Source organism: Caulobacter sp. GW821-FHT05F04, from assembly GCF_059419665.1.
Genome location: NZ_JBWKSF010000015.1, coordinates 1 through 55,782 on the forward strand (window position 1 = coordinate 1; position 55,782 = coordinate 55,782).

Annotated in this window: 54 protein-coding genes and 1 pseudogene (1 of these 55 only partly in view); 33 read left to right on the plus strand and 22 right to left on the minus strand. The window is 69.1% G+C overall.

Translation table 11 applies throughout. The annotated features are described in order from the left end of the window. On the minus strand, positions 1-791 hold a 791-nt coding region (locus tag AC07R7_RS24930; RefSeq protein ID WP_494637001.1), incomplete at its 3' end, for an AMP-binding protein. A 132-nt stretch (positions 792-923) separates the two neighbouring features. Here AC07R7_RS24930 and AC07R7_RS24935 point away from each other — a divergent pair. Continuing rightward, positions 924-1,679, plus strand: coding sequence for a creatininase family protein (locus AC07R7_RS24935; RefSeq protein ID WP_494637003.1), 756 nt, complete (start codon positions 924-926; stop codon positions 1,677-1,679). On the opposite strand, the pseudogene AC07R7_RS24940 reads toward AC07R7_RS24935, so the two are convergent. Further along, a pseudogene (locus AC07R7_RS24940) lies at positions 1,676-2,769 on the minus strand (XdhC family protein). The gene AC07R7_RS24935 and the pseudogene AC07R7_RS24940 overlap by 4 nt on opposite strands. On the opposite strand from AC07R7_RS24940, the gene AC07R7_RS24945 reads away from it, so the two are divergent. After that, positions 2,762-3,640: a bifunctional regulator KidO gene (locus tag AC07R7_RS24945; RefSeq protein ID WP_492888728.1), complete on the plus strand. Its 879-nt coding sequence runs from the start codon at positions 2,762-2,764 to the stop codon at positions 3,638-3,640. The pseudogene AC07R7_RS24940 and the gene AC07R7_RS24945 sit on opposite strands and share 8 nt — an antisense overlap. A gap of 165 nt (positions 3,641-3,805) precedes the next feature. Continuing rightward, a complete protein-coding gene (locus tag AC07R7_RS24950; RefSeq protein WP_494637005.1) occupies positions 3,806-4,510 on the plus strand; it encodes a glycosyltransferase family protein in 705 nt (234 codons plus the stop codon). A 150-nt stretch (positions 4,511-4,660) separates the two neighbouring features. On the opposite strand, the gene ald is transcribed toward AC07R7_RS24950, so the two are convergent. Next, positions 4,661-5,773, minus strand: coding sequence for an alanine dehydrogenase (gene ald / locus AC07R7_RS24955; protein WP_494637007.1), 1,113 nt, complete (start codon positions 5,771-5,773; stop codon positions 4,661-4,663). A gap of 120 nt (positions 5,774-5,893) precedes the next feature. Between ald and AC07R7_RS24960 the strand changes: the two genes are divergently transcribed. From AC07R7_RS24960 to AC07R7_RS24970, 3 genes are all read left to right on the plus strand, one after another. Further along, a complete protein-coding gene (locus tag AC07R7_RS24960; RefSeq protein WP_492888730.1) occupies positions 5,894-6,367 on the plus strand; it encodes an Lrp/AsnC family transcriptional regulator in 474 nt (157 codons plus the stop codon). A 79-nt stretch (positions 6,368-6,446) separates the two neighbouring features. Next, a complete protein-coding gene (locus tag AC07R7_RS24965; RefSeq protein ID WP_494637009.1) occupies positions 6,447-7,280 on the plus strand; it encodes a carbonic anhydrase in 834 nt (277 codons plus the stop codon). A 155-nt stretch (positions 7,281-7,435) separates the two neighbouring features. Beyond that, positions 7,436-12,502, plus strand: a complete 5,067-nt coding sequence (locus AC07R7_RS24970; protein WP_494637011.1) for an alpha-2-macroglobulin family protein — start codon at positions 7,436-7,438, stop codon at positions 12,500-12,502. A gap of 33 nt (positions 12,503-12,535) precedes the next feature. Here the strand turns inward: AC07R7_RS24970 and AC07R7_RS24975 are convergent, their stop codons facing one another. Further along, the gene (locus AC07R7_RS24975) at positions 12,536-12,655 is read right to left on the minus strand and encodes a hypothetical protein (protein ID WP_494637076.1); all 120 of its coding nucleotides are present in this window, start codon (positions 12,653-12,655) and stop codon (positions 12,536-12,538) included. Here AC07R7_RS24975 and pbpC point away from each other — a divergent pair. Next, positions 12,629-14,695: a penicillin-binding protein 1C gene (gene pbpC / locus AC07R7_RS24980; protein WP_494637013.1), complete on the plus strand. Its 2,067-nt coding sequence runs from the start codon at positions 12,629-12,631 to the stop codon at positions 14,693-14,695. The genes AC07R7_RS24975 and pbpC overlap by 27 nt on opposite strands. Positions 14,696-14,833: 138 nt before the next feature. Here pbpC and AC07R7_RS24985 read toward each other — a convergent pair whose 3' ends face one another. From AC07R7_RS24985 to AC07R7_RS24995, 3 genes are read right to left on the minus strand one after another with little or no spacing between them, the layout of a single operon-like run. Continuing rightward, positions 14,834-15,466 (minus strand): carbonic anhydrase, encoded by a 633-nt coding sequence (locus AC07R7_RS24985; RefSeq protein WP_494637015.1) that lies wholly within the window; start codon positions 15,464-15,466, stop codon positions 14,834-14,836. Next, on the minus strand, positions 15,467-16,099 hold the full coding sequence (maiA, locus tag AC07R7_RS24990; protein WP_494637017.1) for a maleylacetoacetate isomerase: 633 nt from the start codon (positions 16,097-16,099) through the stop codon (positions 15,467-15,469). 12 nt (positions 16,100-16,111) lie between these two features. Then, on the minus strand, positions 16,112-16,792 hold the full coding sequence (locus tag AC07R7_RS24995; RefSeq protein ID WP_494637019.1) for a fumarylacetoacetate hydrolase family protein: 681 nt from the start codon (positions 16,790-16,792) through the stop codon (positions 16,112-16,114). Between the two features lie 209 nt (positions 16,793-17,001). Between AC07R7_RS24995 and AC07R7_RS25000 the strand changes: the two genes are divergently transcribed. Genes AC07R7_RS25000 through AC07R7_RS25010 form a run of 3 tightly spaced genes read left to right on the plus strand, consistent with a single transcriptional unit; the run spans position 17,002 to position 21,901 of the window. After that, the gene (locus AC07R7_RS25000; protein ID WP_492888736.1) at positions 17,002-17,880 is read left to right on the plus strand and encodes an ABC transporter ATP-binding protein; all 879 of its coding nucleotides are present in this window, start codon (positions 17,002-17,004) and stop codon (positions 17,878-17,880) included. A 14-nt stretch (positions 17,881-17,894) separates the two neighbouring features. Further along, a complete protein-coding gene (locus AC07R7_RS25005; protein ID WP_494637021.1) occupies positions 17,895-21,479 on the plus strand; it encodes a M1 family aminopeptidase in 3,585 nt (1,194 codons plus the stop codon). 17 nt (positions 21,480-21,496) lie between these two features. Beyond that, positions 21,497-21,901, plus strand: coding sequence for a PaaI family thioesterase (locus AC07R7_RS25010; RefSeq protein ID WP_494637023.1), 405 nt, complete (start codon positions 21,497-21,499; stop codon positions 21,899-21,901). Between the two features lie 3 nt (positions 21,902-21,904). Here AC07R7_RS25010 and AC07R7_RS25015 read toward each other — a convergent pair whose 3' ends face one another. Continuing rightward, positions 21,905-22,531: a DUF4142 domain-containing protein gene (locus AC07R7_RS25015; protein WP_492888739.1), complete on the minus strand. Its 627-nt coding sequence runs from the start codon at positions 22,529-22,531 to the stop codon at positions 21,905-21,907. Between the two features lie 123 nt (positions 22,532-22,654). Between AC07R7_RS25015 and AC07R7_RS25020 the strand changes: the two genes are divergently transcribed. Continuing rightward, entirely contained in the window at positions 22,655-23,851 is a 1,197-nt protein-coding gene (locus tag AC07R7_RS25020; protein ID WP_494637025.1) for a CaiB/BaiF CoA transferase family protein, read from the plus strand. A 112-nt stretch (positions 23,852-23,963) separates the two neighbouring features. Here AC07R7_RS25020 and AC07R7_RS25025 read toward each other — a convergent pair whose 3' ends face one another. After that, a complete protein-coding gene (locus AC07R7_RS25025; protein ID WP_494637027.1) occupies positions 23,964-25,802 on the minus strand; it encodes an HWE histidine kinase domain-containing protein in 1,839 nt (612 codons plus the stop codon). 200 nt (positions 25,803-26,002) lie between these two features. Between AC07R7_RS25025 and AC07R7_RS25030 the strand changes: the two genes are divergently transcribed. From AC07R7_RS25030 to AC07R7_RS25045, 4 genes are all read left to right on the plus strand, one after another. Further along, positions 26,003-26,347: a hypothetical protein gene (locus tag AC07R7_RS25030; RefSeq protein ID WP_494637029.1), complete on the plus strand. Its 345-nt coding sequence runs from the start codon at positions 26,003-26,005 to the stop codon at positions 26,345-26,347. Next, the gene (locus AC07R7_RS25035; RefSeq protein WP_492841254.1) at positions 26,344-26,742 is read left to right on the plus strand and encodes a DUF883 domain-containing protein; all 399 of its coding nucleotides are present in this window, start codon (positions 26,344-26,346) and stop codon (positions 26,740-26,742) included. The genes AC07R7_RS25030 and AC07R7_RS25035 overlap by 4 nt, the downstream gene beginning before the upstream one ends. A 232-nt stretch (positions 26,743-26,974) precedes the next feature. Further along, entirely contained in the window at positions 26,975-27,595 is a 621-nt protein-coding gene (locus AC07R7_RS25040; RefSeq protein ID WP_494637031.1) for a superoxide dismutase, read from the plus strand. 124 nt (positions 27,596-27,719) lie between these two features. After that, a complete protein-coding gene (locus tag AC07R7_RS25045) occupies positions 27,720-27,899 on the plus strand; it encodes a DUF1328 domain-containing protein (RefSeq protein ID WP_125159561.1) in 180 nt (59 codons plus the stop codon). Positions 27,900-27,933: 34 nt separating this feature from the next. On the opposite strand, the gene AC07R7_RS25050 is transcribed toward AC07R7_RS25045, so the two are convergent. Together AC07R7_RS25050 and AC07R7_RS25055 are read right to left on the minus strand one after the other, a co-directional pair. Continuing rightward, entirely contained in the window at positions 27,934-28,743 is an 810-nt protein-coding gene (locus AC07R7_RS25050; protein WP_494637033.1) for a metallophosphoesterase family protein, read from the minus strand. Positions 28,744-28,753: 10 nt separating this feature from the next. Continuing rightward, positions 28,754-29,632 (minus strand): diacylglycerol/lipid kinase family protein, encoded by an 879-nt coding sequence (locus tag AC07R7_RS25055; protein WP_492888744.1) that lies wholly within the window; start codon positions 29,630-29,632, stop codon positions 28,754-28,756. Between the two features lie 135 nt (positions 29,633-29,767). On the opposite strand from AC07R7_RS25055, the gene AC07R7_RS25060 reads away from it, so the two are divergent. From AC07R7_RS25060 to AC07R7_RS25075, 4 genes are all read left to right on the plus strand, one after another. Then, positions 29,768-30,112: a YMGG-like glycine zipper-containing protein gene (locus tag AC07R7_RS25060; protein WP_492888745.1), complete on the plus strand. Its 345-nt coding sequence runs from the start codon at positions 29,768-29,770 to the stop codon at positions 30,110-30,112. Between the two features lie 90 nt (positions 30,113-30,202). Continuing rightward, the gene (locus tag AC07R7_RS25065) at positions 30,203-30,679 is read left to right on the plus strand and encodes an OmpA family protein (protein ID WP_494637036.1); all 477 of its coding nucleotides are present in this window, start codon (positions 30,203-30,205) and stop codon (positions 30,677-30,679) included. A gap of 314 nt (positions 30,680-30,993) precedes the next feature. Beyond that, positions 30,994-31,182 carry a hypothetical protein gene (locus tag AC07R7_RS25070; RefSeq protein ID WP_492841242.1) on the plus strand — a complete coding sequence of 63 codons (189 nt, stop codon included), beginning with the start codon at positions 30,994-30,996 and terminating at the stop codon, positions 31,180-31,182. Positions 31,183-31,196: 14 nt separating this feature from the next. Further along, positions 31,197-31,460, plus strand: a complete 264-nt coding sequence (locus AC07R7_RS25075) for a hypothetical protein (RefSeq protein ID WP_494637038.1) — start codon at positions 31,197-31,199, stop codon at positions 31,458-31,460. A gap of 209 nt (positions 31,461-31,669) precedes the next feature. On the opposite strand, the gene phyR is transcribed toward AC07R7_RS25075, so the two are convergent. Continuing rightward, positions 31,670-32,470 (minus strand): anti-anti sigma factor/receiver protein PhyR, encoded by an 801-nt coding sequence (phyR, locus tag AC07R7_RS25080; protein ID WP_492888747.1) that lies wholly within the window; start codon positions 32,468-32,470, stop codon positions 31,670-31,672. Positions 32,471-32,703: 233 nt separating this feature from the next. Between phyR and nepR the strand changes: the two genes are divergently transcribed. The 5 genes from nepR (at position 32,704) to AC07R7_RS25105 (ending at position 36,715) form a co-directional block, all read left to right on the plus strand. Beyond that, positions 32,704-32,889: an anti-sigma T factor NepR gene (nepR, locus tag AC07R7_RS25085; RefSeq protein ID WP_199743613.1), complete on the plus strand. Its 186-nt coding sequence runs from the start codon at positions 32,704-32,706 to the stop codon at positions 32,887-32,889. 2 nt (positions 32,890-32,891) lie between these two features. Then, a complete protein-coding gene (locus tag AC07R7_RS25090) occupies positions 32,892-33,497 on the plus strand; it encodes a sigma-70 family RNA polymerase sigma factor (protein WP_492841236.1) in 606 nt (201 codons plus the stop codon). Next, entirely contained in the window at positions 33,494-35,188 is a 1,695-nt protein-coding gene (phyK, locus tag AC07R7_RS25095; protein ID WP_494637041.1) for a sensor histidine kinase PhyK, read from the plus strand. The genes AC07R7_RS25090 and phyK overlap by 4 nt, the downstream gene beginning before the upstream one ends. A gap of 93 nt (positions 35,189-35,281) precedes the next feature. Then, a complete protein-coding gene (locus AC07R7_RS25100) occupies positions 35,282-35,416 on the plus strand; it encodes an entericidin A/B family lipoprotein (RefSeq protein WP_125159551.1) in 135 nt (44 codons plus the stop codon). Between the two features lie 165 nt (positions 35,417-35,581). Then, positions 35,582-36,715, plus strand: coding sequence for a hypothetical protein (locus tag AC07R7_RS25105; protein WP_494637043.1), 1,134 nt, complete (start codon positions 35,582-35,584; stop codon positions 36,713-36,715). Here the strand turns inward: AC07R7_RS25105 and AC07R7_RS25110 are convergent. The 3 genes from AC07R7_RS25110 to chpT all read right to left on the minus strand — a co-directional run bounded on the left by AC07R7_RS25110 (position 36,673) and on the right by chpT (position 38,678). After that, the gene (locus AC07R7_RS25110; RefSeq protein ID WP_494637045.1) at positions 36,673-37,506 is read right to left on the minus strand and encodes a CheR family methyltransferase; all 834 of its coding nucleotides are present in this window, start codon (positions 37,504-37,506) and stop codon (positions 36,673-36,675) included. The two genes, AC07R7_RS25105 and AC07R7_RS25110, sit on opposite strands and share 43 nt — an antisense overlap. Next, a complete protein-coding gene (locus AC07R7_RS25115) occupies positions 37,503-37,880 on the minus strand; it encodes a response regulator (RefSeq protein ID WP_492841228.1) in 378 nt (125 codons plus the stop codon). The genes AC07R7_RS25110 and AC07R7_RS25115 overlap by 4 nt, the downstream gene beginning before the upstream one ends. A gap of 108 nt (positions 37,881-37,988) precedes the next feature. Beyond that, positions 37,989-38,678: a histidine phosphotransferase ChpT gene (gene chpT / locus AC07R7_RS25120; protein WP_492888751.1), complete on the minus strand. Its 690-nt coding sequence runs from the start codon at positions 38,676-38,678 to the stop codon at positions 37,989-37,991. A gap of 64 nt (positions 38,679-38,742) precedes the next feature. On the opposite strand from chpT, the gene AC07R7_RS25125 reads away from it, so the two are divergent. Together AC07R7_RS25125 and cysQ are read left to right on the plus strand one after the other, a co-directional pair. Beyond that, complete coding sequence (locus AC07R7_RS25125; RefSeq protein ID WP_492841224.1) at positions 38,743-38,934, plus strand: DUF3553 domain-containing protein; 192 nt, start codon at positions 38,743-38,745, stop codon at positions 38,932-38,934. 10 nt (positions 38,935-38,944) lie between these two features. Further along, entirely contained in the window at positions 38,945-39,730 is a 786-nt protein-coding gene (cysQ, locus tag AC07R7_RS25130) for a 3'(2'),5'-bisphosphate nucleotidase CysQ (protein WP_494637048.1), read from the plus strand. 110 nt (positions 39,731-39,840) lie between these two features. On the opposite strand, the gene AC07R7_RS25135 is transcribed toward cysQ, so the two are convergent. The 5 genes from AC07R7_RS25135 to dapB form a co-directional block, all read right to left on the minus strand. Next, positions 39,841-40,713, minus strand: coding sequence for an EamA family transporter (locus AC07R7_RS25135; protein WP_494637050.1), 873 nt, complete (start codon positions 40,711-40,713; stop codon positions 39,841-39,843). A gap of 76 nt (positions 40,714-40,789) precedes the next feature. Beyond that, positions 40,790-41,146 carry a YdbL family probable chaperone protein gene (locus AC07R7_RS25140; RefSeq protein ID WP_492888754.1) on the minus strand — a complete coding sequence of 119 codons (357 nt, stop codon included), beginning with the start codon at positions 41,144-41,146 and terminating at the stop codon, positions 40,790-40,792. 14 nt (positions 41,147-41,160) lie between these two features. Next, the gene (locus tag AC07R7_RS25145) at positions 41,161-41,346 is read right to left on the minus strand and encodes a YnbE family lipoprotein (RefSeq protein WP_492841216.1); all 186 of its coding nucleotides are present in this window, start codon (positions 41,344-41,346) and stop codon (positions 41,161-41,163) included. 35 nt (positions 41,347-41,381) lie between these two features. Then, positions 41,382-44,609, minus strand: coding sequence for an intermembrane phospholipid transport protein YdbH family protein (locus tag AC07R7_RS25150; protein ID WP_494637053.1), 3,228 nt, complete (start codon positions 44,607-44,609; stop codon positions 41,382-41,384). Between the two features lie 54 nt (positions 44,610-44,663). Beyond that, positions 44,664-45,437: a 4-hydroxy-tetrahydrodipicolinate reductase gene (dapB, locus tag AC07R7_RS25155; RefSeq protein ID WP_494637055.1), complete on the minus strand. Its 774-nt coding sequence runs from the start codon at positions 45,435-45,437 to the stop codon at positions 44,664-44,666. 253 nt (positions 45,438-45,690) lie between these two features. Here dapB and AC07R7_RS25160 point away from each other — a divergent pair, with 253 nt between their 5' ends. The 7 genes from AC07R7_RS25160 to AC07R7_RS25190 all read left to right on the plus strand — a co-directional run bounded on the left by AC07R7_RS25160 (position 45,691) and on the right by AC07R7_RS25190 (position 54,045). Beyond that, positions 45,691-47,976, plus strand: coding sequence for an NADP-dependent malic enzyme (locus tag AC07R7_RS25160; RefSeq protein ID WP_492888757.1), 2,286 nt, complete (start codon positions 45,691-45,693; stop codon positions 47,974-47,976). A gap of 816 nt (positions 47,977-48,792) precedes the next feature. After that, on the plus strand, positions 48,793-49,461 hold the full coding sequence (locus AC07R7_RS25165; RefSeq protein ID WP_492888758.1) for a phosphoribosylanthranilate isomerase: 669 nt from the start codon (positions 48,793-48,795) through the stop codon (positions 49,459-49,461). Positions 49,462-49,475: 14 nt separating this feature from the next. After that, a complete protein-coding gene (gene trpB, locus AC07R7_RS25170) occupies positions 49,476-50,696 on the plus strand; it encodes a tryptophan synthase subunit beta (protein WP_492841207.1) in 1,221 nt (406 codons plus the stop codon). Between the two features lie 12 nt (positions 50,697-50,708). After that, positions 50,709-51,536 carry a tryptophan synthase subunit alpha gene (gene trpA / locus AC07R7_RS25175; RefSeq protein ID WP_492888759.1) on the plus strand — a complete coding sequence of 276 codons (828 nt, stop codon included), beginning with the start codon at positions 50,709-50,711 and terminating at the stop codon, positions 51,534-51,536. 12 nt (positions 51,537-51,548) lie between these two features. Continuing rightward, positions 51,549-52,472, plus strand: coding sequence for an acetyl-CoA carboxylase carboxyltransferase subunit beta (locus AC07R7_RS25180; RefSeq protein ID WP_125159535.1), 924 nt, complete (start codon positions 51,549-51,551; stop codon positions 52,470-52,472). 62 nt (positions 52,473-52,534) lie between these two features. Further along, positions 52,535-53,851, plus strand: a complete 1,317-nt coding sequence (locus AC07R7_RS25185; protein ID WP_494637059.1) for a bifunctional folylpolyglutamate synthase/dihydrofolate synthase — start codon at positions 52,535-52,537, stop codon at positions 53,849-53,851. Between the two features lie 86 nt (positions 53,852-53,937). Beyond that, positions 53,938-54,045, plus strand: a complete 108-nt coding sequence (locus AC07R7_RS25190) for a hypothetical protein (protein WP_082009057.1) — start codon at positions 53,938-53,940, stop codon at positions 54,043-54,045. Between the two features lie 66 nt (positions 54,046-54,111). On the opposite strand, the gene trxA is transcribed toward AC07R7_RS25190, so the two are convergent. Both trxA and addA read right to left on the minus strand, forming a co-directional pair. After that, on the minus strand, positions 54,112-54,444 hold the full coding sequence (trxA, locus tag AC07R7_RS25195; RefSeq protein ID WP_477070554.1) for a thioredoxin: 333 nt from the start codon (positions 54,442-54,444) through the stop codon (positions 54,112-54,114). Positions 54,445-54,564: 120 nt separating this feature from the next. Next, positions 54,565-55,782, minus strand: the 3' end of a protein-coding gene (addA, locus tag AC07R7_RS25200; RefSeq protein WP_494637062.1) for a double-strand break repair helicase AddA. 2,253 nt of this gene lie beyond the right edge of the window; only the last 1,218 of its 3,471 coding nucleotides appear in the window; its start codon lies beyond the right edge, outside the window — the gene reads right to left on this strand; it ends in the stop codon at positions 54,565-54,567.

Here is a 55,782-nt window from a genome sequence, read left to right on the forward strand (position 1 = left end):
CCCGAGGTGTAGAGGATGAACAGCGGATCCTCGGCGTGCATCGGCTCGGGCGGGCAGTCGGTCGACACCGCCTCGCGCACGTCCTGCCAGACGATGTCGCGGTTCTTGACCAGGGGCACGTCGGCGCCGGTCCAGCGGACCATCAGCACCTTGCCCACCCAGGGGCAGTGCTTGAGCGCCTCGTCGATATTGGCCTTCAGCGGAATGCGCTTGCCGCCGCGCTTGCCCTCGTCGGCGGTGATCACGAAGTGGGAGGCGCAGTCCTGGATGCGGCCGGCGATGCTGTCGGGGGAGAAGCCGCCGAACACCACCGAATGGACCGCGCCGATCCGCGCGCAGGCCAGCATGGCCACCGCCGCGATCGGGATCATCGGCAGGTAGATCGTCACCCGGTCGCCCTTCTGGACGCCCTGGACCTTGAGGACGTTGGCCATGCGGCAAACCTCCTCGTGCAGCTGGCCATAGGTCAGGGTGTCGGAGGTCCCCGGCTCGTCGCCCTCGAAGATCAGGGCGATGTCGTCCTTGCGGGCTGGCAGGTGGCGATCCAGGCAGTTGGCGCTGACGTTCAGCACCCCGTCCTCGTACCAGCGGATGCGGAAGTCGTCCTTGTCGAACGAGACGTCCTTGATCTGGGTCGGGGCCTTGATCCAGTCCAGCCGGGCGGCGATGTCACGCCAGTAGCCTTCCGGATCGGCCTCGACCCGGGCCAGCGCGGCCTCATAGGCGGCCGCGTCGATATGGGCGCCCCGCGCCAGTTCCTCGGAAACCGGGAAAACCTGTCCGTCGCTCACGCCGCCTACTCCCTTTTGTCGTTGCGGCGGAGTTATGCGCAGGGCGGCGCTAGGCGCAAGAAGACCTCCGCGGTTTCTTGCGCCGAAGCGGGGCGAGGTCCAATTGAGAGGCGTATCCCAGGAGTTCTGCCCATGCTGCTCGCCCTATCCACCTGGTCCGAGATCGAGACCCGCCTGAAGACCAGCACGAGCGTGGTGGTGCCGATCGGCTCCAACGAGCAGCACGGGCCGACGGGGCTTCTCGGCACCGACTGGCTGTGCCCGGAGATCATCGCCCACGAGGCCAGCAAGCGGGCGGGCGACAGGATTCTGGTGGCGCCGACCTTCAACATCGGCATGGCCCAGCACCACCTGGCCTTTCCGGGCACCATCTTCCTGCGGCCGTCGACCTTCATCGCCGCGATCGGCGACTGGGTGCGGTCGCTGGGCGCGCACGGCTTCACGCGGATCTATTTCCTGAACGGCCACGGCGGCAACGTCGCCTCGATCGAGGCGGCCTTCTCGGAGATCTACGCCGACTACAGCTTCCGCCAGCAACGCGCGCCGTTCGCCCTGAAGCTGAAGAACTGGTGGGACCTGGCCGGCGTCAACGCCCTGGCCAACCGTCAATTCCCCGTTGGTCACGGTTCGCACGCGACCCCCTCCGAGATCGCCGTGACCCAATGGGCGTATCCGGAGACGATCAAGGCGACGGCCTATGAGCCGAAGATCGCGCCGAGCGGTCCGATCCGCGAAGCCCTGGACTTCCGCGCCCGCTACGCCGACGGCCGCATGGGTTCCGACCCGGCCCAGGCCACCCCCGAAAAGGGCGGCGAACTGGTCGACATGGCGGCCAACGCCCTGCTCGAGGACATCGCCGCGTTCGGGGCCGAGAAAGCGCCGGCCTAGGCCTCAACCGCCCGTCGCGCCAAGGCCGGCTGGCCGTGGCGTGTGGCCATGATCTCGCCGATCACCGCCACCGCGACCTCGAACGGGGCCTTGCCGCCCAGGTCCAGACCGATCGGGGCGCGCAGCTTGGCCAGATCGCGATCGCTCAGGCCAGAGGCTCTCAGCCGCGCGATCCGCTCCGGCAGTCGCCGCCGCGCGCCCAGCAGGCCGACATAGGGCGCGGGCGAGGGCAGGGCCGCCATCAAGGCGGCGTGGTCGATCTCCAGGTCGTGGCCGCAGACGGCGACGGCCGTCCAGGCGTCGAGGCCGATCGCGGCCAGGGCCTCGTCTGCGGCCTCACGGCGATAGGCGACGTTCGGCAGGGGCGGCGGCGAGGCCGGACCCTTGGGGCGCACCAGATGGGTCTCGAAACCCGACTGCGCGCCCAGGCTCGCCACCGCCAGCGCGGTCGGGTCGCCGCCCAGCACCACCAGGCGCGGCGGGGGATCGTAGGCGCGCTCGAAGGCGCCGGGCCACGGGGCCTGCGGCTCCTCGACGCACAGCCGTCGCGCGCCGTCGGTGATCCAGAAGGCGGGCGCGCGGGCCTCGGCCAGGTCCAGCAAGGTCCGGGCGGCCGGGTCGTCGGGCTCGATCTTCTCGACCAGGATCTCGATCCGCGCGCCGCACAGCAGGCGGATGTCCGGCCAGGGGCTGCCTTCGCCATAGACGAGGCGCCGCGGTTGGCCGTCGGCCAGGCAGGCCCGCGCATGGACCTCGACATCGGCCTCTATGCAGCCGCCCGACAAAAAACCCGAAAGAATATTTTCGCCGAACACCATCTGGGCGCCGACCGGACGGGGTCCGCCGTCGCCCAGGGCGATGATGGTGGCCAGGGCCGCCGGCCCTCGGCAAAGCGCCGCCGCCAAGGCGGGACGGGCGTCGTCGGCCATGCCGTGCATGGGCCATGGGTCGGCATTGGCGTCGTCTGAGCGGTCAGTCGTCATCGGGGTGACTTTAACCCCTCGGCAAGGTTCCAGAAACCGGATGTTCAAACCTTGGCGCGTACCGTCGCGGTCTGTTGATGTTTTCGCGCACGGATGGCGATGTCCATTTCGGTCTCAAAACTCGGTTTGGCTGCGGCCCAGTTCGGCCTCGACGGCGGTAGCTCGTCGGCGCCGCGTGGTCGCTCGCCCGAAGCCGAAGCGCGCGACATTCTCAATATCGCCGCCCGCGCCCGCCTGTCGGTGCTCGACGCCTCGGGCCTGTTCGGCCGCGCCGAGACCCTGCTGGGCGACCTGATCCCGCGCCCGGTGCCCTTCCGCGTCTGCCTGGCCACGGCCCGCGCCGATCGCGGGCCCGACCATGTCGAGACCGAGGCTCGCGCCGCCCTGCGCCGAATCGGCGTCGAGCGCGCCGATTCGATCGTCGTCCACTCGCCCTCGGAACTGTTCGGCGCGCACGGCGCGGCCCTCTGGGATCGGCTGCTGCGCCTCAAGGACCAGGGCCTGTTCGCCAAGATCGGCATCGCCGCCCACGCCACGGACGACCCGGTCGGCGTCGCCCGTCGCTTCAAGCCCGATATCCTGCAGGCTCCGGCCAGCCTGCTCGACCAGCGCCTGCTGGCCGATGGCTCGCTGCAACGCATCGCCGGCATGGGCGTCGAGGTCCACCTGCGCTCGATCTTCCTGAATGGCCTGCTGTTCCTGCCGCCCGATCGCGTTCCGGCCCAGCTGAAAGGCGCCTCGGGCCGCCTGTCGCGCGTGCGCCGGATGATCGCCGAGGGCCGCTCGGATCCGCTCCAGGCCGCCCTGGGCTTCGCCCTGTCGCGTCCGGAAGGCTCGGCCGTGCTGGTCGGCGTCAACTCGGCCGCCGAGCTGTCGGCCGTGGTCGCCGCGGCCTCCAGCCCGCCGCCGGACCTCGACTGGGACGAGATGGCGATCGACGATCCCGTCGCGCTCGACCCGCGACGTTGGGTCGCCTGATCCACACCTGGAATCAGCTGCGACAGTGACGACGGCTGGATAGGCCGCCTGTTCGCACGCCTCTTCAGCGACAATTAAGCTTGTCGATTAAGGTCGTGTAAGCTTCTGATTCACTTGAGTTTTATGAGTATGCTCTAGCTTGATCCCAACGAAGGGAGACGCGTCATGATCCTCGCCGTGCTTCAGGCCCGCATGGGTTCGTCCCGACTGCCGGGCAAGTCGATGGCCACCCTGCGGGGCGAGCCGATGATCGTGCGCCAGTTGGAGCGCCTGCGCGGCGCCCGCTGCCTGTCCAAGATCATCGTGGCGACCAGCAACGAGACGGTCGACGACGCCCTGGCCGGCTTCCTGGTCTCGCGCGGCCATACCGTCCATCGCGGAACCGGCGCCGACATTCTGGCCAGTATCGCTCGCTGCGCCGAGGCGATCAGCGCGGTCAGCCACGTGGTCCGCCTGAAGGGCGACGCGCCGTTCATGGACCCGGGGATCATCGACGACGCCGTGCGCATGGCCCTGTCCAGCGGCGCCGACTACACGTCCAACCGCGTGCATCGCACCTTCCCGGCCGGTCTTGAGGTCGAGGTGATCACGGCCAGCGCGCTGCGGGCCGCCGCCGCCGAGGAGCGCGACCCGACGGCCCGCATCTCGCCGACCGCCGCCATCCGCGAGCAGCCCCAGCGCTGGAGCCAGGCCCATCTGAAGGCCCCGCGCGACTGGTCACGCCTGGACTGGCGGGTCAAGACCGCCGCCGACCTGGCCTTCGCGCGCTCGGTCTACGACGCCCTGCACCCGGTCGACCCGGACTTCCGGATGACCGACGTGCTGGACATGGTCGAGAGCCGCCTGGACATCGCGCGCTTCGCGGCGTGACTTAAATTCCGTTCTCTCCGGCGAAAGCCGGGGCCCCAGATGCAAGAGCGCCCGCGGTCCGGAGAGGATCGCGGGCGTCTTTGCATGCGCCTCACAGCCTTACGATCTGGGTCCCGGCCTTCGCCGGGAAGATCGGAGTTGGGGTTTGGCCTACTTCCAGGCCCCGTAGGGATCGACCGAGGTCTTGCCCAGCGCCTCGGCCACGGCCGGGTGGGTCAGCTCGCCGTTCAGGACGTTCAGGCCGCGCGCCAAGTGGATGTTGGTCTTCAGGGCGTCCAGGCCCTTGTCGGCCAGGGCCAGGCCGAACGGCAGGGTGGCGTTGCCCAGGGCTTCCGACGAGGTGCGCGGCGCCGCGCCCGGCATGTTGGCCACGCAGTAGTGGACGACGCCGTCGACGGTGTAGGTCGGTTCGGCATGGGTGGTCGGCCTGCTGGTCTCGAAGCAGCCGCCCTGATCGATCGAGACGTCGACCAGCACCGAGCCCGGCTTCATCTGCTTCAGGTGCTCGCGACGCACCAGTTTCGGCGCGGCCGCGCCGGCGGTGAGCACCGCGCCGATGATCACGTCGGCCTTGAGGATCTCGTCCTCGACGGCGGCGAAGGTCGAATAGCGGGTCAGGATGCGGCCCTGATACAGGTCGTCCAGCTCGCGCATGCGCGGGATCGAGCGTTCCAGCACCACGACCTCGGCGCCCAGACCGGCGGCCATGCGGGCGGCGTTGCTGCCGACCACGCCGCCGCCCAGCACGACCACGCGGGCCGGGGGCACGCCGGGAACGCCGCAGAGCAGCAGGCCCATGCCGCCATTGTGCTTCAGCAGGGTCTCGGCCGCCGAGAACACGGCGATCCGGCCGGCCACTTCCGACATCGGGGCCAGCAGCGGCAGGCCGCCTCGCGCGTCGGTGACGGTCTCATAGGCGATGGCCGCGCAACCGCTCTTCAGCAGGCCTTCGGTCTGGGCCGGATCGGGCGCCAGGTGCAGGTAGGTGAAGAGGATGTGGCGCGGCTCGAGCTTTTCCCACTCGACCTTCTGCGGTTCCTTGACCTTAACGATCATGTCCGCGCCGGCGAAGACGGCGGCGGCGTCCGGGGCGATGGTCGCGCCGGCCTTCACATACACGTCGTCGGCATAGCCGGCGCCCAGGCCCGCGCCCGACTGGACGAGGACGGTGTGGCCGTGGCCGACATATTCACGGACGGCCGTGGGGGTCAGGCCCACCCGGTGTTCGCCCGGCTTGATCTCGGAAGGGACGCCTACGCGCATGGTGCTTTCCTCCAAAAGCGATTTGACGCCGGTTTACGCCTCGCGGCCCGCAGGTTCCCTGGGGATTTCATGCAACTAGAACCGTGGTATGCAGGAATCCTGCGTGAAGGGTATGTTCAGGTGAAGAAACCTCCCGTCAACCTCGACAGCTTCGACCGGAAGCTTCTCCGCCTGCTGCAACGGCGGGGCCGCGCCAGCTATGTGGAAATGGGTGAGGCGGTGAATCTTTCCGAGTCCGCGTGCCTGCGTCGCGTGCGGGCGCTGGAGGAGGCGGGGGTCATCGGGCGTTATGCGGCGGTGATCGACGAGCGGGCCGTGGGCCTGCCGCTCAGCGTCTTCGTGACGGTGACCCTGTCGTCGCAGGCGGAAGCCGCGCTGAGCGCCTTCGAGAAGGCCATCGCCAATGTGCGCGAGGTGGCCGAGTGCTACCTGATGACCGGCGGCTCGGACTACCTGCTGCGCCTGGTGGTCCGAGACGTCGACGACCTGGAGCGGGTCCACGCCCAGGAGCTGACCCGAATCCCCGGCGTGGTGCGCGTCAGCAGCAGTATCGCCATGCGCACTGTCGTTAAGCGCGTCGAACTGCCGCTGTGAAGTTTCGGACTGCTGTTAATCCCGGTTAACTTCGACCGGCTAAGTTCCTCGCCGACATCAAACCGCGTCGGGGGACGAAATGGTTTCGAGACGACTTCTACTGGGCGCCCTGGCGGGCCTGGCCGCGCCGGCCCTGGCTTTCGCCGAAGGTGACGGCCCGGCCCATCCCAGTCTGCTGAGCAAGAAGGGCCGCCGGACCTCCAGCGCCCTGAAGCACCAGGCCAGCGACAAGGCCGCGCTCGACAAGGCCATGGCCAGCGTCAAGCCGCTGGAGGCCGAGCCCGCTCACGCCCCGGCCGGGCACGCCGAGCCCGGACAAGAGGTCGCGCCCGACGAGGCGCTGGGCCGCCTGAAGCACGGTAACGCCATCTTCGCCCGCGGCGGCGCCAATCTGATCCTGCCGACCCTGGCGCGCGTGGCCGAGCTGTCCAAGGGCCAGAAGCCGTTCGCGGTGGTGATCGGCTGCGCCGACAGCCGCGCCGCGCCGGAACTGATCTTCGACTGCAATCTGGGCGAGCTGTTCGTCGTCCGCGTGGCCGGCTCGACCGTCGGCCGCGAGGGGCTGGGCTCGATCGTCTACGCCGTCGAGCACCTGGGCGCGCCGCTGATCGTCGTGCTGGGCCACACCAAGTGCGGCGCGGTCGGCGCGGCGGTCGACGTCGCCAAGAAGCACGCCGACCTGCACGGGGCGCTGTACGAGATGGTGCTGCCGATCATCCCGGCCGTGCTCGAGGCCGACGAAACCCATCCGGCCGACCTGCAGGACGCCGCCATCCGCCGCAATGTCCGCGACATCGCCGGCCGCCTGAAGGTCGCCGACGGCGTCCTGGCCGAGCGGATCGAGGAGGGGCGGCTGAAGGTCGTCTCGGCCTGCTACGACCTCTCCACGGGCGTGGTGGCGTTCGACGCTTAAAGCGAGCGTCGCCGCTTTGGCGGGGCGAGTGACGCTGAGCAATCGCCCGCAAGCTTGAGCATTGGTCGTGACACTGTCATTCGACCGCCGTTGACCCCTGATCGCGCTTAGGTTCAATTCGCCTGAACCAAGCGCAAATCAGTGGGAGACAACGGATGTCGACGGACGAGACGCCGCCGGAAGGCGGTCCCGACATCCAAGGTCCCCGGCAAAACGCCTGGCGCGATCGCTGGGACGGCTTTCGTCGAACCGTGTCGGAACGCTGGCCCGCCGCGCTGAAGGGCCCGGTGGCGATCGCCGTCGCCGGGTCGCTGATCCTCGGTTTCGGCGGCGGCTTCGCGGTCGGCAAGGGCGGTCTGTTCTTCGGCGGCGGCAAGCCGGCCGGCGCGACGGCGGTCAAGGGCGAGGCCTGGTCGCTGTTCGGCAAGCCGCGCGGCGCCAACGCGCCGCGTCGCGGCATCCCCAAGCCCGACGGTTTCGCGGTCTGGCAGACCCGGGTCGACAGTAGCGGTCCCGATCCGCTGGCCTGTATCCGCATGAGCAAGGATCTGGATCCGTCCAAGTCCTATGCCGACTTCGTGCTGGTCTCACCGGACCTCGGCCGCCAGCCCTCGGTGCGGGTCAAGGGCGACGAGCTGTGCCTGGGCGGCGTCGGTTTCACCGACCACCGAATCACCCTGCTCAAGGGCCTGCCCGCCAAGGGCGGCGAGACGCTCGCCGCCAATGCCGACGTCGACTTCACGTTCGGCGAGAAGCCTCCTTATGTCGGCTTCGCCGGCGACGGCGTGATCCTGCCGCGCGAGGAGTCCGACGGCGTCGGCATCGAGACGATCAACGTCCAGGCCCTGGCCATCGAGGTCTGGCGCGTGCCGGACCGCAACCTGGTCCGCAAGTCGATCACCGCTCCGGATCCGACCGGCGAGGGCGACTGGGCTGGCGACTATGGCGAGGACGCCGTGGGCGACGACGGCCGCCGGGTCTGGAAGGGCGTGGTGCAGGTCACCGGCGGCGCGACCGGCCAGAAGGCCACCACCGTCTTCCCGCTGGGCGCGGTGCTGAAGGAGATGAAGGCCGGCGCCTATGTCATCAAGGCGCGCGACGCCTCGGGGGGCCGCGATCCGGACGACAGCGAGAACAACCCGGCCCAGGCCCGCCGCTGGATCGTGTTCACCGACATGGCCATGCTCGCCTATGACGGCTCGGAGAGCCTGGACGTCGTGGTCCGCTCGCTGAAGAGCGCCAAGACCCTGTCGGGCGTGAACGTCAATCTGGTCGCCGCCGACGGCGAGCCGCTGGCCGAGGCCAAGAGCGACGCCGACGGCCGCGTCCGCTTCCTGCGCCCGCTGCTGAAGGGCCAGGGCGCCGAGCGCGCCAAGATGGTCATGGCCTATGGCCCGCAAGGCGACCTGGCCGTGCTGGATCTGGACCGCTCGCCGGTCGACCTGTCCAAGCAGGGCGTGGGCGGCCGCACCGAGGGCGGCGTCGACGGACGCAGCGTGGCGGCCGATATCGACGGCTATCTCTATGCCGACCGCGGCATCTACCGGCCCGGCGAGACCGTCCACCTGACGGCCATGGTCCGCGACCGGATGGCGAAAGCGGTCAGCGACCGCAAGGGCGAGATCCTCGTCAAGCGGCCGTCGGGCGTCGAGTTCAAGCGCTATCCGTTCGGCCAGGCCAATGCCGGCGCCGTGCTGGCCGATATCGCTCTGCCGCGATCGGCCCCGCGCGGCCGCTGGACCGCCGAGCTGCATATCGAGGGCATCGAGGAGGCGACCGGCAGCTTGAGCTTCTCGGTCGAGGACTTCGCGCCGCAGCGCCTGGCGGTCACCGCCACGGGTCAGGACTCCGTCGCCCTCGGCGCCGGCGAGGCCCGCAAGGTCGACGTCTCGGCCCGCTTCCTCTACGGCGCGCCGGGCGCGGGTCTGCAGACCCAGGGCGAGGCCCGCCTGCGCGCCGATACCGACCCGTTCCCGGCCTACAAGGGCTTCGAATGGGGCGACCAGGGGAAGCCGTTCGACGAGAAGTATCTGGATCTCGGCTCGACCGTCACCGACGGCGAAGGCCACGCGATCCTGTCGGTGTCCACCACCGACGCCGGCGACACCGCCCAGCCGTTGGTCGCCTCGGTCACCGCCTCGGTGTTCGAGCCCGGCGGCCGTCCGGTCCGCGAGGGGCTGGAGCTGAAGGTGCGTCCGAAGGCGATCTATTACGGCGTCAAGGTCGACCAGGGCGAGGCCGGCAAGGGCGATCCGCCCGTCAGCCTCGATATCATCGCCGTCAACGCCGCCGGCCAGCGCATCGGCGCGACCGCGACCTACACCCTGGTGGCCGAGCGCTGGGACTATGACTGGTTCCAGCAGAACGGCCGCTGGCAGTGGCGGCGCAGCAGCCGCGACGCCATCGTGGCCAAGGCGCAGGTCAATATTGGCGCCGGTTCGCCGGCCAAGTTCACCCGCCGTCTCGGCTGGGGCGATTACCGCCTCGAGGTCGAGGGCGCGGACGGCGCCAGGACCGTCACCCGCTTCTCGGCGGGCTGGGGCGCTCCGGCCCGTGAAGGCGAGGCGCCGGACGTGGTCCGCGTGTCCGCCGGAACCCAGACCTACGCCCAGGGCGATACGGTCGAGATCACGCTGAAGCCGCCCTATGCCGGGGAAGCGCAGATCGCGGTCGCCACCGATCGCCTGATCGATCTCAAGACCGTCAGCGTCGGCGAAAAGGGGGCGACCGTGCGCCTGAAGACCTCGGCCGCCTGGGGCGGCGGGGCCTATGTGATGGTCAGCGTCATCCAGCCGCGCGACCCGGTCGCCTCGCCCAAGCCGCGCCGCGCCCTGGGCCTGGTCTATGTCCCGATCGATCCCAAGAACCGCAAGCTGACGGTCGACCTCGGCACGCCGAGCAAGATCGACAGCAAGGCGCCGGTCGAGATTCCGGTGAAGGTGAGCGGCCTGGGCTTTGGGCAGAAGGCTAAGGTCACCATCGCCGCGGTGGATGAAGGCATCCTGCGCCTGACCCACCAGGACAGTCCCGATCCGGTGAAGTGGTACTTCGGCAAGCGCGCCCTGACCCTGAACTATCGCGACGACTACGGCCGCCTGCTCGACCCCAACCTGGGCGCGCCGGCCAATGTGAACTTCGGCGGCGACGAGGTCGGCGGCGAGGGTCTGACCACCACGCCGATCAAGACCGTGGCCCTGTGGTCCGGGATCGTGGAGACCGGTCTCGACGGCAAGGCGGTGATCAAGCTGCCGGCCGCCGACTTCAACGGCGAGCTGCGCATCCAGGCCGTGGCCTGGACCGACACGGCCGTCGGCTCGGCCTCCAAGCCGCTGACCGTGCGCCAGCCGGTGGTGGCCGACCTGAACCTGCCGCGCTTCCTGGCCCCGGGCGACCAGGCCTACGCCACGCTGGAGCTGCACAATGTCGAGGGCAAGCCGGGCGCCTATACGGCCGAGGCCTTCTCGACCAACGGGCTGAAGGTGGCCTTCAAGAAGGTGTTCCAGCTGATCCTGGGCCAGCGCATCGCCGAGAAGATCCCCTTCCTGGCGCCCGATGTGACGGGCATCGGCAAGATCGGCTTCAAGGTCGCCGGCCCGGGCTTCGCGACCCAGAAGGACTACCCGATCCAGACCCGTCTCGGCTGGGGCGACATCGTGCGCACCACCACCGAGGTTCAGAAGCCGGGCGAGAGCTACACGCCCTCGTACCAGCTGCTGTCGGGCCTGGCGGCGGGCGACGTGACGCTGCAGGTCAGCTACTCGCCGATCCGGGGCTTCGATCCCTCGGCGATCGCGGTGGCGCTGCAACGCTATCCGTACGGCTGCACCGAGCAGCTGGTCTCGACCGCCTATCCGCTGCTCTACGCCCAGACCTTCTCGACCGATCCGAAGCTGAAGCGCACGCCGGCGGCTCTCGCAGGCGCGGTGGGCAAGCTGCTGGATCGCCAGACCCTGGACGGCGCTTTCGGCCTGTGGCGGGTCGGCGACGGCGAGGCTGATCCGTGGCTCGGCGCCTATGTCGTCGACTTCCTGCTGGAGGCGAAGGCGCAGGGCGTCGCCGTGCCCGACAACGCCATCGACAAGGCGGTCGGCGCCATGCGCCAGGTCAGCCGTCCCGAGGGCTTCTCGTCGGTCGCCTATCGCATGGAATATCCGGGCTGGTGGGCCAGCAACGAGGACGCCTCGAAGAAGGCGACCGAACGCATGCGCCGCCGCGCCTCTGCCTACGCCCTCTATGTGATGGCCAAGGCCGGCAAGGGCGATCTCGCCCGCCTGCGCTGGTGGCATGACGTGCAGATGAAGGACGAGGCCCAGCCGATCGCCAAGGCCTATGTCGCCGCCGGCCTGGCCCGGATGGGCGACAACGCCCGCGCCCGCTCGGCCATGCGTCAGGCGGTGTCGAGCCTGGGCTACAAGGACGAGCAGGACTGGTACCAGACGCCGCTGCGCGACACGGCCGTGCTGACCGCCCTGGCCGCCGAGTCCGGCATGATGGACGTCGCCCGCCAGCTGCAAGGCCGGCTGGAGAACGTCAGCAAGGATCCGGACGCCCTGAACACCCAGGAACAGGCGGCGCTGCTGCACGCGGCCAACGCCCTGATCCAGACCTCGGGTCCGATCTCGATCAACGCGACGGGCGCCAACCCGCTGCCCCCGGCCGGCGGCGCGCCGCGCTGGGCGGTGGGCAAGCTGGCCGACGCCCACTTCGTCAACGCCGGCAAGGGCGCCCTGTGGCGGACGGTCAGCGTGCGCGGCACGCCGGTCTCGGCCCCGGGCGCCTCGGCCAGCGGTCTGTCGGTGTCCAAGCGCCTGCTGTCGATGGGCGGCGGCGCGATCGATCCGGCGACCATCCGCCAGGGCGACCGGATCATCGTGCTGGTCTCCGGACGCTCGATGCAGGCCCGCTCGACCGCCCTGGTGGTCGACGACGCCCTGCCGGCCGGTTTCGAGATCGAGACGACGCTGGGCGCCGACGACGCCCAGAACGGTCCGTTCAAGTTCCTCGGCGAGCTGACCGCCGCCGACGTCCAGGAAAGCCGCGACGACCGGTTCATCGCCGCGCTGGACCTGGAAGGGAACAAGAGCTTCGCCCTGGCCTATGTGACCCGGGCCGTGACGCCGGGGAGCTTCTTCCTGCCCGGCGCCGTGGCCAAGGACATGTACCGCCCGGCGGTGAACGCGCGGTCGGAAGCCTCGCGCGCGACGATCGCGCCGGGGCAGTAGGGGCCGAGCTTTGGTGACGCGTAGCTATCCTTGTCATCCCGGGCGGCCGCAGGCCGGCCCGGGACCCAGGGGCCGACGCAGCGCGGTCGCTCCTGGGGCCCGGCTCTCCGCTGCGCTGCGGCCGGGATGACAAGGTTTGGATTTTTGGGGGATGAGGCGAAACGCGTTCCCCGCCTGACCAAGGTCCTCGTCGGCGTGCTCGCCGCCGAGATCATCCTCGCCGCCCTCAGCGCCGCGTTCCCGCCGGACATGACCCGCGCCAAGCATTCCTCGCCGGTCACCCTGGATCGTCGCGGCGCCTGGCTGCGGGCCCTGCCGGTCGAGGATGGCCGCTGGCGGATCCGCGCCGATCTCTCGCGCACCGACCCGACCTTCCAGAAGCGCCTGATCCGCACCGAGGACGCGCGGTTCTGGTGGCATCTGGGCGTCGATCCGCTGTCGCTGGTCCGCGCCATCGGCTCGGCGGTGATCCATGGCCGGGTCAGCTCCGGCGCCTCGACCCTGACCATGCAGACCGCGCGCCTGCTGGAGCCGCGCCCGCGCAATCTCGGCTCGAAGCTGATCGAGATGGTCCGCGCCGTGCAGCTGGAGTCGCGACTGTCGAAGCGCGAGATCCTGGCGCTGTATCTGACCCTGGCGCCCTATGGCGGTAATCTGGAAGGGGCGCGGGCGGCCAGCCTCAGCTATTTCGGCCACGAGCCGTCCAGCCTGACCGACGGCGAGCAGGCCCTGCTGATCGCCCTGCCGCAGTCGCCCGAGGCCCGTCGTCCCGACCGTCGTCCCGACGCCGCCAAGGCCGCCCGGCGCGCGGTGCTCGACAAGCTCATTCGTTCCCGCACGATCACGGAGGCGGCCGCCTTCGAGGCCGAGAACGAGCCGCTGCCCCGCCGCGCGCCGTTCCCGACCCTGGCCTGGCACGCGGCGGGCGAGCTGGCCCGCGATGCTCCGCAAGGTCAGGCCAGCGTGGTCTCGACCCTGGACGCCGACCTGCAGTCGCGGCTGGAGCCCATGGCCGCCGCCGTGGCGGGCACTCAGGGCCCCGACGCCACCGCCGCCATCCTGGTGGTCGAGATCAAGAACCGCGCCGTCCGCGCCGCTGTCGGTTCCGCCGGCCGCGACCGGGCGGGAGGGTGGGTCGACATGACCCGCGCCCTGCGTTCGCCGGGCTCGGCCCTGAAGCCGTTTATCTACGCCATGGCCATGGACGACGGTCTGGTCGCGCCCGACACCCAGCTGCAGGACAACGCCACCCGCTTCGCCGACTACCAGCCCGAGAACTTCGACCGGGTGTTCCACGACAAGGTCACGGTGCGCGAGGCCCTGGCTCACTCGCTGAACGTGCCGGCCGTCGCCACCCTGGAGAAGCTGGGTCCCGAGGCCTTCGCCGGCCGCATCGAGGCCGCCGGCGCGCACCTGGCGCGGCCTAAGGCGCAGCTGAAGGAAGCCGGCCTCGCCCTGGCGCTGGGCGGCGAAGGCATCACCTGGCGCGACCTCGTCATGCTCTATGCCGCGCTGGGCGACGGCGGGATCGCCAAGCCGCTGGCCTGGACGGAAGAGGACGCCAAGGAGCGCGAGCGCTCGGTGGGAACGCGCCTGGTCCGCCCCGAGGCGGCGCGGCAGGTGCTCGATATTCTCCGCGAAGCCCCGGCGCCGCGCGGCCGCGCGCCCTCGGCCCTGACGCGCGGCGGGCCGTCGATGGCGTTCAAGACCGGCACCTCGTACGGCTTCCGCGACGCGGTGGCGGCCGGGGTGGTCGGCGGCTATGCGATCCTGGTCTGGACGGGCCGGGCCGACGGCGGCGCGCGCGGGGGTCTGACGGGGCGCGACGCGGCCCTGCCGCTGCTGTTCGATGTCGCCGACGCCATCGGAACCCAGTCCTCGGCGCCGCGCCCGATCGCGCCGAAGCTGGCGCCGCTGGCCTTGCAGAAACTGCGCGCCGCCGACGAAGGCCCGCGCCTGATCTTCCCGCCCGACGGCGCGTCGGTGCAGGTCGACGCCCTGGGCGCCCGGGGGCGGGGCCTGGTGCTGGCCGCCGAGGGCGAGGGCCTGACCTGGTACGTGGAAGGCCGGCCGCTGGGCCTGGATCCGGTCAGCGGCCGCGCGATCTGGAGGCCGGCCGCGCCGGGCTTCTACAAGCTGTCGGTGGTCGACGCGCAAGGGCGCAAGGCCCAGGCGCGGGTGCGGATCAAATAGCTATTCCTGTCATCCCGGAAGCGCGTAGCGCTGTCCGGGACCCAGGGGTCAAGCCCAGTGCGGTCGCCCCTGGGTCCCGGCTCTCCGCTTCGCTGCGGCCGGGATGACAAGTATGAGATGTCCGTTTTGAGTTAGATTCTACGGGCGGTTAGAGTTCGCCATCATCCGCTCGTAGTCCGCCAGGCTGCTGATGCCGATGTTGAGATCGTTCACCAGGCCGTCGTGCAACGAATAGACCCAGCCGTGCACCGACAGGTCCTGGCCGCGCGCCCAGGCGTCCTGGACGAAGACGTCGGCGGCCACGTTGCGGACCTGGCGGGCGACGTTCAGCTCGGTCAGGCGGTCGAGCATGGCGCGCTGCTCGGGGATCGCTTCCAGTTCGTGCTTGTGCTCGGCGTGGATCTCGCGGATCGGGTGCAGCCAGTGGTCGACCAGGCCCCGGCGCTGGCCGTCGATGGCCGCCGCCACGCCGCCGCAGCCATAGTGGCCCACGACCATGACATGCTTGACCTTCAGCACCTCGACCGCGAACTGCAGAACGGACAGGTAGTTGGCGTCCTGCGGCGGGGCGAGGTTGGCGACGTTGCGGTGGACGAACAGTTCGCCCGGATCCAGGCCGACGATCTCGTTGGCCGGTACGCGGCTGTCGCTGCAGCCGATCCAGAGATATTCCGGGCTCTGCTGGCCTTCCAGGCGCTTGAAGAACTCCGGATCGACCTGGGTCTTGCGTTCCGACCAGGCGGCGTTGTTGGCTTTCAGGTCCTCAAGCATCTAGCGCTCCGGTTGGTGGTCGGGGTGGGCGGCTTCGATGGCCGGGTGCCTGGCCGCGCGGGCGGCGGCGTTGGTGATCGCCGGGAACGGCGACAGGTCGACGTTGAACCGGCCGGCGTTGAACACCTGCGGCACCAGCAGACAGTCGACCAGACCCGGCGCGTCGCCATAGGCGAAGCCGCCGGAATGCGCGGCGACCATCGGCTCCAGGGCCCGGAAGCCGTCGCTGATCCAGCGGGCGACCCAGGCGTTGCGGTCGGTCTCGCCGATCTCCAGCGCGGTCAGCTGGCGCAGGACGCGCAGATTGTTCAGCGGATGGATGTCGCAGGCGATGATCTCGGCCATGCCGCGCACGATGGCCCGTTCATAGGCGGTGTGCGGCAACAGGGCGGGCTCGGGCGAGACCTCGTCCAGCCATTCCAGGATGGCCAGGCTCTGGGTCAGCGGCCGGCCATCGACCTCGAGCGTGGGCACCAGGGCCTGGGCGTTGAGCGCGCGATAGCTGGCCTCGTGATGGGCGTTGGCCACCAGGTCGACGGGGCGCAGCTCGTAGGGAAGGCCCTTGAGGTTAAGGCCGATGCGCACCCGATAGGGCGCGCTGGCGCGCTTGGCGCTGTGCAGGACCAGCTTCATCGAAGCGTTCTCCTAGACGAGCGTGAACTCAAGACGTCCGACGCCTTCGACCTCGCCGACGACCTTGTCGCCGCGGGCGATGGCGCCGACGCCTTCGGGGGTGCCGGTGAAGATCAGGTCGCCGGCCGCCAGGGTCCAGAGTTCGCTGGCCTTGGCGATGACCTCGGCGACGTTCCAGATCATGTCGCCGACCTCGCCACGCTGGCGTTCCTGGCCGTTGACCGACAGGGTGACGGCGGCCTCGGGCGGCGGGGCGTCCATCACGCGGATGGCGGTGATCGGCGCGCTTTCGTCGAAGGCCTTGCCGGCCTCCCAGGGATGACCCTTGGCCTTGGCCGCGCCTTGCAGGTCGCGGCGGGTCAGGTCGACGCCGACCGCGTAGCCGAACACGGCCTCAAGCGCTTGATCGGGCGTCAGGTTCGCGCCGCCGCTCTTCAGGGCCACGACCAGTTCGATCTCGTGATGCAGGTCGCTGGTCGCCGGCGGATAGGCGATCTCGCCCTTCAGCGGCGCCACCGCGTCGGCGGGCTTGCTGAAGAAGAACGGCGGATCTCGGGTGTCGGCGCCCATCTCACGGGCGTGAGCGGCGTAGTTGCGCCCCACGCAGAGGATCCGGCGGACCGGGAAGACCGCGTTCGATCCCTCCACCGGGACCGTCGGAATGGCGTGCGGGGGAAAGGCGTAGGTCGTCATGGCGCTTCGTTTAGACCCAAAAGCCGCCGCCCAAAACCCCCGTGCGGTTCAAACAGCGCCGGCGAACCCCAAGAGCCGCAAAGTGGTCGCTGTTTAGAAATCCCGCGGTTGAACCCTTGGCTTAAACGTTCTTTCACTTGCCCCGATCGTCGCCGTCGAGTCATGTCGGCCATGGGGTAGTGGGCGCGTTTTTTATCTGGGGGCTGTTCATGCTGATCATCGAGAACCTGACCCATGTCTACGGCAACGGCACGCGGGCCCTGGACGAGGTCAGCCTGACGATCCCGCGCGGCATGTACGGCCTGCTGGGCCCGAACGGCGCCGGCAAGTCGACCCTGATGCGCACCATCGCCACCTTGCAGGCCCCGACCTCGGGCCATATCCGCTTCGGCGACATCGACGTGCTGAAGACCCCCGAGGAACTGCGCAAGACGCTGGGCTACCTGCCGCAGGATTTCGGCGTCTATCCGCGGGTCTCGGCCTACGACATGCTCGACCATATGGCGGTGCTGAAGGGCATCGCCAACGCCAAGGATCGCAAGGAAACCGTCGAAAACCTGCTGAACCAGGTCAATCTGTGGAACGTGCGCAAGAAGGCCATCGCCGGCTTCTCGGGCGGGATGCGCCAGCGCTTCGGCATCGCTCAGGCCCTGATCGGCGATCCGCGCCTGATCATCGTCGACGAACCCACGGCGGGCCTCGACCCCGAGGAGCGCAACCGCTTCCTGAACCTGCTGGCCGAGATCGGCGAGAACGTGGTGGTGATCCTGTCGACCCACATCGTCGAGGACGTCTCGGATCTCTGCCCGGCCATGGCCATCATCTGCGACGGCCGCATCGTGCGCGAAGGCGCGCCGATGGACCTGGTCGGCCAGCTGAAGGGCCGGATCTGGAAGAAGCTGATCGACAAGACCGAGTTGGAGGCCGCCAAGGCCCAGTACAAGGTCATCTCCACGCGCCTGTTAGCCGGCCGCACGGTCATCCACATCCTGTCGGACGATAATCCCGGCAATGGCTTCACGCCGGTCGAGGGCGGGCTGGAGGACGTCTACTTCTCCACCCTCTCGACCACCCGGCGGGCGGCCTGACGGGGAGCGACGGCATGTTTCGCAAGATCGCGGGCTTCGAACTCCGCTACCAGCTGAAGTCGCCCGTCTTCTGGGTGGTGGCGGTCATCTTCTTCCTGCTGACCTTCGGGGCGGCGACGATCGACCAGATCCGCATCGGCGGCGGCGGCAACATCCACAAGAACGCCCCGTTCGCGATCGCCCAGACCCACCTGATCCTGTCGATCTTCTACATGTTCGTGACCACGGCCTTCGTGGCCAACGTGGTGGTGCGCGACGACGAGACGGGCTTCGGGCCGATCCTGCGCTCCACGCGGATCCGCAAGTTCGACTATCTGTACGGCCGGTTCACCGGGGCCTTCCTGGCGGCGGCGATCTCGTTCCTGGCCGTGCCGCTGGCGATCTTCATCGGCTCGTTCATGCCGTGGATCGACCCCGAGCGCCTGGGCCCGAATGACCTGCACGCCTACCTGTTTTCCTATTTCGCCCTGGCCCTGCCGTCGATCCTGCTGACCTCGGCGTTGTTCTTCGCCCTGGCCACGATCACCCGCTCGATGATGTGGACCTATGTCGGCGTGGTCGCCTTCATGGTGCTGTGGATCATCGCCAACATCGCGCTGGACAAGCCCGAGTTCGAGAAGATCGCCGCCTACTGGGAGCCGATGGGCACCGCGGCCTACGGCCTGGCGACCAAGTACTGGACCGCCAGCGAGCGCAACACCGTGATCCCGCCATTGGCCGGGGCGCTGCTGTTCAACCGCGCACTGGCGGTCGTGCTGTCGGCCGGCTTCCTGACGCTGGCCTACAGCCTGTTCCGCTTTCAGTCGGCCGATCTTTCGGGGCAAGCCAAGGTCAAGAAGGGCAAGGCCGAGGACAAGGCCGCGCCGGTTCTGATCGCTGGTCCGCTGCCGCAACCGAAATTCGACCGCGCCACGGCCTGGGCCCAACTTGTGGTCCGCACGCGCCTGGACATGGGCCAGGTGTTCAAGAGCCCGGCCTATTTCGTGCTGCTGTTCCTGGGGCTGGCCAACGCCATGGGCGCCCTGTGGTTCGCCACCGACGCCGGCCGCTATGGCGGGGTGATCTATCCGGTCACCCGCGTGCTGTTGAGCCCGCTTCTGGGCTCGTTCGGTCTGATCCCGATGATCATCGCCATCTACTATTCCGGCGAGCTGGTCTGGCGCGAGCGCGAGCGCAAGACTCACGAGATCATCGACGCCACCCCCGTGCCCGACTGGGCCTTCGTGGCGCCCAAGACCCTGGCCATCAGCCTCGTCCTGGTCTCGACCCTGCTGGTCAGCGTGCTCGCCGCCATCCTCAGCCAGATCTTCCACGGCTATTTCAAGCTGGAGCTCGACAAGTACCTGATCTGGTACGTGCTGCCGCAGGCGGTGGACTGGATCCTGCTGGCCGTGCTGGCGGTGTTCCTGCAGGCGATCAGCCCGCACAAATTCGTCGGCTGGGGCCTGATGGTGATCTATCTGGTCACCACGATCACCTTCGTGAACCTGGGCTTCGAGCACAAGCTCTACAACTACGGCTCGACCACCGACACGCCGTTCTCGGACATGAACGGCCTGGGCAAGTTCTGGATCGGGGCCTGGTGGCTGCGGGCCTACTGGACGGCCTTCGCGGTGGTGCTGCTGGTGCTGGCCTATGGCCTGTGGCGGCGCGGGACCGAGAGCCGCCTGTTGCCGCGTCTGCGCCGACTGCCGCTGCGCCTGCGCGGCGTCGCGGGCCTCCTGATCGGCGGCGCCCTGGTCGCCTTCGTCGGCCTGGGCGCGTTCATCTACGTCAACACCAATGTCTGGAACGACTACCGGACCAAGATCGACAACGAGAAGTGGCAGGCCGACTACGAAAAGACCCTGCTGCCGTTCGAAAACACGCCGCAGCCCAAGATCGTCGCCATGACCCTCGACGTCGATCTAAAGCCGCACGAACCCAGCCTTGAAACCAAGGGCTCGTACGTCATCGAGAACAAGACGGGCGCGCCGCTGAGGGAGATCCACGTCCGCTTCGACCGTGACCTGGCGGTCAAGGGCCTGTCGATCGAGGGCGCGCGACCCAAGAAGACCTTCGAGCGCTTCAACTACCGCATCTTCGCCTTCGACACGCCGATGCAGCCGGGCGAGCGGCGCAAGATGAGCTTCATCACCCTGCGCTCGCAGCGGGGCTTCCCCAACAGCGACCAGGAAAGCCGGGTCGTCGACAACGGGACCTTCGTCAACAACCTGGAGATCGCGCCGATCCTGGGCATGGCCCGCGACGGCCTGCTGCAGGACCGCGCCAAGCGCCGCAAGTACGGCCTGCCGCCCGAGCGCCGCATGGCCAAGCTGGGCGACGTTCCGTCCCGCCAGTTCAACGGCCTGCGCAAGGACGCCGACTTCATCACCTCGGACATCACCGTCACCACCGAGGCCGACCAGACCCCGATCGCGCCGGGCTACAAGGTTTCGGACACGGTCAGGAACGGCCGCCGCATCGCCCGCTTCGTCACAGAGGCGCCGATCATGCCGTTCGTCTCCATCCAGTCGGCCCGCTATCAGGTCGCCGAGGAGAGCTACAAGGGCGTGAAGCTGGCGGTCTATTACGACGCCCAGCACCCCTGGAACATCGAGCGCATGAAGACCGCGATGAAGCGGTCGCTGGACTATATGGGGACCAACTTCAGCCCGTATCAGTTCCGGCAGCTGCGCTTCCAGGAGTTCCCGGACTACGCCCAGTTCGCTCAGTCGTTCGCCAACACCATTCCGTGGTCGGAGGGGATGTTCTTCATCTCCGACTATCGCGACCCGACCAAGATCGACATGGTCACCTATGTCGGAGCCCACGAGATCGGCCACCAATGGTGGGCCCACCAGGTGATCGGCGCCGACCAGCAGGGCGGGGCGATGCTGTCGGAGACCTTCGCCCAGTACTCGGCCCTGATGGTCATGAAGCACACCTATGGCGAGCCGCAGATCCGCAAGTTCCTGAAGTTCGAGCTGGACAGCTATCTGCGCGCGCGGGGCGGCGACGTGATCGACGAGCAGCCGCTCTACAAGGTCGAGAACCAGCCCTATGTCTATTACCGCAAGGGCTCGCTGGTCATGTACCGGCTGCAGGACCAGATCGGCGAGGAGACGGTCAACCGCGCCCTGCGCAAGCTGATCGCCGACCACGCCTTCAAGGGCGCGCCCTATCCGATCACCACCGACTTCCTGACCGCCCTGCGCGCCGAGGCCCCGGCCGACAAGCAGGCCCTGATCACCGACCTGTTCGAGAAGATCACGCTCTACGACCTGAAGACCAAGAGCGCGACGGTGAAGAAGCGGGCGGACGGCAGGTTCGACGTCACCATCACGGTCGACGCCCAGAAGAAATACGCCGACGGCAAGGGCAAGGAGACCAACGCCGCGCTGAACGAGACCATGGATATCGGCCTGTTCACCGCCAAGCCGGGCGACAAGGGCTTCGACGCCAGGAACGTGGTGCTCTATGAGCGCCGGCCGATCCGCTCGGGCGTCCAGACCTTCACCTTCACGACCGCCGGGGCGCCGACGTTCGCGGGCGTCGATCCGTACAACACGGTGATCGACCGGAACGGCGACGACAATACGGTCAAGGTCGGCGGGTGAGCGGGCCGGCGATCCGGATGGACGCGGGCCCGCTGAACGCGTTCCTGCGGTCCGCCTTTCCGGAGACGGATCCCGACCACATGCCCTCCGTGCTGGAGGCCGAGCCGGGACGGGTATTGTTGAAGCTGCCCTATCAGACCCGGCAGTTGCGGCCGGGCGGGGTGATCTCGGGACCGACCCTGATGACGCTGGCGGACACGGCGGCCTATGCCCTGGTCCTGGCGCACATCGGCGAGGTGGCCATGGCGGTGACCACCTCGCTCAACATTCATTTTCTGAGGGGTTGCCAGCCTGGCGATCTCTACGCCGAGGGGACCCTGCTCAAGCTCGGCCGCCGCATCGCGACGGCCGATGTCCTGATGTGGACGGAAGGGCGCGAGCGAGCCGCCGCCAAGGCGACGGTCGCCTACGCCATTCCCTAAGCGTTACTGACGGGCCTTGGCGACGTCTTCGCCCGTGTCGAAGCCCTTCTTCAGGCCCTCGGCCATGTTCAGGTGCTCCTGGACCTTCGGGGCCGTGGCGGCGGCGAAGGCCTTGATGGCGGCGGTGTCACCGTCCTGGGCGTAGCGCTGCAGCAGGTTCAGAGCCGCCTGGTGGGCGTCGACCTGGCCGTCGGCGTACTTCTTGTCGAAGTCCTTGGCGTCGGCCTTGGTCAGGTCGTCGATCTTGCCCTGAGCGTCTTCCGACAGGACGGTCGGCAGGGTGATGGCCGCGCCCGAGGCGGCGATGGCCGACTTCAGCTCGGCGCTGGTGGCCATGTGGGCCTTTTCCATCGCGGCGGCGAACTTCTTCACCGAAGGATTGGTCGAGCGCGTGGCGGCCAGCTTGGCGGCGGCGATCTCGAACATGTCGCTATCGGCGGCCTTCATGGCGAAGACGTCGGCCTTGGTCTCGTCCGCCGGGGTCGGGACGGTGGCGGCGGGGTTGGCGTCCGGGGTCGCGGCCTGTTCGGCCGGGGTGGCGGCGCCCTTGGTTTCTTCGGCCTTCTGGCCGCAGGCGGCCAAGCTGAGGGCGGCGATGGCGGCGGCGCCGAACATGATATGACGGTTCATGGCTCTGTCTTTCCCTGTGCGTTTTTCTTAGAGGTTCGTGGACAGGCGACGCGTGCGGCGTCGTGTGAACAACAAAACCTCACGGGGCCGTGAACGGTTCCGGCGAAGGCGGGGGAGAATGGCATGACGCAGGGTCCGCTAGCCGGATTGCGGGTGATCGAGATGGGCTCGCTGATCGCCGGGCCGTTCTGCGGTCAGGTGCTGGGCGACTTCGGCGCCGAGGTCATCAAGCTGGAGGATCCCAAGGTCGGCGACCCGATGCGCCAATGGGGGCGCTCCAAGCCTCAGGGCCTGTCGCCCTGGTGGCCGGTGATCGGCCGCAACAAGAAATCCGTCACCGTCGATCTGCGTACGGACGAAGGCCGGAACATCGCCCGCGCCCTGATCGCCAAGGCCGACGTGGTGGTCGAGAATTTCCGCCCCGGCACCCTCGAGAAGTGGGGGATGGGCTATGAGGCGCTGGCGAAGACCAATCCGGGCCTGGTCATGGCGCGGGTGTCGGGCTTCGGCCAGACGGGGCCCTATGCCAGCCGCGCCGGCTACGCCCTGGTCGGCGAGGCCATGGGGGGCTTGCGCCACATCACCGGCGAACCCGACCGGCCGCCCGCGCGCGCCGGGATCTCGATCGGCGACAGCCTGTCGGGCCTGAACGCCGCGCTCGGCGTGATGATGGCCCTGCACGCCCGCCAGCACACCGGCAAGGGTCAGGTGGTCGACGTGGCGATCTATGAGAGCGTGCTGACGGTGATGGAGAACCTGATCACCGAATACGACCTGACCGGCTATGTCCGCGAGCGCTCGGGGGCGGTGCTGCCCGGCATCGCGCCGTCGAACGTCTATCCGACCAAGAGCGGCGAGCTGGTCCTGATCGGCGCCAACCAGGACACCCTGTTCAGGCGGCTCTGCGACCTGATGGGCCGGCCGGATCTGGCCGACGATGTCCGCTACCGCGACCATGCCGCGCGTGGCGCGCACCAAGCCGAACTCGACGCCCGCATCGCCGCCTGGACGGCCGACCAGGAGATCGACGACCTGCTGCCCAAGCTGGAGGCCGCGGGCCTGGCCACCGGCCGGATCTACCGCGCGCCCGACATGATCGCCGATCCGCAGTTCTCGGCGCGGGAGTCGATCGTCACCACGCCGCACCCGGTGTTCGGCCAGATCAAGATGCAGAACGCCTTCCCGAAGCTGACGGAGACGCCGGGCGGGGTGCGCTGGACCGGGCCGACGCTGGGCGAGCATACGGAGGCGGTGTTGACGCAGGTGGCCGGAATGAGCGCCGAGGCGGTGCAGGGGCTGCGGAAGCGGGGCGTGATCTGAGGGCCCCTCCTCGCCCTTCGACAGGCTCAGGGTGAGGACTATTTTCGGGGCGGTTCAGTAAGAAACCTCATCCTGAGCTTGTCGAAGGACGAGGTGTCGGTCCCGCTGATGATCAAGCCCGTCCCGTGACCCCCGCCACGGCCCGCGCGATCTGGTGCACGTTGTAGGGCTTGCGCACGATCGGGGCGTCGAAGCCCATCGGCGCGGCCTTGTCGGCATAGCCCGTGGCGAAGACGAACGGCCGGCCCATGGTGCGCAGGATCTCGGCCACCGGCGCCACCGACTGGCCGTTGAGGTCGGCGTCCAGCACCGCGACGTCGAAGTCCATCTCGACCATCGACAGCGCCTCGCTGAGCTCGGCCGCGCAGCCGACCACCACGACGCCGGCGTCCTCCAGGCCCGCTTCCAGCTCCAGGGCCAGCAGCAGCGAGTCCTCGACGATCAGCACCTTCAGGCCGGCGATGGCGCCCGGGCGGACGGTCTCGTCGGCGGCGACCACCGTCTCGACGATACGCTCGGGAGCGACTTCGGCCGGCTCGATCGGCGGCGCGTCGGCCAGGGCCTCGGCCGCGCCCTGGATCATGGCGGTGACGCCGCTGGAGCGGTAGTTGATCTTGGCCGAACCGCCCAGTTCGCGGCCGGCGACGTCCTCGATCAGGGTGGCGCCGAAGCCCTTGGCGGCTGGCGCGGTGGCCGGCGGACCGCCGGTCTCCAGCCATTCGAGGGCGAAGCCGCCCTCGGGCGTGCGCCGCCAGACGACCTCGACCTTGCCGGTCTCGGTCGAAAGCGAACCATAGCGCATCGCATTGACCGCCAGTTCGTGCAGCGCCAGCGACAGGGCCGAGGCCGCGCGCGGCGTTAGGAACAGTTCCGGCCCGTCCCAGCGGGTCTGGGTCGGGGCCAGACCGCCCAGTTCGGCGGCGGCGATCCGCGCCAGGGTCGCGCCGCGCCAGCGGGCAGCGGTCAAGAGGTCGTGGGCCGAGCTCATCGACTTCAGCCGCGCGGCGAAGGTCTTGAGGAACACGTCCAGCGAGGCCGACTTGCGCGCCGACTGGGCCGCCACCGACTGGACGACGGCCAGCAGGTTCTTGATGCGGTGGTCCAGCTCGGCGACCAGGTTTTCGCGCTGGTCCTCTTCGGCCCTGCGCTCGGTGATGTCCTGGACGACGCCGATCAGATAGGCCGGCTCGCCATTGGCGTCGCGCACGATGACGCCCGAGCCATGGTTCCAGATTTCGCGGCCGTCGGGGCCATTGGGCCGGCGATATTCGGCCTCGTAGCGATCGCTTTCCGCCAACTGTTCGTCGATCGTTTCCTTCAGCCAAGCCCGATCGTCGGGGTGCACGTATACGTAGAGGGCCTCGCCGTCCTCGGCCGGGATCTCGCCGGGCTCGACGTTCGAGATTTTGGCCAGGCGGGGGCTGATCTTGAAGACGTCGCGTTTGATGTCCCACTCGAACTCGCCGAGGCTGGCGGCCGAGATGGCCAGGTCCAGGCGCTCGCTCTCGAGGCTGCGGGCCAGGCATGGCTGGTCGGCCAGGCCTTCCGCGGCCAGGTCGGCCAGGTCTTCCAGCGCCCGCAGATCCTCGTCGGAGGCGGGGCCATTCGCGCCCGGGCCTTCCACTACCAGGGCGCCCAGCACATGACCCTGCTTGTCGCGGATCGGCGCGCCGAGGGCGACGGGGCCGTTGGCGGTCACGACCTGGTCGGCCAGGTCGCCGGCGCGGGACCCTTCGGGGCCGGCGTAGCCAACGAAGGCCTTGCGCCAGACCCTGTCCTCGTCGACCAGGACGACGGCGGCCTTGGGCGCATCGAACAGCCGAGCGGCCAGACGCGCGAGGCGCATGAAGCGAGGCTCGTTGACCGCGCTGTCCAGGATGTTCAAGGCCTTCAAGGCGTTGAGCCGGGCGGCTTCCTGGCGCTCGTCGCTGACGATGGGGGCGTCCTCCATGATTCGACCTTAGACCCGCTTCGCGTCTAGCGCGAGCGCCTTTGGACGCTTCTTTTCGGGCCTCTTACGCGCTCAGCCGGGGATTCCACAGTGGTGAAGCTTGGGCCCTTGCGCTAACGTGGAACCCCGACGTCGAGCAGGCGTTGACGAGGCGCAGCTTCAGCGCCCCAGGTCGGTCGCGTCGCGAACAGGAGATGATCATGCCCGCCAGTCCCGCCGCCGCCAAGGAAGCCGAGAAGGCCAAGTCGGCCACGCTCGAGGCCGTCGAACACGCCGAGCGCAGCTTCGCCCACGCCGCCGACGCCGCCCGCGTCTCGCTGACCGAAGCCGCCAAGCGCGTCGAGAAGTCGGTTTCGGAAGGCTTCGAAACCCTGCGCGCCCAGAGCCGCACCTATACCGACACCGCCGGCCAGCAGATCGAGGACGCCCAGCGCTACGTCTCCGAGCGCGTGCGTGAGCGTCCGATCACCGCCACCCTCGCCGGTCTCGGCGTCGGCGTGCTGATCGGCCTGCTGCTCTCCGGCGGCCGCAGCAACAACCGGTGATCTTCGAAAAGACTCTGATGACGCTGGCCGCGGCCGCGGCGATCGCCGCCGCCGCCGCGGTGGCCGTCGTATCCGCCGCCTTCGCGATCTACGCCGTGCTGGTTCCGCTGGTGACGGCGGCCGGCGCGGCCGCGATCGTCGCGGCGGTCGCGGCCCTGATCGTCGCCATCGCCGGCATGATCGCCGCCCGCAAGGTCGAAGGTCGTCATCATAACAACCAACAGGCCCCGCAGCAGGGCTTCGACATGACCAGCAAGGTCATCGAGATCGTGCGCGACAGGCCGCTGATGTCGATCGGCATCGGTCTGGCCGCCGGGATCTTCGCTCTGAAGAACCCGACCCTGACCGCCTCGCTGGCCAAGGCCTTCCTGGACCCGAAGCCGCCGCAGCGCTGATCACGCCAATGTTGTTCAAGACCGACGCCACCGGATCCGTTCGGTGGCGTTTGTCTTGGAGCATTGGTCTTCGGATTCCCGGAAACCCTAAGTTTTCAAGGGAATCTATCTCGAAAATTTGAGCGCGCCTTGGCGGCTTGCGGCGGTGAAACCGCTTACGCTTTGTCCTGGTGGGCTCTAGATGCTTCCCGCGCGTTCCCTCCTCCCTGGAACGCCTTCCCATGGAGTGAACATGACGTACAAGCTGCCGGACCTGCCCTACGCGTACGACGCGCTGGAGCCGACGATCTCCGCCAACACCCTCCATTTCCACCATGACAAGCACCACGCGGCCTATGTGACCGCGCTGAACGGCCTGCTGAACGGCGACGACAAGGGCTCGCTGGAAGCGGTGATCAAGGGCGCCGGTCCGGGTAAGGTGTTCAACAACGCCGCCCAGGCCTGGAACCACGCCTTCTTCTGGGACGGCCTCTCGCCCACCAAGACCGCTCCGGGCGCCGACCTGGCCGCCGCCATCGACTCGACCTTCGGCGGCCTGGACGCCCTGAAGGAAAAGTTCGTCGCCGAGGGCATCGGCCACTTCGGCTCGGGCTGGGTGTGGCTGGTCTCGGACGCCTCGGGCGCGCTGAAGGTCATCTCGACCCACGACGCCGAAAGCCCGGTCACCCAGGGTCTCACGGCCCTGGTGGTCGCCGACGTCTGGGAGCACGCCTACTATCTGGACTACCAGAACCTGCGGAAGGGCTTCCTGGAAGCGGTCTTCGACAACCTGATCAACTGGACCCTCGCCGACAGCCAGTACGCGGCGGCCAAGTCGGGTTCGCAAGGCTGGGCCTATCCGGCTCCGGAATAGGGCCATACTCGGCGACTAATTTCCGGAACGCCCGGGAGTCGGGTGCGTTTTCTCGAAGCGGGGCCATGGCCTTGACTAAAGACAACGCCCCGGCTCGAAAGGCCGGGCTCATCCGGAGAGACCCATGCTGAACTGGGCCGTGACCTTCCTGGTGGTCGCCCTGATCGCCGCCCTCCTGGGCTTCACCGGCATCGCCGGGACCGCGATCGGGATCGCCAAGATCCTATTCTACGTCTTCCTGATCCTGTTCCTGGTGTCGCTGGTCAGCCACCTCTTCCGAGGCGGACGCGGCGCGCCACGCTAGGTAGGACCGAGGCTAAACGGCGGAACGGCGCGGTTCAGGCCGCGCCGTTTTCGTTTGGGCTTCTGCGGTCGCAGGCCCAGGTGCGCCAGACCTCGAACTTGCCGTGCGCATAGGCCAGGGCCTGTACGCGCACGCAGCCGGGCTCGACCTCGATGACATTGAAGCCTGGCGCCGCGCCCCGCTCTCGGTGCGAAAGGGTGCCCGAGCCGATCGCCTGGGTCTTGCCGTCGCCGAACGGGACGGCGGTGACGAACGGCAGATGGATATGGCCCGACAGGATGACGTCGGCCCCGGCCTGGACGAAGCGGTTGGCCGCGTCGACCCCGCCATGGACCTTTGCGGTCATCGGTCCGCCCAGAACCTCCATCAGCGGATGATGGCAGACCACCACCCTGAGGTCGCCGGCGGGCGCGGCCTCCAGTTCGCGGATGACGCGGCGGACCTGGCCGCGCGACACCGCGCCCTTCGACCAGTTCCAGCGCGCCTGGGCCGCGCGGGCCGTGTTCAGCGAGGTCACGGTGATCCCCGGCGCCCGCCAGGCCGCGCCATCCTCGTTCCCGAATCGGTCCCTGAACCGCCGCCAGGTGCGGGTGAAGCGCTCGAAGAGCTCGCCAAGGCCGACGAAGGGCGTGTCGTGGTTGCCGGGCACGACGATCATCGGATCGGGCAGGCGCTTCAGCCAGGCCGCCGCCGCGTCGAACTCGGGGGCCTTGCCGTCCAGGGTCAGGTCGCCGGCCACCACCACCAGGTCGGGCCGGGCCTCGGCGATCCAGGCTGTCGCGGCCTCGACGGCCTCCTGGTTCTCGCCGCCGAAATGGATGTCGGAGAGCTGGACCAGCCTCATTGGTCTAGGCTCACTCTGGCGTCTCGTCCTTTGGGGTCTCATCTGGCGGAACCAGGGCTCGGAAGGCCTTGGGGCGGAAGCGGACAGACACCTCGGGATCGAACCGCGCGGGCTCGCCGTCCAGGATCGCCGGGATGCGGCCGTGAGCCCGGATCTTGCCGGTGCGGCAGCGGCCGGCGTTGACCGACGGGTCCTCGCGCCACTGGCCTCGCGCGGCGTTGAAGCCCAGGCGGAAGACGTCCAGGGCGCTGGACGGATCCAGCGCCGCCGCCTCCAGAGCGCGCTCGTCGGCGTCCAGGGCGGTCGAGACCAGCGGGCACATCAGGGTCAGGGCCTCGGTCTTGATCTCGGGTCGGCCGTCCAGCGAAACGCGCAGGCGGCCGGAAAAGGCGCGTCGAAGGGCCCGACGCGCACGGGCGATGGCGACGCTGAAACGGCCTTCGCGGGCCGCCTCGCGCGCCGTGGCCCACAGGGCCGGGCTGCCCAGGATGGCGGCGACGAAGAATAGGCGTCCGCCGACCTCGCCGCCGGAAATGGTCCGCGCCTCGCCGTTCTCCAGGCAGGCCTTCATCGCCGCCTGCCAGTCGCGTTCGCCATAGAGAGCGTGCGGCAGCATGTTCATGGTGCCGCCGGGCAGGGGGGCGATCAGGGGGCCGTCCGGCCCGGCCATTTCGGCGGCGGCGCGGGCCGTGCCGTCGCCGGCGATCACCAGCACCGCGTCCGGCGCGCTGTCGATCACCGTCCTCAGGCAGTTGATCAGCTCGCCCGGTCGCGGCGCGTGGACGACGCCGGAAACGCCGTATTCCGCCAGCAGCTGTTCGGCGATCCGCGGCGCGTCCGGGCCGACGGATCCGGACGCGGTGTTGGCGATGACCTCGATGCGCTTCACGCGCTCCCCTCTTCTCGTCAAACTCGCCGACGCAACGGGCGGAGCTCGGCCGTGGTTCCCCCGCCAAACGGAACCGTCGCGCTTGGGAGTCGTTTGCTGCAGCAGGGGACAGGAAGCTTGGAACGGAGAGCCAGGATGAAGATGACCATGATCGCCCTGATGGGCGTGGGTGTGCTTGCCGCGGCGTGCACCTCGACCGGCAATGTGGAGCGCAACGCCGCCGGCGGGGCGGCCATCGGCGCCCTGGCCGGCGCCGTGATCGGCAACAATGTGGGCAGCGGCAGCGCCGGCACGGGGGCCGCGATCGGCGCGGCCATCGGCGGCACCGCTGGGGCCATCAAGGGCTGCCGCGAAGACGGCGGCTGTGGCGCGACCGACACCAACCGCCGCCAGTACTATGACGAGCGGGCGGGCCGTTATTACTATTACGACTCCCGCAGCGGTCGTTACTACTGGGAAGATGGCGCGCGCCGCTACTAAGCTGGACGAGACGCGACGACGCCCCATGGAAGGCGATCGGCTCAGCCGATCGCCTTTCTTGTGTTCGCAGGTTCGAGGAGGAGGGTTCGAATGAAGACGATGAAGATCACCTATGCCGTGCAGGCCATCAGCGTGGCGGGCGTGGTCCTGGCGCTGGCGGGCTGCGCCACGTCCGAGAGCCCATGGCGGGTGTTGCGCAAGCCCGTGGCCGCCGCGCCGGCCGCCTGCGCCGATTTCCAGTCCTCGGTCTATTTCGAGCAGGACAGCGCCGACCTGACGAAAGAGGCCCGCATGCTGCTGGCCAACGCCCAGTCCCAGGCGAGAGGCTGCGCCGTGAAGTCCGTGAGGGTGACCGGCCTGGCGGACGCCGTGGGGACCACCGGGGCGAACCTGGTCCTGTCACAGCGGCGCGCCGCGACGGTGACCGCCGCCCTGGCCAAGGCCGGCTTTGGCAAGGTCGAGATCGATACGACCGCCGTGGGGGACGCCGGGGCCGTTGCGGCGTCGGGCGCATCCGCGCCGCTGCGCCGCCGGGCGGACATCCTGTTCGACCTGGAGAGCAAATAGGCCAGGACGGGCGGGCCGCTCAGGCCGTTCGCTTGAGCGCAGCCGAAGGAAAGGCGGGCCGGTCGCCCGGTCCGCCCAAGTTCGCATCAACAAAAGGGGGGTGCGAAGGCGGCAGGCTGGCTATCGCCAGCCTCAAGTCGGGGGGGCGTCGCCGCCTTCGCAAGGATGAAAACGACGTTTCGCGCGAACGGTTCCGACCTCGCGCGTTTTTTTTCGCGAACGACCGAAAGGGTCGGGCGGCGGGAACGGCGGTGTCCGGAACACGTTGAAATCCCAGGCGGACATGTGGTCCGCCGAGGCAGGGGAGCAACGTCGTGATCCGGACTTATCAGGCCGAGCATGGCGGTACGGTTTTCGTCTCGACGCTCACGCAGCGTCAAAGAAGGGTGCGCTCGCGCGTCATGGCCTTGGTCGTGATCGTGGCGGTCGGAGCCTCCGCCGGGATGGTGCAGGCCTTCAACGACCGCGACCACGCGGACGCCACCCGTATCTGGACGCCATAAGGAGGTATGACATCATGCCCGCCGACATTCATCACGACGCCGCGGCAGACCCGCGGGGACCCCGCCTGAACGCCACCCGCGCCCGCCAGGGTCGCTGGGGCCGCCAGGTGTTCTGGGTGCTGATCATTTCCACCGTGCTCGCGGCGCTGGCCCTGTTCGGGGCCTGGACCTTCCGCGCCCGCGATCTCGCCGAGGTCGAGGTCAACAACGGCGCCAAGACGCCGGCCGAGGCCCAGCGTTACGACACCCAGCAGACGCCGGCGCGCCAGACGCCCTAGGGTTCTGTCTGGACGCATTTTCCGACGACGAATCGGTCTCCGCTTCGTCGGAAATGCTCTAGCCTTGGCGATCGAAGGCGGCCTTCTGAAAGGAGGCCGCCCTTTCTTCATGTCCGTAGGAGCTCCGGCCTTCCCGCCTGGGGCCGAAAGAAAAACGGCCCTCCTTTCGGAGAGCCGTTCAAAGGGTCTTGTCGGGAGCGACCCTGAGATCAGGCGGCCTTGGCGGTCCGCCGCGGGTGGAAGAACAGCGCCTGGCCGATCGCCGCCTTCACCGTTTCCGGCTGGAAGGGCTTGGTGATCAGGAAGGTCGGTTCCGGGCGCTCGCCGGTCAGCAGGCGCTCGGGGAAGGCGGTGATGAAGATCACCGGCACGTCCATCCGGCCCAGGATGTCCTTGACGGCGTCGATGCCCGACGAGCCGTCGGCCAGCTGGATATCGGCCAGCACGAGGCCTGGGGTGCGGCGGGCCACGGCCTCGACGGCCTCGCCCCGGGTGGCGGCGATGTCGGTGACCTGGTGGCCCAGTTCCCTGACCAGCGCCTCGATGTCGGCGGCGATGACCGGCTCGTCCTCGATGATCAGGACGTCGGTGGCCAGTTCGGCGTCGATCTCGGCCTGGGCGTCGGAGATCAGGCGTTCGACCTCGCCGAAGTCGCAGTCCAGGATCTGGGCGGCTTCGGACGGGGTGAAGCCCTCGAGCGCGGTGAGCAGGAAGGCCTGCCGCGAACGCGGGGCGATGCGCATCAGGCGCTGGGCGGCGTCGTCGCCAGCCGTCAGGCCTTCGTCGCGGCGCGCCTCGAGCTGGGCGCCGGAGCTGAGCCAGATGGCGTGGAAGACGCGATACAGCGCCACGCGCGGCGACAGATCGTCGTCCAGCGAACGCTCGCCGGCCGCGAGGGCCTCGAGAGCCACGCGGACATAATGATCGCCGGTCGACTGATCGCCGGTGAGGGCGCGGGCGTAGCGGCGGATGTAAGGCAGATGCGGCGCCAGCCGAGCAAGAAGACTCATGACCCCTCCCGATGCGGTGTCTTCGAAAACTAACTAACGAACGGCAAAGCTATGCCGTTCCGTCGATGGTCGATAACGCCTCCTCAACTGAGCGGTTCCGTCCGGTGCGGATTTTTGACATCTTAAGCTCAAGCTTATGGAACCGGGCACGGAAAACCACGTTGTCGTCTGGCGGAAAGACATTCGGCCAAAGGGGGCGGACGCCGATGCAAATGCAGTTCGGTGTCGAGGACATGATCGAACACGTACCCATGGAAGACAAACGCAAGAGCGCCGCGGCGCTGGATGAGGCGCGTCTGCGCCAGCAGGCCATCGGCGTGAAGCTGCGCCAGATGTTCGATGAGGTCGTCAACGAGGCGGTGCCCGACGAATTCCTCGAGATTCTCCGCAAGGCCGAGCCTCCGAAGGGAGAGCGCTGAGCATGAGCGAACCGCAAGTCGGCCGCTCGCCGCCCGACCCCGTCCGTGACAACCAGTTCAAACGCGAACTGGTCACCTTGATTCCGCATCTGCGCGCCTTCGCCCGCACCCTGACCGGCGACCCCACCGCGGCCGACGATCTGGCGCAGGACGCCATGATGAAGGCGTGGGACGCGCGCGCCAGCTTCCAGCTGGGCACCAACATGAAGGCCTGGACCTTCATGATCCTGCGCAACCAGTTCTATTCGGAAAAGCGCCGCAGCTGGCGCCAGAGCCAGCTGGACCAGGAAGCCGCCGAGCGGACCCTGGTGGCGGTCGACGATCCCGAGGCGCCCGTCGCCCTGGACGAGCTGCGCCTGGGTCTGGCCATGTTGCCGGCCGAGCAGCGCGAAGCCCTGATCCTGGTCGGCGCCGGCGGCTTCGCCTACGAGGAAGCGGCCGAGATCTGCGGCTGCGCCGTGGGCACCGTGAAGAGCCGGGTCAGCCGCGCCCGCCGGGCGTTGCAGGCCATCCTCGAAGCGGGGGCCTATGATCGTGACGGCGCATCGGCGGGTGACGCCATGCATGCGATCCTCGCCGACGCGGAGCGGTTGAGCTCTCTGCGGTGAAGACTTTCGCCGGCCGCGCCGAGCAGGCCGTAACCTCCATCCGAGTCCGCCTGGCCTTCGCGCTGTGCGTGGCCTTGCTTCCCGTGCTGATCATCGGCGGCGCGCAATCGATCTTCGCCTTCCGAGCCGAGGCCGACTCGCGTCGCCAGAGCCTGGAGCTGGCCGCCGGACAGAGCGCCGCCAACGCCCGGGCCCGCATCGAGGCGGCCGGGGTGCTGCTCCAGACCCTGGGCCCAGGCTCGGTCGGGCTGGAATGCGCCCAGCGCCTGGCCGACGTGCGCGCCCGCCTGCCGGGCTACGCCAATCTGATCCGTTTCGACTCGCGTGGCCGCGTGGCCTGCGCGGCGGCGACCACGCCGTTCGACACCCAGCGGGGCCAGAGGCCCTGGTTCCAGGAACTGCGCGACGGCGCGACCATGGTCGTGGCCTCCGATCCCGGCGCGGTCTATGCGAACGAGCCGGCGGTGCTGGCCGCCGTTCGCGCTGGCGCGCCCGACAAGTTCGAGGGGGCGCTGGCCGCCGTCCTGAACCTGCGCGACCTCAAGGTCGGCACGGTCAACCGCTTCATGCCCGACGGGGCCGAGGTGGCGCTGGCCGATTCGAACGGCGCGATCTTCGCCGCCACCGACCCTTCGGCCTTCTCGGCGCCGCCGCGCGGCTGGCGCGCGCGCGCGGCCAAGAGCGGCGCGGCGATCTGGAGCCACGAGGACGCGGCCCACAATGAGCGCACCTACTCGGCCGCGCCGCTGGTCAATGACGATGTCTTCGTCGTGCTGTCGGCCCCCACGCCGGGCCTGGTGTCCTGGGCCTGGATCAACCCGATCTCGCGCCTGCTGCTGCCGCTTCTGGCCTTCTTCCTGGCCTTGGGCGCGGTGCTGATCGTCGCCGAGCGGGAGGTGATCCGCTGGATCGTCTACCTGCAGCGCGTGGCGGCGATCTATGCGCGTGGCCGCTTCACCGTCCGGCCGCTGCAGGCCGAGCGCGCGCCGCCGGAGATCCGCGAGCTGGCGGCGACCCTCGACGCCATGGCCGGCGGCATCGTCGCCCGCGACGCCTCGCTGCTGGACAGCCTGGCCGAGAAGGACGCGCTGATGCGCGAGATCCATCACCGGGTGAAGAACAATCTGCAGATCATCACCTCGCTGCTGAACATGCAGCAGCGGGCCCTGGCCGATCCCGCGGCCAAGGCGGCGATGAACGACACCCGGCAGCGGATCACCGCCCTGGCCCAGATCTATCGGGCCCTCTACCAGGGGCCGGATCTCAAGCGCGTCGATCTGCGGCCGTTCCTGGAGGAGCTGACCGCCCAACTGCTGGCGAACGACATGTCCACCTCGCCGCTGGTGCGGACCGAGGTCCATGCCGATCCGCTGGTCATCGATCCCGACCGGCTGGCCCCGATCGCCCTGTTCGCGGTCGAGGCGATCACCAACGCCCAGAAGCACGCCTTCGGTCCGGCGGGCGGCATGCTCAGCGTCGGCTTCCACGTGCGTGGCGAGGAGGCCGAGCTCTCCATCAGCGATGATGGTCCGGGCGCGCCCGACAGCGTCGGCGGCGGGGTTGGCCGCACCCTGATGACCGCCTTCGCCCGTCAGCTGCGCGGCAAGGTGACGTTCGAAAGCCACATCCCGCGTGGTTTGACCGTACGCCTGACCTTCCCGACCCCGCAGGCGGTGATTCCCCTAACCTAGGCTGGAACCGAGCTTCGCCGCTGACGTTCTTGAGGGGCAATCGTTTCAAGCGCCCCTTCCCCATCCCTTCGGGGGCGAACATCGGAGAAGACCATGCGTAAGCTCGTCATTATCGCCGCCGCCCTCGCGTCGCTGTCGGTCGCCGCCTGCAACACCGTCGAGGGCGCTGGCAAGGACGTCTCGTCGGCCGGCAAGGCCGTCAGCGAGACGGCCAAGGACGTCAAGTAAGGCGCTCAGACCTGATCTAGCGAAAGGCCCGCCGGTTCCGCCGGCGGGCCTTTTTCGTTCGCGCCATAAAACGTCGCAGTATTGCGCGAATGCGACCTTGGGTGGCTTCGTCGATATCCGACTGCAAGATTGCCAAGCCAGACTTGTCCCCGTCGAGGGGCGCGCTTGTCGTTACACACCCACACCGTCTTCGTGCATAGCGGCTGGCGTTGCTCCAGCACCTATGTCTGGCATCGCTTCAGGGCGCTCGCGGGCGTGCGCGCTTACTACGAACCCTGGCACGAGCAGCTGGCCAGGCTGACGGCGCGGACCATCGATGTCGAAACCCCCGACAACAGCGGCCTGCGCCATCCGGGCGGGACCGAGCCCTACCTGAAGGAATTCGAGGTCGTCCTCGACCCCGCGGGCGGCGTGCGGCGCTTCGAGCCCGGCTTCGCCCTCGATCGCTTCTGGATCGAGCCCGAAGCCAGCGACCTGGCCCAGCAGGCCTATGTCGAGGGACTGGTCGCCGCCGCCAGGGCCCAGGGTGAGACGCCGGTGCTGGCCTGCTGCCGCACCCTGGGCCGGGCGGGATGGCTGAAGCGCCGGTTCGGCGGCTTCCACGTAGTGCTGATCCGCGATCCGGTGCAGCAATGGCTGTCGTTCTATTCGCTGCGCAAGCGACCGCGGCCGACCTATTTCGAGCTCTGCCACTATGTTCTGCTGTCCGAGATGGCCGGCTGCGGCGACGTTTCGCGGACCCTGCTGGGCCGCGACTTCGACGCCGGGGGCCAAGGAGGCGGGACCTTGGACGCGCGGGTCGCCGCCGTCCGCCGGCGCCTGAAGCGCGCCCCGGCCAGCGTTTCGTTCCAGGCCTTCCTGGCGGTGTGGCTGCGCTCGTACCTGAAGGCCCTGCCGGAAGCCGACCTGGTGGTCGATGTCGATCGCCTGGCCCGTGACCAAGCCTATGCTCGTGAGATCGAAGCGGCGATCGAGGCCGGCAGCGGGCTGAAGCCGGACTTCTCCGACTGCCGCGCCCCGGCGCCGCACGGCATCGTCCCGCCGATCGCGTGGCGCAAGGCCGCCCGTCAGGTGGTGGATCTGATGGACCTGCATGGCGCCATCGTCGGTCCAGAGGCGCCGCCGATCCTGTTCCGCAAGCTCGCGCCCGCCTTCGCGGCGGTGACGCCGGCGCCGGTGCGCGGAATGACCAAGCTGGGAGAGGCGCTGGGCGGCCTCGTCGGTGGGGCGACGGTGACGCGCGCGCCCGCCAAGGCCTACGCCGCCGCGGCGACTCGCACGGACGGATCGCGCAGGTAGATACCGACCCCGCCGGGCGCGGCGGTCAGCACGTCGTCGAATTCCGAGACGTCGTCTTCAGGATCCAGGGCCAGCACGCCGTCGGCCGGCAGCAGGGCGACCAGGGCCTGGACCACCTTGGCCCGCAACGCGGCGTCCATGTTCTTCAGCACGCCGCGCAGCAGGATGACGTCGAAGCGGCCCATGACCGACAGGTCGGACAGCAGGTTGATCCGCTTCCAGCGCACCATCTGGCGGATGCGCGGCGAGATCGTCCAGGTGTCGTCCTGGTTCTCGAAATACTTGATCAGCATCCGGATCGGCAGGCCGCGCTGGACCTCGAACTGGGTGTAGATGCCGGCCTGGGCCTTTTCCAGCGAGCGCTCGGAGAGGTCGGAGCCGAAGAACTCGAACCGCGTCCCAGTGGCCAAGGCGTTGGCCTCGTTGGCGGCGATGGCCAGCGAATAGACTTCCTGGCCGGTGGCGCAGGCCGCGCTCCAGATGCGGATCGGCGCGTCGGGGCGGCGATGTGACAGGGCGGGCAGCACCTCGTCGCGCAGCTGGGTGAAGGCCTCGCGGCCGCGGAAGAAGGTGGTGTCGCTGCGGCACAGGGCCTCGACCACGGCCCAGATCAGCCGGTCCTCGCGCTTGGCCCGCAGCGCCGCGATCAACGCCTCGATCGAGTCATAGCCTTCGCGTCTCGCCAGCGGCGAGAGACGACTTTCGACCAGGTAAGGCTTTTCGGTTTCGACCCGCACGCCGGCGCGGGCGCGGCCCAGGGCCGCCAGCAGGTCCATGTCCTCGGGCGTCACAGCAGGCCCGCCTCGGCGAACTTCGCCTCGATAATGTCGCCGTCGAACGGCTTCATGATGTATTCGTCCGCCCCTGCCTCGATGGCGGCGCGGATGTGATCGGGACTGTTCTCGACCGTGCAGAAGACGACCTTGGGCGCGGCGCCGCCGGGCTCGCTGCGCAGCTGGCGCAGGAAGTCGATGCCGTTCATCACCGGCATGTTCCAGTCGAGCAGCACCGCGTCGGGCATGGCCGCGCGGCACCACGCCAGGGCCTCCATGCCATCGGCGGCCTCGGCGATCTCGAAGCCGATGTCCTCGAGGACTCGGCGGGCGACCTTGCGGATCACCCGGCTGTCGTCGACCACCAGACAGGTCTTCACGGCATGCTCCAATTCAGGCCGCCATCGTGGGAGCGGTCTGGTTAAGGAGCGGTTTGCCTAAACCCGGATCGGGGTGCGGCAAATGTAACTTTTATGGCGAAGATTGAGCGGCGCGGCCGTCTAGGCCGGAACCCAGGCCGCGATGCTGGCGCGTTCCTCGCCGATCTCGACGGCGATCTGGCCGCCGGCCGCGCGGACCAGGGCGTTCAGATAGGCCGCCTGAACCCACGGACCGCCCAGGCCCTCGGCCAGGGGCTCGCCCTTCAGGCCGGCCAGGACCTCCGGACGCAGGCGGGCTCGGGGGCCCACCGAGTCGGCGATGATCGAGAAGCGGCCGTCGGCGGCCACGCCCTTGACCGTGGCCACGCCGCCCGCCGGCAGGGCGCTGGCGGCGATCTGGGCGATGTTGAGGATGGCGCGCGACGACGGCTTGTTCATCGCCTGCGGCTCGATCTGCCAGTCCAGGGTCGGGCGCACGTGGGCGAACACGCCCTGGGCCAGCTTTTCCAGCTCGCGCGAGTCGAAGTTCTCGGCCGAGGCCGAGGCGCCGAACGCCACGCGGGTGAACTGCAGCAGGTCGGCCAGCTTGCGGGCCGACGAGGCGATCAGGTTCATGGCGTCGTCGCGCATGTCCTGGGCCGCCGGGTCGTCCAGCAGATCCAGGCCCGAGACGATGGCGCTGGCCGGGCTGATGAAGTCATGGCACAGGCGCGCGGCCAGCATGGCGGCGAAGTCGGGACCCTGGACGTCCGTTTCGGGGGACGCGGGAGCCGGGGCCGCAAGGGAGGTCTCTGGGACGATGTCGGTCATGGCGGCGGACTCTGCCGTGATTTGAGGCTTTGGCAAACGGGGCCCGCCGCTCTAAACGAAGCCCGTGGTCGATCCGTTTCTAGAGCCTGGCGTTTTGGTGCGCCATCCCGGCCAGCCCGACTGGGGCCTGGGGCAGGTTCAGTCCGTGATCGGACACCGCGTGACCGTAAATTTCGAAGAGGCCGGCAAGCAGACCATCGACGCCAACCGCGTGCGTCTGGTCTTCGTCGGCGACGACCCCAGAGGACTGGGGTGAGGGGACAGCAATGAGCAGCGAAAATCTCGCGGATTGGGGCCGCGCCCTGGCCACGATCACCGAAGAGGCGGCGGCGGTGATCCTGCCGTTCTGGCGCACCGAGCTGGCCGTGGTCCAGAAGGCCGACGAGAGCCCGGTCACCGAAGCCGACCGCGCCGGCGAGCGCCTGATCCTGCGGCGACTGGCCGAGCTCTATCCGGACGTGCCGGTGATCTCCGAGGAGGACGCCAGCGAGTTCGGGACTCCCGACGCCGTGGGGCCGCGCTTCTTCCTGGTCGATCCGGTCGACGGCACCAAGGCCTTCGTGCGCGGCGACCCCAACTTCACGGTGAATATCGGCCTGATCGACAACGGCGCGCCGGTCGCGGGCGCGGTCTGCGCCCCGGCCACGGGCGAGGTGTGGTTCACGACGGCGCGGGGCGCGGTGAAGCGCGCGGGCCCGGACGGGGCCGAGACGCCGGTCCACGTGCGTCCTTGGCCCACGGGCGAGGCTCTGGGTCTGGTCAGCCACACCATGCGCGAGGAGAAGGCCGCCGAACTGGCCGCCCAGTACGGTTTCGACCTGCGCGCGCCGATGGATAGCTCGATCAAGATGTGCCGCATCGCCGAGGGCTCGGCCGACATCTATCCGCGCCATGGCCCGACCTCGGAGTGGGACACCGCCGCCGCCCATGCGGTGGTGGTCGCGGCCGGCGGGACCTTCACCCAGCCGGACGGCTCGCAGTTCCTCTACGGCAAGGCCGACCAGGGATTCCGCAACGGCTGGTTCGTGGTGCGCGGCGGGCCGGCGGCCTAGAGCGCGTTAGGTTTAAGTGTGAGAGGTTAAACCGCTCGAACGAGCTCTAAGTGTATGAAGATAGAGCCTGTTTATCTGGTTTAGATGGTTCCATCTAAACCAGACAGGCTCTAGGGAACGTCTTCCGTCACGGCCTCGCCGGGCGTCGTCATGATCGTCCCGGCCGAGGCCGCGACGATCGCGGCGATGGCCAGCCACTGGGTCAGGGCCAGGTGTTCGCGCAGGATGACGAGGCCCGCCAGCGCGCCCATCGCCGGCTCCAGGCTCAGCATCACGCCGAAGCTGCGCTTGGGGATGGCGCGCAGGGCGATCATCTCCAGCGAATAGGGGATGGCGCTGGACATCACCGCCGCCACCAGGCCCAGCGCGATCAGCCTGGGCTGGAAGAGCGCGGTCCCGGCCGAGGCGACGCCGATCGGCACGACGATCAGGGCCGCGGCGGCCATGCCCAGCGCCACCGAGCGCCCGGCGTGCAGGTGGCCGGTCCGCTTGCCCAGGATGATATAGAGCGCCCACATCACCGCCGCGACGCAGGCGAAGCCGACCCCGACGGGGTCCAGCGGCTTGGCGCCGGGATCGATCGGCAGCAGCATGGCCAGGCCCAGGACGGCCAGGCCGATCCAGACGAAGTGGATCAGCTTGCGCGAGCTGGCGACCGAGACCGCCAACGGTCCGATGAACTCGATGGCCACGGCCACGCCCAGCGGCACGGTGCGGATGGCCATGTAGAAGCTGAGGTTCAGCACGCCCATCACCGCGCCGTACAGCGCGACCCGGCCCAGGTCTGCGCGCGAGATCGGATGGTTCCAGGGCCGCCAGACGAGCATCAGGATCAGCGCCGCGAACCCGACCCGATAGGCGCTGGTCCCCTGCGCGCCGACGGCCGGAAACAGACTCTTGGCCAGCGACGTGCCGACGCACAGCGTGACGATGGCCCCGATCAGCGCGGCATAGGGCAGGAAGCGTTGGCGGGCGGCGGACATCGGCCGCTTTTTAGGGCCGCGAACCCTTCCCGTCATCCCGCGCACAAGGCGCGGGATGACGGTTTAGATCAGGCGCTTACTTCTTCACCCAGCCGCCATCCAGCGGCTTCCAGTATTGGCCTGGCGCCAGGCGGCTGTAGAGCTGCTTGGCGGTGGCCTGGCCGGCGGCGTCCGGGGTCACGCCGGTCTTGGCGGCGATGTCCTTGTAGGCGGCGGCGCGGCCGGTGTTGATCTCGGCCACCGAGGCGCGCAGGGACGCGTCGCCGCCGGACACGATGCCCAGATAGCCGTCGGCTTGCTCGCCGACCGTGCCGGCGGCCTTGGCGGCGTCCACGGCGGCCTTGGCGGCGGCCGATTGGGCCATGGCCAGGTTGGCGCCGGCGGCGGTCATCGCCAGGCCCAGGGCCAGAACCGTCATCGTCTTGCGGATCATGTCGGCTCTCCTTCTTAGAACAGGTTGGGGTTTTGCTGGATCAGCGACTGGACTTCCTTGTCCAGCCGCACGCGCACGTCGGCGTCCAGCTTGGCGTAGATATTGATCGGGTCGACCTTCACGCGGACGGTGGGCGTGCAGGCGGCCGCGCCGAGCGCTCCCGTCGCGGCGAGGGTTAGCAAGAGGGCGCGCGTCTTCATGCGTGAAGTCTCCAGTTCGTATTCAGCTTGGCGGGTCAAGGTTGAACCGCGCCTGAACGGGTTTGGGCCGGCTTCGAAAAGGCGAGCTTCCAGGCATTGAGAAGCTCGTCGAAGTTCAGCGACGTGTCGAGGGTCAGATCGACCGGCGTCTTGGCCGGCAGCGCGATGCGCTTGTCGAAGGCGCGCCCGCGCAGCAGGTCCAGGATCCCGACCCGGGCCTTCTCGGGGACCTTGGGATCGTGCCGGCCCTTGATGTGGAAGATCACGCCGAGGCGGCCTTTGTCGGTGCTGTTCACCCCGGCCTCCAGCTGGTCGAAGGCCAGGTTCTCCATGGCCTGATAGGCGAAGTCCTGGATGGCGTTGACCTGGGCCGGCGCCGGTGGCGGCGCGCCCGGACTGTCGGTGGGACTGGCCGCGACCCCGGTCAGGGCCGTGCGCGACAGCTCGACCCGGCCGGGCTGGATGGCGGTGATCCTGCCCTCATGGAAGCGCAGGCCCTCGGGACCGAAGGTGAAAGGCAGGCGACCGTCGACCACGGCCTGGACCTTGACCTTCTCGGCCAGGGACGTGGCGGCGATGACTTCGCCCAGGTCGAGATGCTCGATGACGATGGTCCCGCTGAGGGTCTTGTCCAGGCCCAGGGGCACGTCGATCGACTCGATCGAGATCCGGCCCTTGGCGGCCTCGAACGTGGCTTTGGAGAGCTTCAGGCTGTCGGCGGCCAGCTGGAACTCGGATTCCACGGCGGTCAGCGGCACGATGGAGTCGATCTTGGCGATTCTCAGCGCCTGGCCGGGGGCGGTGGTCAGGGGCGCCAGGCTGTTGAAGTCGACGGCGCCGTCCAGGGTGGCGACCAGGCCGATCGGGCTGGTGAAGTCGATGTTGTCGGCGACCAGGCGGCCGCGACTGGTCGCGCCCTTGGCGTTCCAGGCGAAGACGCCGGTGAAGCTGGCCGGGCCGCGCGCGTCGGTGGCGAAGGCGGCCATCGGCGACAGGTCGGCGGGCTGCAGGCCGTCCTTGGCGAAGGCCAGTTTCGAGGCGTCGATGTCGGCCTGGCCGACGCCGGTCGCCACCACGTGGCGCAGGCGGATCTCGCCCAGCGGCGCGCCGACCGGCGTCGCGGCCTGGAAAGTTCCGTTCCACAGGCCGCCCGACAGGCCCAGTTGACCCTTGGCGAGGACGGGGTTGAAGCGGCGCTCGGGGGCGGCGTCGGTGACGGCGGCGCTGGCGACCTGAACGCTGGCGCGCTCGAACCCGTGAACGCCGCCGAGCGTCGCCTCGCCCTTGACGCCCTGGAGCCTGGCTTGGGCCAGGGCCAGTTCGCCCTTGGCGTCCTGGAAGCGCAAGGCCGCGCTCCAGCCCTGGGCGCTGGCCGTGACCAGCGGGGCCTTGGCCGGGCACAGGGTCGCCTGGATCGCGGTGACGGGGGCGTCGCCGAGGGCGTAGGCCTTGGCGGTGATCGGCGCGCATTTGGGCGTGGTCAGGGTGAAGCGGCCGCCGGCGATCCGGGCCTGGCCGTCGATCTGGCCGGTGACGCCCTGGATCGGCGGCAGGTCGAAGTCTTCGGTGGCGATGGACAGGGGCGAGGTCATCACCCCGCCTGAGGCGCGCCAGTCGCTGGCCGTGATCCGCACCTTTGGCAGGCCGCCGCCCGCGAGCGCGACCTGCAAGGCGCCACGCGCCCCCTCCGGGCCCGCGTCCATCAGCAGGGCCTTCGGGGCGGCGGCGGTCAGCACGACGCCGTTGGACGCGGACAGGCGCGCCTCGCGGGGCAGGGTCAGCTTCGTCCGCGCGCCGCTGACCTCCAGCCCGACGGCGGGCAAGGCCAGGTCGAAGGTCCGCAGGGCCTGGCTCAGCGGCTTGCCATAGTCCGGATTGGGGATCAGGGCCGCCAAGCGCTCGGCGTCGGGGCCCGAGATAGCGCTGTGGCCGCCCGCCGAGCCGTTCAGGGTCAGGAACAGACCCTTGGCGCCCTGGTCGATGCGGCCGCTGGCGTTCAGCCGCGCCGAGGCCAGGGCCAGCGCGCCGGCGGCCAGACGGTCGGCGCCGGCCTCGATCTTCAGCGGTCCGTTGACGCTCATGCCGCTCGAGTCGGCCGCCAGGCCCAGATTGTCGGAGGTCGCTCGAGCCCGAAGAGCACGGAGCGCGGTCCCGGCGGCCACGGCCTCGCCCGTTCGCAACTCCGCGCTGGTCGCGCCGCGCAGGGTCAGCCGGCCGTCCTGGCGACCGCCGGCGATGCGGGCGAGGTCGACGGCGAGGCTGGCCTCGCGGGCGTCCAGCGACGGCGCGGACAGTCGCCCGCCGCGCAGGGCCGCGCGGCCTCGACCCAGGAAGGCGAAGCTCTCCAGCCCGCCGTCCAGGCGTCCGGTCAAGGAGAGGTCGCCGGTCACCGCCTCGCCCTGGGCGTCGCCGAAGCGGCCGTTCTCGGCGCGCAAGGTCAGCCGCGCTTCCAGCGGGCCGCTGGCGGTCATCCTGGCCAGGTCCGGATAGGGCAGGTCGGCGGAGAGCTTGGCGGTGGTCCCGGCGAGGTCGGCGGCCTCGGCCTCCAGGCTGTCGAGGGCCAGCGAGACGTCTATGGTCAGCCGGTCGCCGCGCTTGCGGGCCGTGACGGTCGCGCCCTTGGCGTCGAGGACCAGGTTTCGCGCCGCATAGCGCAGCGGCGCCAGGCGGCCGTCGAAGCGCAGCAACTGGCCGTCGTCCAGGCTGGCGTCGCCGGTGATTCGGGCGCGGCCGCCGGGGGTGATCAGGTCCAGTCGCGCATCCTCGACCAGCACGGCCGGGCCTGGGACGTTCGGCTTCTTCGGCGATTTCAGAAAGTCGTCGAGCAGCGGCTGCAACGCCCCGAACCGCACCTGGCCCTTTTCGTCTATGCTGGCCAGCATCCGCGGGCGGACCAGCCGCACGGCCTTGGTCTGGATGCCGAATTTCTCGCCATTCCACGGCGCGGACAGGTCGTAGGCGACTTCCAGCCGGTCGGCGGCGAAGACGGGGTTGTCGCGCGAACCCAGGCGGACCTTGCCGGTGAAGCCGGTGGCGTCTAGGTCGTCCAGCTCGACGGTGGCCTCGACGCCATGCTCGCGCAGCCAGGCCTCGGCCAGCTCGCGGCTGATTTCGCGTCGGCCCGACCAGACCACGAGGCCAGTGGCGATCATGACCAGCATCGACAGCGACAGGGCCTCGAGGCCGAGGTCGATCAGGCGCGCGTGATCCCAGGCCTTCCGGGGCGTCTTACGGGTTTCGGGGGCGGTCGGGGGCTCGGCCATCAGGTCCTTGGCAGTCCAGATCCTAGAAAAAGCCCCCCGGCTCAGCTTAGATCCCTACTTCGAAAAGCCCAGCACGTCCTGCATGTCGTAGAGGCCGGGCGGCTTTCCCTTCACCCAGACGGCGGCGGCGATGGCCCCGCGCGCGAACAGGCCCCGGTCGATGGCCGAGTGCGACAGGGTCAGGCTCTCGGACTCGCCGGCGAAGATCACGCTGTGCTCGCCGATGATGCCGCCGCCGCGCACGACCGAAAAGCCGATCGCGCCCTCCTTGCGGGGACCGGTGACGCCGTCGCGGCCGCGATCGGCGACCTGGCCCAGCCCCACGCCGCGCCCTTCGGCGGCGGCCTCGCCCAGCATCAGCGCCGTGCCGGAGGGGGCGTCGATCTTGCGCTTGTGGTGGGCCTCGAAGACCTCGATATCCCAGTCCTCGGCGGGCAGGGCGGCGGCGGCCTGGCGCACCAGCCCCATCAGCATGTTGACGCCCAGCGAATAGTTGCCCGAGCGAACGATGGCGATCTTCGTCGCGGCGGCGTCGATGCGGGCCAGCTGCTCGTCGGAGAAGCCGGTCGAGCCGATGACCAGGGCCGGTCCGCCTTTCGCCGCGGCCGCCTCGGCCAGCTGCACCGAGGCTTCCGGCAGGGTGAAGTCGATCACGGTGTCCGTCGTCGCCAGGGCGTCGTCGCGCGAGACCAGGCCGGCGCCGTCCACGCCCGGACGTTCGAAGCGCGCGGTCACGACCGCGTCGGCGCGGCCCTCCAGCGCCTTGGCCACGGCCTGGCCCATGCGGCCGTTGGCGCCGGCGATCGCGATCTTCACGGGCTGGGACAAGTCAGGCTCCAGTACAAAATGTACTTGAGGCAAATCGCCCAATCCGCCCCCTCGGGTCAACCTCTCCCGGCCTTCCCGAACGTCAGCGAAGTTGACGCAAGGCCAAGTCCAACAGGCGTTTGCTGGGATTTTCGCGTCCGTCCCCGGTTGTGACGCTCGGCGCCCCTCGCTACGGTGATCCCACATAAGGGCGTGTTCGCATCGATCGGCGCGCCCCTTCTTCAACTTGCGCAGCAGGAATGGGAAACGCCGGATGAGCGACGCGGAACGCAAGACCTTCACGGACGAGGAGGCCCTGGCCTTCCATCGCTATCCAACCCCCGGCAAGATCGCCATCGTGCCGACCAAGCCGATGGCCACCCAGCGCGACCTGTCGCTGGCCTATTCGCCCGGCGTCGCCGTGCCCGTCCACGCCATCGCCGCCGATCCGGACCTGGCCTACGAATACACCTCCAAGGGCAACCTGGTGGCGGTGATCTCCAACGGCACCGCGATCCTGGGCCTGGGCGACCTGGGCGCCCTGGCCAGCAAGCCGGTGATGGAAGGCAAGTCCGTCCTCTTCAAGCGCTTCGGCGACGTCGACAGCATCGACATCGAGATCAGCTCCAAGGATCCCGACGAGATCATCACGGTGGTCAAGAACATCGGGATCACCTTCGGCGGCATCAATCTGGAGGACATCAAGAGTCCTGAGTGCTTCCGCATCGAGACCGAGCTGCAGGAGCTGCTCGACATCCCGGTGTTCCACGACGACCAGCACGGCACGGCGATCATCTGCGCCGCCGGCCTGATCAACGCCTGCCACATCACTGGCAAGAAGCTGGAGGACGTGAAGGTCGTGCTGAACGGCCCCGGCGCGGCGGGCATCGCCTCGCTGGAGCTGATCAAGGCCATGGGCGTGCGTCCGGAAAACTGCATCGCCGTCGACTCCAAGGGCGTGCTCTACCAGGGCCGCACCGAGGGCATGAACCAGTGGAAGAGCGCCCACGCGGTCAAGACCGACAAGCGCACCCTGGCCGAGGCCGTCGCCGGCGCCGACGTGCTGCTGGGTCTGTCAGCCAAGGGCGCCTTCACGCCGGAGATCATCGCCTCGATGGCCCCCAACCCGGTCATCTTCGCCATGGCCAATCCCGATCCGGAGATCACGCCCGAAGAGGTGCACGCCGTGCGCCCCGACGCCATCATGGGCACGGGCCGCAGCGACTATCCCAACCAGGTCAACAACGTCCTGGGCTTTCCCTACATCTTCCGCGGCGCGCTTGACGTTCGCGCCAAGCGCGTGAACCACGAGATGAAGATCGCCTGCGCCCAGGCCCTGGCGATGCTGGCGCGCGAGGACGTGCCGGACGAGGTCGCCGCCGCCTATCACGGCCGCCAGCTGAAGTTCGGTCCGCAATACATCATCCCCTCGGCCTTCGACCCGCGCCTGATCTGGTACGTGCCGCCGTTCGTGGCCCAGGCGGCGATGGACACCGGCGTCGCCCGCAAGCCGATCGCCGACATGGACGCCTATCGCGCCGGCCTGGCCCAGCGCCTCGACCCGACCGCCGGCTTCCTGCAGAAGATCTCCGGCGCGGTGCTGGCCAATCCCAAGCGCATCGTGTTCGCCGAGGGCGAGGACCCCAGCGTCATCCGCGCGGCCTATGCCTATCAGACCGGCGGCTACGGCGCGGCCATCCTGTGCGGCCGCGAGAACCTGGTGCACGAGAACATGAAGCTCGTGGGCCTGGATCCGGAGACCGCCGGCCTCGAGATCGTCAACGCCCGCCTGTCCGACCGCAATCCGGACTATGTCGACGCCCTCTACGCCCGCCTGCAGCGCCAGGGCTATCTGAAGCGCGACGTCCAGCGCCTGATCAACCAGGACCGCAACAGCTTCGCCGCCTCGATGGTCACCCTGGGCGAGGCCGACTGCATGGTCACCGGCGTCACCCGCAGCTTCGACCAGGCCCTGGAAGAGGTGCTGCGCGTCGTCGATCCCGCCCCCGGCGGGCGGATCATGGGCATGTCGGTGGTGCTGGCCAAGGGCCGCACGATCTTCGTGGCCGACACCAACGTCACAGAGCTGCCCGAGGCCGAGGAACTGGTCGAGATCGCCTGCGAGGCCGCTCGCGCCGTCCGCCGCCTGGGCTTCAAGCCGCGCGTGGCCTTCATGAGCTATTCGACCTTCGGCAACCCGATGGGCCTGCGCTCGGAAAAGGTGCGCGAGGCCGTGGCCATGCTCGACGAGATGGACGTCGACTTCGAATACGAGGGTGAAATGCCGCCCGAGCTGGCCCTGGATCCTGAAAAGCGGGCCAACTATCCGTTCATGCGCCTGACCGACAGCGCCAATATCCTGATCATGCCGGCCATCCACGCCGCCTCGATCTCGACCAAGCTGGTGCAGTCGCTGGGCGGGGCCACGGTGATCGGCCCCGTGCTGCTGGGCCTGTCCAAGTCGATCCAGATCGCCCCGCTGTCGGCCTCGGTGTCCAAGATCCTGAACATGGCGATGATGGCGGCCTACGACCAGCCTGAGGAGGAAGCGGCCGACTAAGCTTCGCCGGGCGCCTCCGCGTCAGGGCGTCACAGGGCCTTTTGGACCTGTCTGGCGTACCCATCTTGTTCTCGTCGGCAACAGTAAGCCGACGCGTAAGCCCTCCGGCCGGCGTCATCCCCTTGCGACGCCGGCCGGCCCTTACGCGACAGCGCCCCCGGTCGCGGGAGGGTTCACGGGGATAGAGGGCGCTGTATCCCCGGCGTTGGCGGCGTCGAACCCCACGAAATCAATGACTTGTCGATTTTTCGCGCCCCTGGATCATCGGCGTTGAATCCGCCGCGATACTCAATGCGTCCCCGTCGCGGGGGAGGGCGTTTGGATCCGGCCCAAGACGGCGGCGGGGGTAGGTTGAGCGGGGCCGCTGGCGGTTCCCGGCGGTGTCGTCAGGTCGTGCGGCTTACTCTTTAGGAGCGCGTACGGGTGACGGGATCGTTGGGATCAAAGCCGACAGCGGAGCGACAGGGCGGTGATCGTACAAGCCGCCTATCGTGGATCGTCGGGGTCGAGACGGATGTAGCCGATCGACTTGGTCCGCGCCCGTCCGGGGGCTAGTGGGGTCCCGAGCTGAAAGACGCTCACGCCCCCCATCCTCACGGGCAAGAACAGCCTGGCGGAGCGGTCAAGCGAGCCGAAACACACAAACCCCTACGGTCCCCGGGTTCGCCCGGCCGCTCCGTCGCCTCCCCACCCAAACTCGCAGCTCCACGGCGCGAGGTCGATCAATCACGTTCCCTCTCCCTGGATGGGGGAGGGGGTGTCTTCAGAAGCCCAGGGCTTGCATCCTGCCTGCCCCGCACGTAACTCCCCCGCACCATGAGCATTCCCGCCCTTGGGGCCAAGATCTGCGGACTGTCGACGCCCGAGACGGTGAAGGCCGCCTTCGACGGGGGGGCGGCGTTCCTGGGCTTCGTCTTCTTCGACAAGAGCCCGCGCGACGTCGCGCCCGAGACCGCCGCGCGGCTGGTCGAGCCGGCCAAAAGCGAAATGTGGCGCGGTCGCGGCGTGAAGACCGTCGCCGTAACGGTCGATCCCGACGACGCCCTGATCGACCGCCTGATGGCCACGATGCGCCCCGACCTGATCCAGGTTCACGGCAAGGAGACGCCCTCGCGGGTCCGCGAGATCGCCGCCCGGGCCGGCGTCGGCGTGATCAAGGCCTTCTCGGTGTCGTCTTCCGCCGATGTCGACCAGGCCAGGGCCTTCGATGGCGTCGCCGAGCATCTGATGTTCGACGCCAGGCCGCTGGAAGGCTCCGCCCTGCCCGGGGGCACAGGCGCACGGTTCGACTGGGGACTGCTGGCCGATCGGCGCTTTTCTCGCCCGCATTTCCTGGCCGGCGGCCTCGATCCGTGGAACGTGGCGGACGCGATCCGGGTCTCCGGAACCCCGCTGGTGGACGTTTCCTCTGGCGTGGAGCGCGGTCCGGGCCTAAAGGACCCGGCTCTGATCGCGGCGTTCCTCGACGCCGTCAAACGCGTCTAGCCTTTGGTGAGCTCTTGAACGCCCCCGCAAAGCCTAACGACTGGTCGGCCTATCCTGACGCCAAGGGCCGCTTCGGCGACTACGGCGGCCTCTATGTGGCCGAGACGCTGATGCCGCTCGTGCTGGAGCTGGACCGCGCCTACACGGAAGCCAAGAACGATCCGAGCTTCCAGAACGAGCTCAAGGGCTACCTGACGCACTATGTCGGCCGACCCAGCCCGCTCTATTTCGCCGAGCGCCTGACCCGCCACCTCGGCGGCGCGAAGATCTATTTCAAGCGCGAAGAGCTGAACCACACCGGCGCGCACAAGATCAACAACTGCATGGGCCAGATCCTGCTGGCCCAGCGCATGGGCAAGACCCGGATCATCGCCGAGACCGGCGCGGGCCAGCACGGCGTGGCCAGCGCCACCGTCACGGCCCGCTTCGGCCTGCCCTGCGTGGTCTATATGGGCGCGGTCGACGTCGCCCGGCAGAAGCCCAACGTCTTCCGCATGAACCTCTTGGGCGCGGAAGTCCGCCCGGTGACCTCGGGCGCGGCGACCCTCAAGGACGCGATGAACGAGGCGATGCGCGACTGGGTCACCAATGTCGACGACACCTATTACATGATCGGCACCGCCGCCGGCCCGCACCCCTATCCGGCCATGGTCCGGGATTTCCAGGCTGTGATCGGGACCGAGACCCGCGAGCAGATCCAGGAAATGGAAGGCCGGCTGCCCGACGCGGTGGTCGCCTGCGTCGGCGGCGGCAGCAACGCCATCGGCATGTTCCACCCGTTCCTGGCCGACGAGAGCGTCAAGATCTACGGCGTCGAGGCCTCGGGCCACGGCCTGGAGACCGACAAGCACGCCGCGTCCCTGACCGGCGGCCGTCCGGGCGTATTGCACGGCAACAAGACCTATCTGCTGCAGGACGAGGACGGCCAGATCCTGGACGCCCACTCGATCTCGGCGGGCCTGGACTATCCCGGCATCGGTCCCGAGCACTCGTTCCTGCACGACATCGGCCGGGCCCAGTACCTGACCTGCACCGACGACGAGGCCCTGAAGGCCTTCCAGCTGTGCGCCGAGCTCGAGGGCATCATCCCGGCCCTGGAAAGCGCCCACGCGATCGCCAAGCTGCCGCAGCTGGCCAAGGAGATAGGCGAGGGCGGCGTGATCGTGCTGTGCCTGTCGGGCCGGGGCGACAAGGACATCTTCACCGTGGCCGACGCCCTCGGGCGGACGATCTAGGGTACAGACCGCTTGACCAAAGACCGCATCGACCGTCGCTTCGCGGCGCTGAAGGCCGAGGGCCGGGCCGCTTTCGTGGCTTATGTCATGGCCGGGGATCCGGACGCGGCGACCGCGCTCGAGATCGTCAAGGGCCTGCCGGCCGCCGGCGCCGACCTGATCGAGCTGGGCTTTCCGTTCTCGGACCCGATGGCCGAGGGCCCGACCATCCAGCGCGCCAGCCAGCGCGCCCTGGCCCAGAAGATGACGCTGAACGGGACGCTGGACATCGTCCGCGCTTTCCGCGAGGGCGACCAGGACACGCCGGTCATCCTGATGGGCTATCTGAACCCGGTGCTGAACCGCGGCTTCGAAAGCTTCGCCGCCGCCGCCGCCAAGGCCGGCGTCGACGGCCTGATCATCGTCGATTGTCCGCCCGAGGAAGCCGATCCGCTGACGGATGCGCTGGAGGCCGAAGGTATCTCCCTGATCCGTCTGGCGGCGCCGACCACCGACGATGCGCGTCTGCCGATGGTGGTCCGCCGCACCTCGGGCTTCGTCTACTACGTCTCGGTCGCCGGCGTGACCGGGGTGAAGTCGGCCGACGCCGCCGATGTCGCGCCCGCCGTCGAGCGGCTGCGCAAGGCCTCGGGCCTGCCGGTCGCGGTGGGCTTTGGCATCCGCACGCCCGAGCAGGCCGCCGCCGTCGCCCGCGTGGCCGACGCCGCCGTGGTGGGCTCCGCGCTCGTCGACGAAATCGAGTCCGCGGCCCAGTTGAACGAAAACGTGACCGAGAAGGTTCTTCTCAAGGCGTCGGAGCTGGCTAAGGCTGTGCGTTCGGCGCGAGTCGGGACGAAGTGAGGCTCTAAGGCTATGGCTATGGCTGAACCCCAGGACCCGAAAAAGGGCGACAAGAAAGTGGCGACGGACCGCCGAGGCGGCTGGCTGTCGCGGATCGCGCCGGGCGTGCGCGGCGCGTTCGCCAAGCGCGAGACGCCCGAGAACCTCTGGGTCAAGTGCCCCGACACGGGCGAGATGATCTTCCGCTCCGACCTGGAGGCGGCCCTGTGGGTCACGCCGGCCGGTCGCCACATGCGGATCGGGCCCGAAGCCCGCTTCAAGTTCACCTTCGACGACGGCCAGTACGAGGCCCTGCCGACCCCGTCGGTCGCCGAGGATCCGCTGCATTTCTCGGACGGTAAGCCCTACAAGGATCGCCTGGCCGCGGCTCGCAAGGCCACCGGCGAGCCCGACGCCATGGCCATCGGCTATGGCAAGGTCGCCGGCGTCGACGCCGTGGTGCTGGTCCAGGACTTCGCCTTCATGGGCGGTTCGCTGGGCATGGCCGCGGGCGAGGGCTTCATCGCCGCCGCCAAGGCCGCGCTTGAGCGTGAAGTGCCGATGATCGCCTTCACCGCCGCTGGCGGCGCGCGGATGCAGGAAGGCGCGCTGTCGCTGATGCAGATGGCCCGCACGACCCTGGCCATCAACGAACTGAAGGACGCGGCCCTGCCCTATGTCGTGGTCCTTACCGACCCGACCACCGGCGGCGTCACCGCCTCCTACGCCATGCTCGGCGACATCCACCTGGCCGAGCCGGGCGCCCTGATCGGCTTCGCCGGCCCCCGCGTCATCGAGCAGACCATCCGCGAGACCCTGCCGCCGGGCTTCCAGCGCTCGGAATATCTGGTCGAGAAGGGCATGGTCGACCGCGTCACCCATCGCAAGGACCTGCCGCAGGTGCTGGGTTCGATCCTGGGCACCCTGATGATGGGCCGCAACCGCAAGGCGGCTTAAAGCGTGGCGGCCGAAGTTGTGAGCGGTTTCGGCGTCCGCCACGCGGACAGGCTCTAGCCGCCTTGGCCGAGCATCTCCGCGCCCACGACGCCGCGCTCGAGCGGCTCAAGGCGCTGCATCCCAAGCTGATCGACCTGTCGCTGGACCGGATGCGGCGGCTTTGCGCGGCGCTGGGCGATCCGCAGGATCGCCTGCCGCCGGTGATCCATGTGGCCGGCACCAACGGCAAGGGCTCGACGGTCGCCTATCTGCGGGCCATGGCCGAAGCGGCCGGACTCAAGGTCCACGTCTTCACCTCGCCGCATCTGGTGCGCTTCGCCGAACGGATCCGCCTGGCCGGCACCCTGATCACCGACGACCATCTGGCCGACGTTCTGGACCGTGTCGAGGCCGCCAACGCCGGCCTGCCGATCACTTTCTTCGAGATCACCACGGCCGCCGCCTTCGTCGCCTTCGCCGAGGTCCCGGCCGATCTGTGCATCGTCGAGGTCGGGCTGGGCGGCATACTGGACGCCACCAACGTCATCCAGAGGCCGGCGGTCTGCGTCATCGCCCCGGTGGACATCGACCATCGCGAGTTCCTGGGCGACACCATCGCCAAGATCGCCGTCGAAAAGGCCGGGATCATCAAGCCGGACGCGTCGGCTGTCTCGGCCCGCCAGGATGGCGAAGCCGAAGACGTGCTGGAGACCACGGCCGCCCTGGCCGGCGTCGAACTGACCCTGATGGGCCGCGACTTCGACGCCTGGAACGAGCGGGGCCGGCTGATGGTCCAGATGCAGGACCGTCTGCTGGACCTGCCGGCTCCGTCCTTGCTCGGCGAGCACCAGTTCGCCAATGCCGGCCTGGCCGTCGCCGCCCTGCTGGCGCTGGCCCATCCCCGCATTGACGAGGCGGCCATGGGGCGGGGGATCGCAAGCGCGGTCTGGCCGGCCCGCTTCCAGCGCCTGACCGCCGGCCCCCTGGCCGAGCGCGCCAAGGCCGCCGGGGCCGACCTCTGGCTGGACGGCGGCCACAATCCGCACGCCGGCCGCGCCGTCTCCCGCGCCGTCGCCGATCTGGCCGCCCGCGACGGCCGGCCGGTGGCGCTGATCTCGGGGCTGCTGGCCAACAAGGACGCCGCCGGCTTCTTCGGCCCCTTCCGGGGCGTGGCGGCCAAGGTCTTCACCGTCACCTTCGAAGGCGCCGCCGCCGCCAGCGCCGCCGATACGGCCGCCGCCGCCGAGCTGGCCGGCCTGAGGGCCTGCGCCTGCGACTCGGTCAAGGACGCCCTGGACCGGGCCCTCAAGCTGGAGCCGACGCCCCACGTCCTGATCTGCGGCTCGCTCTACCTGGCTGGCGAGGTCCTGGCGATGAGTCCAGAGACTTGGCCGACCTAAAAGCGTAAGGCTGAGCCCACGCCGATAGGGCGGCGCGGCCCGCTGGACATCCTCGGCGAGCGCACCCGTCCTGGCAGGAACCGCCGATGGCCAAGGGTCAGAAGAAGTCGAACAAGGAAGTCCGCAAACCGAAGGCCGAAAAGAAAGCCCCTCCGGTCTCGGTCTCGCCGTTCATCGTAACGCCCAAGAAGTAGGCCGACACGAAAAACGCCCGCCCCGGAGACCGGAGCGGGCGTCTTCAATTCAGCCGCGAAAGCCGCTTAGGCCGGTTGAACGCCGGCTTCGTTCAGCCATTCGAGGATCTTCTGCTTGGGCATGGCGCCGACCTTCATCGAGGTCATCTGGCCATCGCGGAACAGCATCATGGTCGGAATGCCGCGAACGCCGTAGCGCGACGGAGTCGTCGGGCTGTCCTCGATATTGACCTTGGCGACGGTGACGACGTCGGCCAGTTCTTCCGAGATCTGCTCCAGGGCCGGGGCGATCTGCTTACACGGACCGCACCACTCGGCCCAGAAGTCCACCAGCACGGGCTTGCCGGCCTTCAGGACGTCGGATTCGAAGGTGGCGTCGGTCACCACAACGGTGCTCATGGCTTGCTCCAGTCTGGCGTCACGCATTCGGCGCGGAGGACGCGATAAGGTCAATGTGCCCGGATTCGTTCCGAGCGCTTGCAGCAGATGTAGGAGGACGGGGCGCGTCCGGCAACGGCCTTAGGTCAGCCGCGCCAGAGCCTGGGCCATCACCTTTTCTGGAACCGGCATCAGTTTGGGGCCGTCCGTCCAGACCAAGGCCGCTTCCACGGCCCGTCCGGGGAACACCTCTCGCAGCACGGCGGCATAGACGGCCATCTGCGCCAGATAGGCCGGATCGGCGTCCTCGATCCGGTCCGGCGAAGGGCGATTGGTCTTGTAATCGACCACCAGCACCCGGCCCGCGTCGACCACGAGCCGGTCCACGCGACCCGAGACGGCCAGCCCTTTCGGCAGATGGGCGCTGGTCCCCGCCAGGGCGACCTCGGCGCGGGAGCCGGGGCCGAACACGGCGGCGAACCGCGAATCATCCAGCACGCCAAACGCGGCTTGGGCCATCTCCTCACGCTGCGCGTCGGTCAGGTCGCGTTCGGCGGTCAGCAGGCGTCGGGCGGCGGTGGCGCGCTGATCCGGCGCGACCTCCGGCAGCAGCTGCAGCAGCTTGTGGACGATCTCGCCCCGCCGGTAGCGGCCCAGGCCCGAGACCCTGGCCAGCGGCGAGGGAGCCGGGACGCGGGCGTTGTCCTCGATCCGCGACGGCGCGGCGTAGCGGGCGGCGGCGGGCTCCGGCGGCGCGTCGACCTTGATCCAGGCCGGCGCGGACGCCGAATCGCGGACGGTCTCCTCGGCGCGCGGAGCGCTGACCGGATCGGGACCGTAGCGCAGGAAGGCGGCCTCAGCCTCGCCTATCGTCCGCACTTCGGGGGCGATATCGGCATGTCCGAAGGCGGCGCGGGCGGCGGCGTACCAGCCGCCGACCTTGTCGTCCTTGGTCCGGGCGTCGATGCGGCCGCACAGGATCAGCCGGTCCCGGGCCCGGGTCAGGGCCACGTACAGCAGGCGCAGGGCCTCCTGGCCTTCCTTGTCCTCGCGGAGCTTGCGGGCCTTGGCCGAGGCGTCGCAGTCGCCCTTGCCGCTGGCGCACCACAGCAGGCCGCCGTCCTCGGTCACCAGCAGCGGCGAGCCCCCGGCTCCGCGCTTCACCGTCGTCTCGGGCAGGAAGACGATCGGCGCCTCCAGGCCCTTGGAGCCGTGGGCGGTCATCACCCTGACCTCGCGCCGGGCGCCTTCCATCTCGCGCTTGACCACGATGTCCAGCGCCGCGAAGTCGGCGACCAGGGCCTCGAGGTCGCGCACGCCGCGCTGTTCGGCCTCCATCACCTGGGCCAGGAATTCGTC

What these genes read in the sequence shown, in the direction of transcription:
- AC07R7_RS24935 (WP_494637003.1), top strand. Translation starts at nt 924, where the DNA reads ATGCTGCTCGCCCTATCCACCTGGTCCGAGATCGAGACCCGCCTGAAG.
- AC07R7_RS24945 (WP_492888728.1), top strand. Translation starts at nt 2,762, where the DNA reads ATGTCCATTTCGGTCTCAAAACTCGGTTTGGCTGCGGCCCAGTTCGGC.
- AC07R7_RS24950 (WP_494637005.1), top strand. Translation starts at nt 3,806, where the DNA reads ATGATCCTCGCCGTGCTTCAGGCCCGCATGGGTTCGTCCCGACTGCCG.
- ald (WP_494637007.1), bottom strand. Translation starts at nt 5,773, where the DNA reads ATGCGCGTAGGCGTCCCTTCCGAGATCAAGCCGGGCGAACACCGGGTG.
- AC07R7_RS24965 (WP_494637009.1), top strand. Translation starts at nt 6,447, where the DNA reads ATGGTTTCGAGACGACTTCTACTGGGCGCCCTGGCGGGCCTGGCCGCG.
- AC07R7_RS24970 (WP_494637011.1), top strand. Translation starts at nt 7,436, where the DNA reads ATGTCGACGGACGAGACGCCGCCGGAAGGCGGTCCCGACATCCAAGGT.
- pbpC (WP_494637013.1), top strand. Translation starts at nt 12,629, where the DNA reads ATGACAAGGTTTGGATTTTTGGGGGATGAGGCGAAACGCGTTCCCCGC.
- AC07R7_RS24985 (WP_494637015.1), bottom strand. Translation starts at nt 15,466, where the DNA reads ATGCTTGAGGACCTGAAAGCCAACAACGCCGCCTGGTCGGAACGCAAG.
- maiA (WP_494637017.1), bottom strand. Translation starts at nt 16,099, where the DNA reads ATGAAGCTGGTCCTGCACAGCGCCAAGCGCGCCAGCGCGCCCTATCGG.
- AC07R7_RS24995 (WP_494637019.1), bottom strand. Translation starts at nt 16,792, where the DNA reads ATGACGACCTACGCCTTTCCCCCGCACGCCATTCCGACGGTCCCGGTG.
- AC07R7_RS25000 (WP_492888736.1), top strand. Translation starts at nt 17,002, where the DNA reads ATGCTGATCATCGAGAACCTGACCCATGTCTACGGCAACGGCACGCGG.
- AC07R7_RS25005 (WP_494637021.1), top strand. Translation starts at nt 17,895, where the DNA reads ATGTTTCGCAAGATCGCGGGCTTCGAACTCCGCTACCAGCTGAAGTCG.
- AC07R7_RS25010 (WP_494637023.1), top strand. Translation starts at nt 21,497, where the DNA reads ATGGACGCGGGCCCGCTGAACGCGTTCCTGCGGTCCGCCTTTCCGGAG.
- AC07R7_RS25015 (WP_492888739.1), bottom strand. Translation starts at nt 22,531, where the DNA reads ATGAACCGTCATATCATGTTCGGCGCCGCCGCCATCGCCGCCCTCAGC.
- AC07R7_RS25020 (WP_494637025.1), top strand. Translation starts at nt 22,655, where the DNA reads ATGACGCAGGGTCCGCTAGCCGGATTGCGGGTGATCGAGATGGGCTCG.
- AC07R7_RS25025 (WP_494637027.1), bottom strand. Translation starts at nt 25,802, where the DNA reads ATGGAGGACGCCCCCATCGTCAGCGACGAGCGCCAGGAAGCCGCCCGG.
- AC07R7_RS25030 (WP_494637029.1), top strand. Translation starts at nt 26,003, where the DNA reads ATGCCCGCCAGTCCCGCCGCCGCCAAGGAAGCCGAGAAGGCCAAGTCG.
- AC07R7_RS25040 (WP_494637031.1), top strand. Translation starts at nt 26,975, where the DNA reads ATGACGTACAAGCTGCCGGACCTGCCCTACGCGTACGACGCGCTGGAG.
- AC07R7_RS25045 (WP_125159561.1), top strand. Translation starts at nt 27,720, where the DNA reads ATGCTGAACTGGGCCGTGACCTTCCTGGTGGTCGCCCTGATCGCCGCC.
- AC07R7_RS25050 (WP_494637033.1), bottom strand. Translation starts at nt 28,743, where the DNA reads ATGAGGCTGGTCCAGCTCTCCGACATCCATTTCGGCGGCGAGAACCAG.
- AC07R7_RS25060 (WP_492888745.1), top strand. Translation starts at nt 29,768, where the DNA reads ATGAAGATGACCATGATCGCCCTGATGGGCGTGGGTGTGCTTGCCGCG.
- AC07R7_RS25065 (WP_494637036.1), top strand. Translation starts at nt 30,203, where the DNA reads ATGAAGACGATGAAGATCACCTATGCCGTGCAGGCCATCAGCGTGGCG.
- AC07R7_RS25075 (WP_494637038.1), top strand. Translation starts at nt 31,197, where the DNA reads ATGCCCGCCGACATTCATCACGACGCCGCGGCAGACCCGCGGGGACCC.
- phyR (WP_492888747.1), bottom strand. Translation starts at nt 32,470, where the DNA reads ATGAGTCTTCTTGCTCGGCTGGCGCCGCATCTGCCTTACATCCGCCGC.
- nepR (WP_199743613.1), top strand. Translation starts at nt 32,704, where the DNA reads ATGATCGAACACGTACCCATGGAAGACAAACGCAAGAGCGCCGCGGCG.
- AC07R7_RS25090 (WP_492841236.1), top strand. Translation starts at nt 32,892, where the DNA reads ATGAGCGAACCGCAAGTCGGCCGCTCGCCGCCCGACCCCGTCCGTGAC.
- AC07R7_RS25100 (WP_125159551.1), top strand. Translation starts at nt 35,282, where the DNA reads ATGCGTAAGCTCGTCATTATCGCCGCCGCCCTCGCGTCGCTGTCGGTC.
- chpT (WP_492888751.1), bottom strand. Translation starts at nt 38,678, where the DNA reads ATGACCGACATCGTCCCAGAGACCTCCCTTGCGGCCCCGGCTCCCGCG.
- cysQ (WP_494637048.1), top strand. Translation starts at nt 38,945, where the DNA reads ATGAGCAGCGAAAATCTCGCGGATTGGGGCCGCGCCCTGGCCACGATC.
- AC07R7_RS25135 (WP_494637050.1), bottom strand. Translation starts at nt 40,713, where the DNA reads ATGTCCGCCGCCCGCCAACGCTTCCTGCCCTATGCCGCGCTGATCGGG.
- AC07R7_RS25140 (WP_492888754.1), bottom strand. Translation starts at nt 41,146, where the DNA reads ATGATCCGCAAGACGATGACGGTTCTGGCCCTGGGCCTGGCGATGACC.
- AC07R7_RS25145 (WP_492841216.1), bottom strand. Translation starts at nt 41,346, where the DNA reads ATGAAGACGCGCGCCCTCTTGCTAACCCTCGCCGCGACGGGAGCGCTC.
- AC07R7_RS25150 (WP_494637053.1), bottom strand. Translation starts at nt 44,609, where the DNA reads ATGGCCGAGCCCCCGACCGCCCCCGAAACCCGTAAGACGCCCCGGAAG.
- AC07R7_RS25160 (WP_492888757.1), top strand. Translation starts at nt 45,691, where the DNA reads ATGAGCGACGCGGAACGCAAGACCTTCACGGACGAGGAGGCCCTGGCC.
- AC07R7_RS25165 (WP_492888758.1), top strand. Translation starts at nt 48,793, where the DNA reads ATGAGCATTCCCGCCCTTGGGGCCAAGATCTGCGGACTGTCGACGCCC.
- AC07R7_RS25180 (WP_125159535.1), top strand. Translation starts at nt 51,549, where the DNA reads ATGGCTATGGCTGAACCCCAGGACCCGAAAAAGGGCGACAAGAAAGTG.
- AC07R7_RS25190 (WP_082009057.1), top strand. Translation starts at nt 53,938, where the DNA reads ATGGCCAAGGGTCAGAAGAAGTCGAACAAGGAAGTCCGCAAACCGAAG.
- trxA (WP_477070554.1), bottom strand. Translation starts at nt 54,444, where the DNA reads ATGAGCACCGTTGTGGTGACCGACGCCACCTTCGAATCCGACGTCCTG.